The 54,248-nt window shown below is 65.2% G+C and carries 46 protein-coding genes and 2 tRNA genes; 23 read left to right on the top strand and 25 right to left on the bottom strand.

Features of this window, described 5'->3' with window-relative positions; genetic code table 11:
- Positions 1 to 419: 419 nt before the first annotated feature.
- Positions 420 to 1,100 (top strand): HemK2/MTQ2 family protein methyltransferase, encoded by a 681-nt coding sequence (locus tag AB0O58_RS22750; RefSeq protein ID WP_206498235.1) that lies wholly within the window; start codon positions 420 to 422, stop codon positions 1,098 to 1,100.
- A 95-nt stretch (positions 1,101 to 1,195) separates the two neighbouring features.
- On the opposite strand, the gene AB0O58_RS22745 is transcribed toward AB0O58_RS22750, so the two are convergent.
- Both AB0O58_RS22745 and AB0O58_RS22740 read right to left on the bottom strand, forming a co-directional pair.
- Complete coding sequence (locus tag AB0O58_RS22745) at positions 1,196 to 2,446, bottom strand: hypothetical protein (RefSeq protein WP_032368483.1); 1,251 nt, start codon at positions 2,444 to 2,446, stop codon at positions 1,196 to 1,198.
- A gap of 81 nt (positions 2,447 to 2,527) precedes the next feature.
- A complete protein-coding gene (locus AB0O58_RS22740) occupies positions 2,528 to 3,274 on the bottom strand; it encodes an ABC transporter permease (protein ID WP_032368253.1) in 747 nt (248 codons plus the stop codon).
- A gap of 98 nt (positions 3,275 to 3,372) precedes the next feature.
- Between AB0O58_RS22740 and AB0O58_RS22735 the strand changes: the two genes are divergently transcribed.
- The 5 genes from AB0O58_RS22735 (at position 3,373) to AB0O58_RS22715 (ending at position 6,766) form a co-directional block, all read left to right on the top strand.
- On the top strand, positions 3,373 to 3,543 hold the full coding sequence (locus tag AB0O58_RS22735) for a hypothetical protein (protein WP_366238833.1): 171 nt from the start codon (positions 3,373 to 3,375) through the stop codon (positions 3,541 to 3,543).
- A 259-nt stretch (positions 3,544 to 3,802) separates the two neighbouring features.
- A complete protein-coding gene (locus AB0O58_RS22730) occupies positions 3,803 to 4,765 on the top strand; it encodes an FAD:protein FMN transferase (protein WP_094631403.1) in 963 nt (320 codons plus the stop codon).
- Positions 4,765 to 5,322, top strand: a complete 558-nt coding sequence (locus AB0O58_RS22725) for a ferric reductase-like transmembrane domain-containing protein (RefSeq protein WP_032368256.1) — start codon at positions 4,765 to 4,767, stop codon at positions 5,320 to 5,322. Before AB0O58_RS22730 ends, AB0O58_RS22725 begins: the two co-directional genes overlap by 1 nt.
- Entirely contained in the window at positions 5,319 to 6,530 is a 1,212-nt protein-coding gene (locus tag AB0O58_RS22720; RefSeq protein ID WP_206498236.1) for an NADH-ubiquinone oxidoreductase-F iron-sulfur binding region domain-containing protein, read from the top strand. The genes AB0O58_RS22725 and AB0O58_RS22720 overlap by 4 nt, the downstream gene beginning before the upstream one ends.
- The gene (locus tag AB0O58_RS22715; protein WP_206498266.1) at positions 6,527 to 6,766 is read left to right on the top strand and encodes a ferredoxin; all 240 of its coding nucleotides are present in this window, start codon (positions 6,527 to 6,529) and stop codon (positions 6,764 to 6,766) included. The genes AB0O58_RS22720 and AB0O58_RS22715 overlap by 4 nt, the downstream gene beginning before the upstream one ends.
- Before the next feature lie 16 nt (positions 6,767 to 6,782).
- Here the strand turns inward: AB0O58_RS22715 and AB0O58_RS22710 are convergent, their stop codons facing one another.
- Together AB0O58_RS22710 and AB0O58_RS22705 are read right to left on the bottom strand one after the other, a co-directional pair.
- Entirely contained in the window at positions 6,783 to 8,192 is a 1,410-nt protein-coding gene (locus tag AB0O58_RS22710; RefSeq protein WP_206498237.1) for an ATP-binding protein, read from the bottom strand.
- Positions 8,193 to 8,197: 5 nt separating this feature from the next.
- Positions 8,198 to 8,869 (bottom strand): response regulator transcription factor, encoded by a 672-nt coding sequence (locus AB0O58_RS22705; protein ID WP_032379305.1) that lies wholly within the window; start codon positions 8,867 to 8,869, stop codon positions 8,198 to 8,200.
- Between the two features lie 104 nt (positions 8,870 to 8,973).
- On the opposite strand from AB0O58_RS22705, the gene AB0O58_RS22700 reads away from it, so the two are divergent.
- Together AB0O58_RS22700 and AB0O58_RS22695 are read left to right on the top strand one after the other, a co-directional pair.
- A complete protein-coding gene (locus tag AB0O58_RS22700) occupies positions 8,974 to 9,792 on the top strand; it encodes a phosphatase PAP2 family protein (protein WP_366238832.1) in 819 nt (272 codons plus the stop codon).
- On the top strand, positions 9,789 to 10,469 hold the full coding sequence (locus AB0O58_RS22695) for a DedA family protein (RefSeq protein ID WP_283348251.1): 681 nt from the start codon (positions 9,789 to 9,791) through the stop codon (positions 10,467 to 10,469). Before AB0O58_RS22700 ends, AB0O58_RS22695 begins: the two co-directional genes overlap by 4 nt.
- A gap of 442 nt (positions 10,470 to 10,911) precedes the next feature.
- Here AB0O58_RS22695 and AB0O58_RS22690 read toward each other — a convergent pair.
- Positions 10,912 to 10,985: transfer RNA gene (locus AB0O58_RS22690), tRNA-Lys, on the bottom strand.
- Between the two features lie 92 nt (positions 10,986 to 11,077).
- Complete coding sequence (locus AB0O58_RS22685; RefSeq protein WP_027497653.1) at positions 11,078 to 11,299, bottom strand: DUF3618 domain-containing protein; 222 nt, start codon at positions 11,297 to 11,299, stop codon at positions 11,078 to 11,080.
- Between the two features lie 78 nt (positions 11,300 to 11,377).
- Here AB0O58_RS22685 and bcp point away from each other — a divergent pair, with 78 nt between their 5' ends.
- Positions 11,378 to 11,851 carry a thioredoxin-dependent thiol peroxidase gene (gene bcp / locus AB0O58_RS22680; RefSeq protein WP_206498239.1) on the top strand — a complete coding sequence of 158 codons (474 nt, stop codon included), beginning with the start codon at positions 11,378 to 11,380 and terminating at the stop codon, positions 11,849 to 11,851.
- Here the strand turns inward: bcp and AB0O58_RS22675 are convergent.
- Both AB0O58_RS22675 and AB0O58_RS22670 read right to left on the bottom strand, forming a co-directional pair.
- Positions 11,840 to 13,204, bottom strand: a complete 1,365-nt coding sequence (locus tag AB0O58_RS22675; protein ID WP_206498240.1) for a dipeptidase — start codon at positions 13,202 to 13,204, stop codon at positions 11,840 to 11,842. The two genes, bcp and AB0O58_RS22675, sit on opposite strands and share 12 nt — an antisense overlap.
- A 74-nt stretch (positions 13,205 to 13,278) precedes the next feature.
- Complete coding sequence (locus AB0O58_RS22670; RefSeq protein ID WP_206498241.1) at positions 13,279 to 14,559, bottom strand: hypothetical protein; 1,281 nt, start codon at positions 14,557 to 14,559, stop codon at positions 13,279 to 13,281.
- 280 nt (positions 14,560 to 14,839) lie between these two features.
- Between AB0O58_RS22670 and AB0O58_RS22665 the strand changes: the two genes are divergently transcribed.
- Positions 14,840 to 15,556 (top strand): TetR/AcrR family transcriptional regulator, encoded by a 717-nt coding sequence (locus AB0O58_RS22665; RefSeq protein ID WP_032370164.1) that lies wholly within the window; start codon positions 14,840 to 14,842, stop codon positions 15,554 to 15,556.
- A 76-nt stretch (positions 15,557 to 15,632) separates the two neighbouring features.
- Here AB0O58_RS22665 and AB0O58_RS22660 read toward each other — a convergent pair whose 3' ends face one another.
- Positions 15,633 to 16,025, bottom strand: coding sequence for a holo-ACP synthase (locus AB0O58_RS22660; protein WP_008715184.1), 393 nt, complete (start codon positions 16,023 to 16,025; stop codon positions 15,633 to 15,635).
- Positions 16,025 to 25,324 carry a type I polyketide synthase gene (locus AB0O58_RS22655; protein WP_206498242.1) on the bottom strand — a complete coding sequence of 3,100 codons (9,300 nt, stop codon included), beginning with the start codon at positions 25,322 to 25,324 and terminating at the stop codon, positions 16,025 to 16,027. The genes AB0O58_RS22660 and AB0O58_RS22655 overlap by 1 nt, the downstream gene beginning before the upstream one ends.
- A gap of 481 nt (positions 25,325 to 25,805) precedes the next feature.
- Between AB0O58_RS22655 and AB0O58_RS22650 the strand changes: the two genes are divergently transcribed.
- Positions 25,806 to 26,489 carry a hypothetical protein gene (locus AB0O58_RS22650; protein ID WP_206498243.1) on the top strand — a complete coding sequence of 228 codons (684 nt, stop codon included), beginning with the start codon at positions 25,806 to 25,808 and terminating at the stop codon, positions 26,487 to 26,489.
- Here the strand turns inward: AB0O58_RS22650 and AB0O58_RS22645 are convergent.
- Positions 26,456 to 27,244, bottom strand: a complete 789-nt coding sequence (locus tag AB0O58_RS22645; protein ID WP_206498244.1) for a TetR/AcrR family transcriptional regulator — start codon at positions 27,242 to 27,244, stop codon at positions 26,456 to 26,458. The genes AB0O58_RS22650 and AB0O58_RS22645 overlap by 34 nt on opposite strands.
- A gap of 83 nt (positions 27,245 to 27,327) precedes the next feature.
- On the opposite strand from AB0O58_RS22645, the gene AB0O58_RS22640 reads away from it, so the two are divergent.
- The 4 genes from AB0O58_RS22640 (at position 27,328) to AB0O58_RS22625 (ending at position 28,981) form a co-directional block, all read left to right on the top strand.
- Positions 27,328 to 27,409, top strand: a tRNA-Leu gene (locus AB0O58_RS22640).
- 71 nt (positions 27,410 to 27,480) lie between these two features.
- Positions 27,481 to 28,140, top strand: a complete 660-nt coding sequence (locus tag AB0O58_RS22635) for a maleylpyruvate isomerase family mycothiol-dependent enzyme (RefSeq protein WP_206498245.1) — start codon at positions 27,481 to 27,483, stop codon at positions 28,138 to 28,140.
- Between the two features lie 89 nt (positions 28,141 to 28,229).
- Positions 28,230 to 28,631: a transcriptional regulator gene (locus AB0O58_RS22630; protein WP_206498246.1), complete on the top strand. Its 402-nt coding sequence runs from the start codon at positions 28,230 to 28,232 to the stop codon at positions 28,629 to 28,631.
- Complete coding sequence (locus AB0O58_RS22625; protein WP_027497662.1) at positions 28,628 to 28,981, top strand: DUF3817 domain-containing protein; 354 nt, start codon at positions 28,628 to 28,630, stop codon at positions 28,979 to 28,981. Before AB0O58_RS22630 ends, AB0O58_RS22625 begins: the two co-directional genes overlap by 4 nt.
- Before the next feature lie 2 nt (positions 28,982 to 28,983).
- On the opposite strand, the gene AB0O58_RS22620 is transcribed toward AB0O58_RS22625, so the two are convergent.
- The 8 genes from AB0O58_RS22620 to clpS all read right to left on the bottom strand — a co-directional run bounded on the left by AB0O58_RS22620 (position 28,984) and on the right by clpS (position 34,835).
- Positions 28,984 to 29,793, bottom strand: a complete 810-nt coding sequence (locus tag AB0O58_RS22620; protein ID WP_206498247.1) for an alpha/beta fold hydrolase — start codon at positions 29,791 to 29,793, stop codon at positions 28,984 to 28,986.
- 2 nt (positions 29,794 to 29,795) lie between these two features.
- Complete coding sequence (rdgB, locus tag AB0O58_RS22615) at positions 29,796 to 30,410, bottom strand: RdgB/HAM1 family non-canonical purine NTP pyrophosphatase (protein ID WP_206498248.1); 615 nt, start codon at positions 30,408 to 30,410, stop codon at positions 29,796 to 29,798.
- A complete protein-coding gene (rph, locus tag AB0O58_RS22610; RefSeq protein WP_206498249.1) occupies positions 30,403 to 31,188 on the bottom strand; it encodes a ribonuclease PH in 786 nt (261 codons plus the stop codon). Before rph ends, rdgB begins: the two co-directional genes overlap by 8 nt.
- Positions 31,189 to 31,209: 21 nt before the next feature.
- Positions 31,210 to 31,968: a cyclic nucleotide-degrading phosphodiesterase gene (locus tag AB0O58_RS22605; protein ID WP_366238830.1), complete on the bottom strand. Its 759-nt coding sequence runs from the start codon at positions 31,966 to 31,968 to the stop codon at positions 31,210 to 31,212.
- 112 nt (positions 31,969 to 32,080) lie between these two features.
- Positions 32,081 to 32,710 (bottom strand): rhomboid family intramembrane serine protease, encoded by a 630-nt coding sequence (locus AB0O58_RS22600; RefSeq protein WP_032374511.1) that lies wholly within the window; start codon positions 32,708 to 32,710, stop codon positions 32,081 to 32,083.
- Positions 32,711 to 32,762: 52 nt separating this feature from the next.
- Entirely contained in the window at positions 32,763 to 33,848 is a 1,086-nt protein-coding gene (locus tag AB0O58_RS22595; protein WP_206498250.1) for a P1 family peptidase, read from the bottom strand.
- 9 nt (positions 33,849 to 33,857) lie between these two features.
- Positions 33,858 to 34,427 (bottom strand): DUF2017 domain-containing protein, encoded by a 570-nt coding sequence (locus AB0O58_RS22590; protein WP_032399488.1) that lies wholly within the window; start codon positions 34,425 to 34,427, stop codon positions 33,858 to 33,860.
- 48 nt (positions 34,428 to 34,475) lie between these two features.
- Positions 34,476 to 34,835: an ATP-dependent Clp protease adapter ClpS gene (gene clpS, locus AB0O58_RS22585; protein WP_228139244.1), complete on the bottom strand. Its 360-nt coding sequence runs from the start codon at positions 34,833 to 34,835 to the stop codon at positions 34,476 to 34,478.
- A gap of 150 nt (positions 34,836 to 34,985) precedes the next feature.
- Here clpS and AB0O58_RS22580 point away from each other — a divergent pair, with 150 nt between their 5' ends.
- Together AB0O58_RS22580 and AB0O58_RS22575 are read left to right on the top strand one after the other, a co-directional pair.
- Positions 34,986 to 36,242 (top strand): nicotinate phosphoribosyltransferase, encoded by a 1,257-nt coding sequence (locus AB0O58_RS22580; RefSeq protein ID WP_230590992.1) that lies wholly within the window; start codon positions 34,986 to 34,988, stop codon positions 36,240 to 36,242.
- 50 nt (positions 36,243 to 36,292) lie between these two features.
- Entirely contained in the window at positions 36,293 to 38,341 is a 2,049-nt protein-coding gene (locus tag AB0O58_RS22575; RefSeq protein WP_032399486.1) for an ATP-dependent DNA helicase, read from the top strand.
- 7 nt (positions 38,342 to 38,348) lie between these two features.
- On the opposite strand, the gene glgP is transcribed toward AB0O58_RS22575, so the two are convergent.
- Positions 38,349 to 40,886: an alpha-glucan family phosphorylase gene (gene glgP, locus AB0O58_RS22570; RefSeq protein ID WP_206498251.1), complete on the bottom strand. Its 2,538-nt coding sequence runs from the start codon at positions 40,884 to 40,886 to the stop codon at positions 38,349 to 38,351.
- Positions 40,887 to 41,090: 204 nt separating this feature from the next.
- Between glgP and AB0O58_RS22565 the strand changes: the two genes are divergently transcribed.
- The 3 genes from AB0O58_RS22565 to AB0O58_RS22555 are packed head-to-tail and all read left to right on the top strand — an operon-like array spanning position 41,091 to position 46,759.
- Positions 41,091 to 43,097 carry a maltotransferase domain-containing protein gene (locus AB0O58_RS22565; protein ID WP_027497674.1) on the top strand — a complete coding sequence of 669 codons (2,007 nt, stop codon included), beginning with the start codon at positions 41,091 to 41,093 and terminating at the stop codon, positions 43,095 to 43,097.
- Between the two features lie 11 nt (positions 43,098 to 43,108).
- Positions 43,109 to 45,310: a 1,4-alpha-glucan branching protein GlgB gene (glgB, locus tag AB0O58_RS22560; protein WP_027497675.1), complete on the top strand. Its 2,202-nt coding sequence runs from the start codon at positions 43,109 to 43,111 to the stop codon at positions 45,308 to 45,310.
- Entirely contained in the window at positions 45,311 to 46,759 is a 1,449-nt protein-coding gene (locus AB0O58_RS22555; protein ID WP_032399483.1) for a metallopeptidase, read from the top strand.
- Positions 46,760 to 46,764: 5 nt separating this feature from the next.
- Here the strand turns inward: AB0O58_RS22555 and AB0O58_RS22550 are convergent, their stop codons facing one another.
- The 3 genes from AB0O58_RS22550 to AB0O58_RS22540 all read right to left on the bottom strand — a co-directional run bounded on the left by AB0O58_RS22550 (position 46,765) and on the right by AB0O58_RS22540 (position 49,387).
- Positions 46,765 to 47,712 (bottom strand): tetratricopeptide repeat protein, encoded by a 948-nt coding sequence (locus AB0O58_RS22550; RefSeq protein ID WP_366238829.1) that lies wholly within the window; start codon positions 47,710 to 47,712, stop codon positions 46,765 to 46,767.
- A 47-nt stretch (positions 47,713 to 47,759) separates the two neighbouring features.
- Positions 47,760 to 48,131, bottom strand: coding sequence for a DUF3817 domain-containing protein (locus AB0O58_RS22545; protein WP_174557309.1), 372 nt, complete (start codon positions 48,129 to 48,131; stop codon positions 47,760 to 47,762).
- 65 nt (positions 48,132 to 48,196) lie between these two features.
- Positions 48,197 to 49,387 carry an acetyl-CoA C-acetyltransferase gene (locus tag AB0O58_RS22540; protein ID WP_027497679.1) on the bottom strand — a complete coding sequence of 397 codons (1,191 nt, stop codon included), beginning with the start codon at positions 49,385 to 49,387 and terminating at the stop codon, positions 48,197 to 48,199.
- 112 nt (positions 49,388 to 49,499) lie between these two features.
- On the opposite strand from AB0O58_RS22540, the gene mce reads away from it, so the two are divergent.
- Positions 49,500 to 49,976: a methylmalonyl-CoA epimerase gene (mce, locus tag AB0O58_RS22535; protein ID WP_032399481.1), complete on the top strand. Its 477-nt coding sequence runs from the start codon at positions 49,500 to 49,502 to the stop codon at positions 49,974 to 49,976.
- Between the two features lie 59 nt (positions 49,977 to 50,035).
- Positions 50,036 to 50,998 (top strand): hypothetical protein, encoded by a 963-nt coding sequence (locus tag AB0O58_RS22530; protein ID WP_027497681.1) that lies wholly within the window; start codon positions 50,036 to 50,038, stop codon positions 50,996 to 50,998.
- A gap of 28 nt (positions 50,999 to 51,026) precedes the next feature.
- On the opposite strand, the gene AB0O58_RS22525 is transcribed toward AB0O58_RS22530, so the two are convergent.
- Entirely contained in the window at positions 51,027 to 51,344 is a 318-nt protein-coding gene (locus AB0O58_RS22525) for an ATP/GTP-binding protein (protein ID WP_072692233.1), read from the bottom strand.
- 41 nt (positions 51,345 to 51,385) lie between these two features.
- Positions 51,386 to 52,057 (bottom strand): endonuclease NucS, encoded by a 672-nt coding sequence (nucS, locus tag AB0O58_RS22520; RefSeq protein WP_027497682.1) that lies wholly within the window; start codon positions 52,055 to 52,057, stop codon positions 51,386 to 51,388.
- Positions 52,058 to 52,099: 42 nt separating this feature from the next.
- Between nucS and AB0O58_RS22515 the strand changes: the two genes are divergently transcribed.
- Positions 52,100 to 53,689, top strand: a complete 1,590-nt coding sequence (locus AB0O58_RS22515; RefSeq protein WP_366238828.1) for an adenylate/guanylate cyclase domain-containing protein — start codon at positions 52,100 to 52,102, stop codon at positions 53,687 to 53,689.
- Positions 53,690 to 54,248: the final 559 nt, after the last annotated feature.

Below are 54,248 nucleotides of genomic sequence, written 5' to 3'. Positions count from 1 at the left end.
CATCGAAAGGACCGCCCCTGAACAACCGGAAACATCAACACGGGGTGGGGACTTTTACCTGGCCACCAGCGGGGACATCGACATGGCCATTGACATTCGACTCCACCATGTTTCAAAGTGATGAGTTCGGAACCTTCTGAAACTACGTACTTCGGGACTACCTGCTGAACCGCACGGACCGATAACTCGCACATTTGCGACGCGACATAGTGCCGATAGCAAAGAGACCGAGTCAGCTGCATGAGCTGCGGGCGATAGATCACCCTCTCCTGGAGGCGACACCAACTACTACACGCCCGGTAGTATGAAGGTGGCGGTAAACGTCGATGCGCGCATTTGCCGCGGGCAGGGGCCAATCGACGGGAGTAGCTGCATAACCCGACGACACTGTCGCCGTCGGCTCGAAGGGGGGATCCACCATGAAGTCCACAGCGTCAGACCCGCTCCTACTCGGACACGGGACGGTGTACGAACCGCAGCACGACTCGCACATGCTTGCCGAAGCCGTCCTTGCCTGCGGCATTCCGAACGACTCACGGGTACTGGACCTGTGTACGGGGTCTGGAATTCAAGCCCTGACGGCCGCGACGCTCGGGGCTCATCGAGTACTGGCAGTGGACATCTCACCGGCAGCGGTCGAATCGACGAGGGCTGCCGCGCGGCGACTCGGCCTCGATATCGAAGCGCGTCAGGGCGACCTCTCCGTCGCACTGACACACGGCCCCTACGACGTCGTACTGTGCAATCCCCCGTATGTACCGAGTGCGCACCTACCACCCACCGAAGGCCCCTCGGTGGCGTGGGATGCAGGGGTGGACGGGCGAGCGTTCCTGGATCCACTGTGTCGTGCGGCTCCAGACCTACTGTCCGACAACGGGTTCCTCCTACTGGTCCATTCCGAACACGCTGACGTTCCGAAGTCGCTTGCGATGATGGAGGAAGGAGGCTTGACAGCATCGATCGTGGCCAGGCAAACCATCGGATTCGGACCGGTCTTGCTAGCGCGCGCCGCGTGGCTGGAGGCCAACGGCCTCATCGTGCCAGGATGCCGGATCGAAGAGTTGGCAGTGATATTGGCCCAGAAAAACATTGGTACCTAATTCGTCCCCTCGAGCGAACATGACTCACCCTGCGACGTCCGTCGCCGCCGCTGTCGACGGGCAACCGGCCCTGAGCACCAGAGCGAGTGGTCTCGTCACTGCAGGGCGGCGGCGAGGTCCGTCAGTGCAGCGGTCTCCGCGCCAGGGTCGGGGGTGCTCGACCGGATTGCGGTGAGCACTACGTCGATACGCGAGTCGAGCGCTGTCCACCCCGCAGCGTCGAGCGGCTGCAACGCGGGTTGATCGTCGTCCCAGGTGGTTTCGAGCTTCTTCGCAGCAGTTTTCGCCTCGTCCTGCTGACCGGACCGAACTGCCCAGGCAGTGTCGTCGACGATCGCGCGGAGCTCGGTGACCTGCTGCGGCGGGAACTTCGCGATCGCCTCCCCCGGCGCGAGATCGGTGATCGCAGCCCCCGAACCCTCCGCCTCACTTACCGGCGCTGTATGTGGCTGCGCAGACGCCCACGACAGAAGCCCCGCCGTGGCAACCGCGACTGCCGCGAAATAGACCAGCATCGCGCGCTCACGGCGCGCGTCTGTGGCGACCGGTTCGGGCTCGACACGGTGGTTCCCGATCACGTCTCGTTTCGTTCGCGTCAGATACAGCACCGTAGCCAGGATCGCGACCAGGAACACCACACTGGTGACGAATGTGCCCAGCCCGAGACCGTGCTCAGTGGCCGGTTGGGCGAACCAGTCACCGAGATTCGCCCCCAGCGGACGGGTGAGGATATAGGCCAACCAGAACGCCAACACTGCGTTCGCGCCGAGCCGCCAACCGGCGACGACCGCCACGATCAAGCCGGCGGGCAGAAGTACCGACGTGCCCGGGCCCCACCCGGTGATACTCAGCGTCCAATCGCCCGCCGCGGTCCCGAGCGCGAACGTCACCAGAATCGCCAACCAGTAGAACAGCTCTCGGGGCACAGTGACGATGCTGTGAATCGACAGGGTCCGCTCCCGCACGAACCACACCCCGAACACCACCGCCAACAACGCGGCGAACACCGACATACTCACCGCCAACGGAACACCGCGACTGTCGGTGAGGATGTCGGTGTACAGCGTTCCCGTGACACTGAGCACCACCACCGTCAGCCAGTACACGGCAGGCACGTACTTCGACAGCAAGATCTGAACCGCAAGCACCGCAACGAGAATCGCGGTGAACAATCCCGCCGTCGCGGTCAGTCCGACACCGAGGGTCATGTTCACCCAGTCCGCGACACTCTCCCCCACTGTGGTGCACAGGATCTTCACGACCCAGAACCAGACCGTGATTTCGGGGACCTTGCTCAGCGCCCGGTGGTGAACCGTCAGATGCTCGGAATCGGTGACATCGCTCATGAACCGGGACCGTACCCACGTGTTGCTGAAGGTCCGCTGAGGATCACCCACCGTGGATGCCGACCTCGCCGAACCACGCGTCTACGGCCCCCGGCGAACCGATCCCCGCGCGACCAGTTCCACGGTCAGCGCGACGGCGATGGTCTGCGCAAGCAACAACCCGGCGAGCACCAAAATCTGTACAGCCCCCGCCTGCAAGGCCGAACCACTGGCCAGCAACACGCCCACGAACGCACCCGGCAACGTCACCAACCCCACCGTCCGTGTCTGATCCAGGCCCGGCAGCAGCGCGTCGTTCGCGGTGGGCCGCACCACCTCCACGCGCGCATCACGTTCGGTCATTCCGAGGCTCAGTGCCGCCTCCACTTCTCCGTGCCTGTCGGTCAACGCGGCCAGTGCGCGGCGCGCGGACAGTGATGTTGCGGTCATCGTCCCGCCCAGGATGATTCCGCCGACCGGAACAATCGAGATGCCCTGCGCCGGAACGACACCGGTGAGCAAGCACAACGGGACCACGATCCCGACACCCACCGCCAGGGGAACCACGAGCCAGATACCGGACCTCCCCGACTCCGAACGCCGAATCGACGTGAACGCCGCAGCCCCGAACATCACCAGCAGCACCAGCAACGACGACCACAGATGCTCGAGCGCCGCAGCGAGAATCAACGAAATCGCCGCCAATTGAACGAAGCCGCGCAGAGCAGCAGCCGGAGCGGTGATCATTCGACCGATCGACGAGACCCGATAGATGACCCCAGCGAGCGTCACCATCACGCAACAGAGAACCACGAGCGGCAGACCAGGCTGGGCCAAGGAAGAACTCACCGGTCGAGTATGTGGCGTGGCCTGCATCAGTCTCAGACCAGGTCGAGGACAGAACCACTCTCAGCGCTTCTTCAGCGGCCGGTGGGCACCATGAAGCCATGTCCATCCAGCGGTCGACGTACGCCGAACAACACGTGGTCACGCAGGGTGTTCTCTGGACGTTCGCACCCGAGTTGCAGCGAACGAACAGCGTCGTCCCAGGAAGCTCCCACACTCTGGATCTCGAGCCCCTCGACCACGCGGGCAGACCTCGGAAAGGCCTCACATGATTACACCGGAATCCGGCTTCCGCAGAGCACGTATCGCTACTGCGGCAGTGGCAGGAGTCGGGGTCGCCGTCGTGATCGGAACCTCGGCACTGGCATTCCTCGATACTCAGAACACCGATACAGCCAACGCAGCGAGCGTCTCGGAAACGACTTCGACAACGCAGTCGGACAATGGGACCACCTCGTCCCCGAACCCGTTCGGTACCTCGCCGCGCGTCTCATCGGGATCCGGAACACCACACAGCACGACCCACGGCTCATGACTGTCGTCGCCGAGAAGAACTCGATAGCCGAGTCCCGCTGGCAGATGTGGAGCACCGACGTTCATCTTGTCGTGACCGACCCGAGGTCGCTCGAGGCCGCGGAGTCGCTGGTGCGCAGCGAACTCGACGCGGTCGACCACGCATGCAGCAGGTTCCGGCCCGATTCCGAAATCATGAACCTGACGGGATCACATGTCCGACCCGCCCCCGTCAGTGCCGTACTCGCCGACCTCGTGCTCGCGTCGCTGCACGCAGCCGACATCACCGACGGTGCAGTGGACCCGACGCTCGGCTCAGCGATGATCGACCTGGGTTACGACAGGGACTTCTCACTGCTCGAACCACCCACCGGGGGTTACTCCGCAACCGTCTCCGTCGTACGCCGCGCCGACTGGACAATGGTGACCCTGCACGACGGCATGCTCACGGTTCCGGAGGGTGTTGTTCTCGATCTGGGAGCGACCGCGAAAGCGCTGGCAGCCGACCGCTGTGCCGCACTCGTCGCGTCCGAACTGGGCTGCGGAGTTCTCGTGTCTATCGGAGGTGACATCTCGACGAGCGGTCCGCCGCCGAGCACGGGATGGCAGATTCGAGTGGCCGACGGTGACAACCAACCTTCGACGAACGTCACCATCGGGTCCGGCGTCGGAGTTGCCACGTCGAGCACCCAGCGGAGGCGATGGTCGAAAGGCGGAAAGACTGCACATCACATCCTCGATCCGCAGCTCTTGGTCCCCGTCGAACCAATCTGGCGCACAGTCACTGTCGCCGCACAGAGCTGTTTTCTGGCCAACACGGCCAGTACCGCCGCCGTCGTGAAAGGTTCGGCCGCCGTGCGATGGTTGAGAGACATCGGCCTTCCCGCGCGAATGATCGATGCCGACGGTGACACGACAGTGACACCCGGATGGCTCGAGAAGAGTTCCCACAGTGGACATCCGAACACCGAGGAGGACTGATGGATCAAGCACTGTGGGCACTCGGACGGGGAACCGGCATCGCGGCGTTGTTGATACTCACCCTCTCCATGGCATCGGGAACGGTGACGCGATCGGGGCGACCGATTCTTACGTTGCCACGATTCGGCGTCGTGGAACTCCACAAGAACACATCTCTACTGGGGTCGCTGCTCATCGTGATTCATGTGGGTGCACTGCTTTTCGATCCCTACGCACAGCTGAACGTCGTCGACTCAGTGGTCCCGTTTCTCGGGCGCTACCGGCCGTTCTGGCTCGGGCTCGGCACCCTCGCCGTAGATCTGATCATCGTTGTCGTCGCCACTGCTCTGCTGAGGCACCGATTGGGGCACAGAACATTTCGGGTCGTTCACTGGTCGGCGTATGCCTTGTGGCCGATTGCCCTCGCTCACGCCCTGGGGAACGGAACGGACGTCGGACACGCATGGTTCCTTTCCATTGCTGCAGGGTGCGCGGTACTGGTGACGGCAGCGACGACGTTCCGGCTCCGCCACGATTTTCTCGAATTCCACCACTCCAGAGCAGGAGCACAGCAATGACGACCTCCAGCCTCACTCACATTTTGTCCGGTGCCGGGTTCGACCTCGACCGACATGCGCACACGTTCGGGCCGGTGCCTGCCGGCGACGATTCGGTCATCACGGCTATCTCACGTTCCGGCCTGGCCGGGCGCGGTGGCGCAGGTTTTTCTACCGGGGCGAAGATGGCCGCCATCACCGGTCGCCGACCCGTAGTGATTGCGAACGGATCCGAGGGGGAACCGATGAGCAGCAAAGACGCTGTCCTACTATCCGATTCACCACACCTCGTTCTCGACGGCCTGGCGATCGCCGCGGAAGCAGTGGGTGCGACCGACGCATTCCTTGTCGTACCGGCCCCGAATACCGACCGGTTGCGCAGCGCCATCACCGAACGGCGACACAGTGGTTGGGATCGCACCGACGTCCACGTCGTCGTGTCCGCCGGACGCTTCGTCTCCGGGGAGAAGACGGCTCTGATCGCGGCGGTCGAGGGCAAGCCACCGATTCCGCGGTCCTCACTGGCATCGTCTTCGAAATCGGGAATGAAGGGACGTCCGACTCTCGTGCACAATGTCGAAACTCTCGCGCACGTCGCCACCGTTGCGCGATTCGGCGTCGACTGGTTCCGATCGTCAGGAACTACGAGCGAACCTGGAACGATGCTCGTGACGTTGTCCGGCGCAGTGAACAACCCCGGCGTTGTCGAGGTACCGATCGGAAGCCCACTCGAGTGGGTTGTCGGCGATATCGGACGAGCGGACATGGACAACACTCGCGCCGTGCTGGTCGGCGGTTATCACGGAACCTGGATCAACCGAGCGGACCTCGCAGGGCGACGCCTCTCGAGAGAATCTCTCGCCGCGATAGGCGCTAGTCCGGGAGCGGGGGTGGTACACGCGCTGGCAGTCCACACCTGCGGTCTTCGTGCCACGGCCGACATAGTCGACTACCTTGCACGGGAAAGCGCTGGGCAATGCGGGCCCTGCCTGAACGGGCTTCCCCGGCTGGCGTCGGAATTCGCCGACCTCGCCTACCACCGTCCCGGTGAACAGACGATCCACGAGATCCGCCGCTATGCCGGACTCGTCGACGGGCGCGGTGCATGCCACCATCCCGACGGAACCGTACGGCTCGTCCTGTCGGCCTTGACCGCATTCGCCGACGACGTGCGCATGCACAGCACCGGCCACTGCGAGGCAACAGCGCGACTGCGGAGAACCTGGTGAAACTCGACAGAACTTCAGAGTCCAGGCTTCACATCGACTGGACGCGCTGCGACGGCCGGGGCCTGTGCACCGAACTGCTCCCCGAGATCCTGTCCCGCGACGAGTGGGGATATCCGCTGTCTGCAACTCCTGATCCGACCGTCCCCTCGAGATCTCTGGGTAATGCGCTCAAGGCCGTCGACCTGTGTCCGCGGATGGCATTGGCGTTGCACTCACCGGACCGAACGAGACCGTAGAGCCATCTCGGCGATATCAGGTGAGTTCCTTCGATCCGCTGGGCTGATGCGTCGGAATTCTGATCTCGAAGCGTGCTCCTCCGAGCGGGGAACGGGAAACCGTCACCGAGCCTGTGTGGGCGGCGGCGGTGCCGGCGACGATGGCCAATCCGAGACCGGCACCGCCTTCGTCGCGTGTGCGGGATGCATCCAACCGTACGAACCGATCGAAGACTCGTTCACGCTGTTGTTCGGGGATCCCCGGGCCGTCGTCATCGATCACGATGACAGCGGACCCTCCGGACGGTGTGCAGGACAATTCGATTCGAGTGACGGCGTGCCGAACAGCATTGTCGACAACGTTGCGCACCATTCTCGCCAACGCGGGTTGATCTCCGGTTACCCGGACCGGAACGATCGACGTTCCCACAGTCAGATCCGTCATTGCGTCGATCCGTTTGCCTTCCTCGTACAGCACATCGTCGAGGTCGACGTCGACCGCGCCGAGCGGTGATTGCTTCTCGTCCGAACGAGCAAGCAGGAGAAGGTCTTCGATCAGCCGGCGCATCCGACGCGCTTCGGGCAACAACGATTCGTCGATCAGCGAGGCATCGATCAGCTCCGGCCTTGCTGCGGCGAGCTCGAGAGCGGCAGTAATGGTTGACAGCGGGCTACGAAGCTCGTGGGAGGCATCGCTGACGAATCGTTGTTGCGCGCGTTGTCCGGCCTGGAGCCGCTCGAGCATCCGATTCATCGTCACTGCGAGTCGCGCGATCTCGTCGCGGGATTGTGGCACCGGGATACGTTCTCCCAGATCTTTGTTCGAGATCGAGGCGACGCGGGTGCGTATGCGTTCGACGGGGCTCAACGCCGCACCGACGAGACGGTATGTCGCCAGCGCGACCAAAGCGACCACTACCGGACCGACGATGGCGAGCAGAATCGCGACTGTGGACACCACTTTTTCCACTGGCTCACGGTCGGCCCCGACCAGTACCGTCACCGGCCCGGCCGCCGTCTCCGCGCCGCGAGCTGTGACCCAGAAGTCACCGTCTTCGGCCTGTTCGATGCGTCCGAGATCCCTAGTGGTCGAGGGTGCGACCTCGACCGTGGACAATGGACGTCCGCCATCCGCCCGCGAGGAGGCCGTTACCGCCCCGCTCCCGTCGACGACCTGCACTATGCCGATCTGGCCGTCTGTTGCCAATGACGACTCGTCGATTTGCGCGGGACGATCGGTCTCGAGTTGCTCGCTGACCTGTACGGCCCGGGTGTCAGCGGCCGTGCGAGCGGAGGATTCGAGTGAGCTGTAGAGGATACCGATCAATGCGCCACCCGCCGCGATCAGGCACACGGCCAGGACCACGGTCGAGGCGACCGCGGATCGCACCCGCACCGTCCACGATCGTGGCCGCAAAAGGTCCACGGAGGTACCGATAGCTCTCATGGCGCTCAGTCTCCTGCCAGCCGGTATCCGACCCCGCGGATCGTCTCGATGCTCTTGCGCCCGAAAGGCTGATCGACCTTCTTCCGGAGATACCCGATGTAGACCTCGACGATGTTCTCGTCCCCGTCGTAGTTGACGTCCCACACCGACCGGACGATCTCGGACTTGGTGACCACGACGCCGCTGCGCCGCATCAGGAATTCGAGCACGCTGTACTCACGCGGGGTCAGCGCCAGTTCCGTTCCGCCCCTGGTGACACGGTGACGTGCGGGATCCAACTCGAGATCGCCGGCTGCGAGCACGGAAGGGCGTTCGGGAGCGCCCCGTCGGACCAGGGCGCGTAGGCGAGCAACCAAGACCACGAAGGAAAACGGTTTGACCAGATAGTCGTCCGCGCCGAGATCGAACGCGTCGGCCAGATCGTATTCACCGTCCTTGGCCGAGAGCATCAGAATCGGCGTCCACACGCCCTGCGCGCGGAGATCCCGCACGATGTCGTATCCATGTCTGCCCGGCAGCATGATATCGAGAACAAGAACGTCGAACTCCCCGCTCGCGGCACTGTGGAACCCGTTGTCACCGTCGTGCTCGACCTCCACGGTGAACCCATCGGCTACCAAACCGCGGCGGACCATCTCCGCCAGACGCACTTCGTCCTCGACCACCAGAACCCGCATCGACAACTCCGTCCGTATATGTGACGCAAGTACAACAGACCCACTCAGGCACCGACGAGCCGCTCTCAGCGGTTCTTCAGGAGCTGCTCTACACACTGATCGGCGTGCTCCTCTCCTCATCGATGTCCGCCGTTCACGCAACAGCCACCGAAGTGCTCACCGAAGCCGCCACCGCCGACGTCGAGATCGCCGGGTTGGTGATCGCAGTTGGCCTCCTCGGTACCGGGATCATGCTCCGCATCCGCTCCGACCGGGCCGGAGCGACGATCCTCGGCACGCTCGGCTTCGCGTTCGCAGTGGTGGTGCTATCCGTCGCTGTGCACAGCAACGGATGGCTGACCAAGTCCGACGCGCCTGTCGCGGCCTGGTTCGTCGATCACCGAACGCACGCGCTCGATGATCTGGCCCTTGCCGTCACCACAGCGGGTGGACCCGCCGAGACCGCCGCGTTGGGCCTCGTGGTTGCGGTGCTTATCGTGTGGAGAACCACACACTACGGCCCGGCACTGGTGATGCTGGCGACCGTCGCCTCGGCGTCGATGTTGTGCACGATCGTGAAACTGATCGTCGGACGCGAGCGGCCGCCGCAGTCGACCCAATTGATGCTCGAAACCGATTTCTCCTTCCCGTCAGGGCACGTCACCGGGACCGCCGCCCTGTCACTGATGCTCGCCCTCCTCGCAGGCACGCGGCGATCGAGGGCGGTACGGACACTGTTCCTCGGAATCGCCGTCGCGATCGTCGTTGCCGTTGCGTGCACACGGATGTATCTCGGCGTCCACTGGCTCACCGACGTTGTCGCCGGCGCGCTCCTCGCAGCCTGCGCAGTCACCCTCGGCGGTTACGCACTGCATCGTGTCGACTCCGGCGGCACCACCGATGCGGCGCCACCTCGCCTGCTGATGAACAGGATCTCGCTGTGACATCGGGATTGACCGGCGGCGTCCTCGACCCGAGCACGCTCGTCGCGACATTCGGGTTGATCGGGCTGCTCGTCGCCTTGTTCGTCGAGACGGGTCTTCTGATCGGGTTCTTTCTCCCTGGCGACTCTCTGCTCTTCACCGCCGGAGTGCTCGTTGCGCAGGCCGATCCGTTCGTTCCATTGTGGGTGATCCTGGTGTCCGCACCGATCGCCGCCACACTCGGCGATCAATGCGGCTACTTGATCGGCCGCGCCGCCGGCCCTGCTGTCTTCGACCGACCCGGTGCCAAACGGCTCGGCCCTGCGCAGCTTGCCCGCGCGCAGTCGTTCTTCGACACCTACGGTGCCCGCACTGTCGTACTCGCCAGGTTCGTTCCCGTCGTCCGGACACTCGCACCCGTCATGGCGGGGGCGTCGGGCATGAGATACCGAACGTTCCTCGTCTACAACATCATCGGAGGGATCGTCTGGGGTGCCGGCGTACCGATGCTCGGCTACCTACTCGGCGGAATCCCGTTCGTGCGCAACCACATCGAGGTCATCCTCATGGGGGTTGTCGTCCTGTCGATACTCCCGATCGCCGTCAACTACCTGCGCTCCCGTTCCAGAGCACGCAGAACAACACCTCGGCACGGGCACCGCCCCGACCCCGATACCAGTTCCGCCGCCCGGCACTGAACGAAGCTGGCAGCGAACACGCTTCGAGGCGACGCAGGCCGAAAACTCCCCCGCGGTCGCTGGGTCGGTCCTCTCCATCCGCTGACCACACCGGCAAACCGAAGCCCGCAAGTGCGGCCCATGGCCGGGCATCGGTGGCCCAAAGTGATGAGTAAGTGATGACCTTACGCTGTGGCCGCGCCCCGACGACGATCCGAAACCCGGAAATCAGCATGATGCGCACGTAACAGGCATGGAAGCATCGGCACCGACTCACTTGACTCCACGACACACAGTCTTGCGATTCGAGTCATCACCACCGCCGCGACATCGCACGCGACCTGGGAAATCACACCAAGATTCACTCATCACTTTGCCCGCAAAGTGATGAGTTGACCTGATCCGTCGAGGCAAAAAGATGACCCCTTGACCGGCATTTCCGCTGGTCAAGGGGTCATTCTTGTGCGCCATCAGGGATTCGAACCCCGGACCCGCTGATTAAGAGTCAGCTGCTCTAACCAACTGAGCTAATGGCGCCGATCCGCACCGCGTGTTCTCTGCGGTGCGGGAGAAACATTAACAGCAGATGCGGCCAGATGTGAAATCGGCTGGTCAAGGCACCTGTTGCGTCAGTTGAAGATCCTGCGAACCACGAGAACTGCTACCACTGCGCCGACTCCGAGCAGAGTGAACTTCACGGCCGGCTCGTTGAGCTTGGCCACCACCGTCTGCTTGGTGTTGGCGACGATGTTCTTGGGGCTGGCACGGACGCTCAGCTCGTCCAGCGTGCTGGCCAGCTGATTGCGAGCGGCCTCGATCTCGCGCTCGATTCGGTCGGTGTCCTTGGCCACGTGTCCTCCAACTTGTCTGCAAATAGTCTTGGTCGTACTCGAGCCTAGAGCACGGCGGTATTTCGATACTCTCGTGCGGTGACCGAATACAGCAAGCTCGAGCCGGGCGACACCGCTCCGGCGTTCACCCTGCCCGATGCCGACGGCAACGACGTCTCCCTCGCCGACTACGCCGGCAAGAAGGTGATCGTGTACTTCTACCCCGCCGCGAGCACCCCTGGCTGCACCAAGCAGGCCTGCGACTTCCGCGACAGCCTCGCCGAGCTCAACGGCGAAGGCCTCGAGGTCGTCGGCATCTCCCCCGACAAGCCGGCCAAACTCGCCAAGTTCCGCGACAAGGAGGAGCTGACATTCCCCCTGCTCTCCGACGAGGCGAAGACGACGTTGCAGGCCTGGGGTGCGTTCGGTGAGAAGAAGAACTACGGCAAGGTCTACGAGGGCGTCATCCGCTCCACGTTCCTCGTAGATGAGGCCGGCAAGATCGAGGTGGCGCAGTACAACGTGCGCGCCACCGGCCACGTCGCCAAACTGCGCCGCGACCTATCTGTCTGAACCGGCCAGCCGCTGCAGGAACAATGCTTCGGCGACGGCCATCTTCTCGATTTCCGTCGGGTCCACGCTCTCGTTCGGGGCGTGGATCCGGCATCGGGGCTCTTCGACGCCCATCAGCATGATCTCGGCGTCCGGCAACGCCTCCGCCAACGCGTTGCACAACGGAATGGACCCGCCCTGCCCCGCCGTCCCCATGGGACGTCCGAATGCCTCTTCCAAGGCACCTGACAACGCCGCGTACCCCGGGCCGTCTGTTCTGGCCAGGAACGGCGAACCGATCGCCTCACGCTCGACGGTGACACGCGCATTCCACGGCGTACGTGCCTCCAGATGCGCCACCAACGCGTCCTGCGCCTGCTGCGGATCCATCCCTGGCGGAACTCGCAAATTCAGCCGTGCCGAGGCTCGAGGGGAGATGGCAGCGGCCGAGCCCACGACGGGTGGGCAGTCGATTCCGAGAACGGTCAGAGCTGGGCGCGCCCATACCGCGTCGGCCACGGTGCCCGAACCCGCCAGAGCGACTCCGTCGAGCACCCCGGCGTCGGATTTGAACTGCTCGGCGTCGTACGGCACCCCATCCCAGGTCTGCGCGCCATCGAGACCGTCGACCGTGGTGTCACCGTGCTCGTTGCGCAGAGTCGCCAGCACCTGGATCAGCGCGCCGAGCGCATCGGGTGCCGGTCCCCCGTACATTCCGGAATGCACCTCTCCGGCAAGCGTTTCCACGTGTACGACGACGTTGGCTATCCCACGAAGAGTGGTGGTGACCGTCGGCAGACCCACCGTAGTGTTGCCGGTGTCCCCGATCACCACGACATCGGCAGCGAACAACTCTGGCCGCTCGTCGACGAGTGCTTCGAGCCCGCCCGTGCCCATCTCTTCAGAACCCTCGCAGACGATCCGCACGCCGACGTCGAGCGACTCCCCCACCGCGCGCAGCGCCAGCAGATGCATCAAGATGTTGCCCTTGCAGTCGGCCGCGCCTCGGCCGTACCACCGACCGTCACGCTCGGTCAGCTCGAAAGGCTCACTGTCCCAGTAGCTTCTGTCGCCGGGAGGCTGGACGTCGTAGTGCGAATACAACAGAACGGTCGGTGCTCCCGCCGGTGCCGGCCGCGAACCGACGACAGCCAGTGAGCCGTCGCTGGTCTCGATCAACTGCACGTCGGGAATCCCGGCGTCGACGAACGCCCGCTGCACCCACTGCGCTGCACCGACGCATTCTTCTACCGGGAACTGCCGAGGATCGTGCACAGATCGGAACCGGACCAGTTCTGCCAGCTCCGATTTCGCGCGAGGCATCGACTTCGCGATCGCGGATCGAATGTCGGCGGGGCGTACATCGGTCGGCATGGTTCCTCCAAACGAGAAATGACAGACGGGCTCTCGCCAGTCTGTCATTTGCTCGCACCTACCGAAGCGACACGTCAGCCTCCAGCCAATTCCTGCGCGATCCACTCACCTGTGTGCTGCCAGTGCCGATCCCAGGCTTCATGCTCGAGTTGCTCCTGGGACTTGCCCGGCTCGGGAACGACGGTGGGCACAGTCAATTGCGGCGGATCCACAGTCGCCGCAGCGGGCTGCGGGGTACCTGCAGGCGCAGCGCCCGGCGGTACCCAGGACGGCGAAGTCCACTGCTGAGGAGTCTCTTGCTGTGGAGTCCACTGCTGCGTCGTCCCAGTCGGCGTAGTCGTCGGCTCGACGGCCGAATCCGCCGTGGGCGGGAGCGTCTTGGGCAGGGCGTCGACCGGCAGTGCAGGCGCAATAGTCGTCGGATCGACGTATCGCGTTGCGCCGGCCAAATCGGTTCCGCCGTCGCGTCGGTCGGCGCTCTGTTCGGCGGTGCCATCCCCGTCACTCGGCAGCGTGGCCGCAACGGCGACACCTGCCGAGGCCACCCCGGCGAGCAGCACCGCAGCGAAGATCAGTTTGCGGCCGCCGGTCACTGAACTCGACCTGCCCGTTGCTGTCACCGGAGCCGTGAGCATCACCGAAGGGATCGTCTCCGGCCCTGCGGCCTCTTCGGACTCGTCGACTGCCTCCGTAACCACGAGGGCCTGATCCTCGACCGAAACCGATGCGAGCCAGGCCGCTCCGCAGGCGGCGACTCGATCTGCGGCACCCACTCGCACGACGGGCACACCGAGACCGAGGGAGAGAATGTCGATCAAGTCCCGGTTGCTCGATCTGTCTCCGAACAGCGCCACGGCCTGCGGTTTCTTGCCGGATTCGTCGACCACTTCCCATGCCAGGGGAATCGTGCTGCCGATTCGTTCGGGGGACATCGAGTCCAGGGCAGCATTCTTGGCGGGCGTGAGTGTGGCATCGGCTGCGTCGGCGAGAGAGATGGATACGCCGCGTTCGCCCATGTAATAGAGCAGCACCGTGCTCGCGTCGGCGAGGTCCTTCGTACGGGCCAACCAGGACAGGAACGACTGGGATGCCGAGACGAACACCGTCGACTCGTCGGTCACTGCCGTGGCGAGTTCGGCGCGCTCGGACTCGGACCGATGCACGACGGCGACGGCGTCGACCGACACGTTCAGCGTTGCTGCCTCGGCACGCATATCCGAGATCGCGCGCGGTAGAACGGCGGTCACGTCGGGGTCGAGCGAGGTGGTGGAGTGCGCGAGCACCTCCCCCGAGGTCGGCTCGAGCAGGACCGTCTGCATCGAGCCGGATTCGATCGCTGTACCGATTGTTGCCACTGCAGTCTCCCTGTGCTCGGGGTGAGGCTCCCGACCATGAACGTCGTCCCACGGACACGAACGACGGCCACCCTGCACGGAAATTGATTCAATGCCTATAACCATACCGGTTGCCCGTTTGGCTGGCTGATATTGAACTTGGGGATTGTCACAGCGAGACGGCCCGACAGCTGTCGACACACACAGCGGTCCCCCACAAGAACGACCGAATCCGGAGTGGGCGATGCGACCCGCACGACAGAAGTGGATACCGTGCACCCGCGACGGATAGCCTGACCGGGTGGAATCCTCTGCTCGTGCCCAGTCCTCGCGCCGTCTCGACGCCGCGCTCGAGTCGACGGCGCAGACTCAGGAGCTGATGCCGAGGCGCCGTCCCACGCAGGAACGCAGCCAACGCAAATTCGACGCGTTGCTTCAGGCGTCGCGTGAACTGCTCAGCGACGTGGGCTTCGAGTCGTTCACATGTGAAGAAGTCGCGTCGCGGGCGGAGCTACCGATCGGCACGCTGTACCAGTTCTTCGCCAACAAGTACGTCATCGTCTGCGAACTCAATCGTCAGGACCTCGTGGGAGTCCAACAGGAATTGGCAGAGTTCGACGGCGAGGTCCCGTCCCTGGACTGGGTGCGGTTCCTGAACAATTTCGTCGACCACATGGCCGGCATGTGGATGACGGACCCGTCGCGCCGCGAGGTATGGCTCGCGATGCAGTCGACACCGTCCACCCGCGCCACCGGGGTCATTCACGAGCGCGAGTTCGCCGATCAGGTCTCACGCATGCTCGGACCGTTGACGCCGCGCACACCGCGGCATCGTCGCAATCTGATGGCCCAGGTGTTGGTACACATCGTCTACTCGATGCTGAACTTCTCGGTGCAGGACGGCCAGAGCCACGAAGATGCCGTGGCCGAACTCAAGCGAATCATGATGGCGTATCTGCTCGTCGCGGAGAAGGAGAGCAGGCGCTCCGGTGGGTCGGTCAACACCGACGACGCCTGACCCGCTCGCTTCAGCCACACGAAAGGCCCGCCCGATCTCGTGGATCGGACGGGCCTTGTCGTCGTTCAGCGCGGAGTCACTCCTCCAGGATCGCCACCGCGGCGGCGATATCGCCGTCGTGCGTCAGCGACAGGTGAATCTTGACCGTCGGCAAAAACTCCTGCGCCATGCCGTGCAGCTTGATGGACGGTCGGCCCCACGCATCGTTGACGACCTCGATCAACGGGTACGGATTGTCGCCGATCTGCGGCGGCCGTGCGAAACGTGATGTCGCCCAAGCTTTCAGAACTGCTTCCTTGGCTGCCCACCGTGCTGCGTAGTGCCGCGTCGGGTCGGAGCTCTTGGTCGCCGCGTGCCGACGTTCACCCGCGGTGAAGCTGTCGCGAATCATCGTCGTGCCGACCTTTTCCATCTGCTCGGCGAAGTCGGACACCGTCACCAGGTCGAAACCCACTCCCAGGATTGCCATCAGATGGCACCCGGCAGACCGGAGGAGTAGACGTCGTCCTCGCCGAGGCGAGCGGACTCGTTGAGCAACACGTTGGCCTCCAGTTCGCGTGACGCCTTGGCCGGCGTCCCGTCATGTCCCAGTCGTCGATCGTCCGGCCGCTCGTAGAGGGAGTCGCCACCCACCATCGCGGAGATCAGCCTGCGCTGACCGGCGATACGACGTTCGTTCGCCTTCGCGATGTACTCCGCACGCCGCTCGGCCGGAACGGCCTCGAGGAACGCCTGAGGGTGCACCAGCGCGATGAGTCCGGACACGTGCCCGAAGCCGAGCGAGGTGAGCAGACCCGCCTTCAGCGGAACCGAGTCACCGAAGCGCAGCGGCTCACGAGCCCACACCAAGTGCTCGAAACCGGTCATCTTGTCGTCGACGCAGTCGAGGCTGCGGTTCGGCGGGATGACACCGTTGGCCAGCACCTGGCACAGGCCGATGAGCTGCCAGGCAGCCGCTCCGCCCTTCGAGTGCCCGGTGAGGGACTTCTGCGAGACGACGAACAGCGGAGCGCCGTCCGAACGACCGATGGCCTTGGCCAGGCGGGTGTGCAACTCGGCCTCGTTGGGGTCGTTGGCTGCAGTCGAGGTGTCGTGCTTGGAGATCACGGCCACGTCGTCTGCGCTGACGCCGAGTGCGTTGAGCGAGAGCGCAAGTGCCGAATCCCTGCCGCCGCGACCGGCGCTGAGTGCGCCGAGTCCCGGAGCCGGGATCGACGTGTGCACTCCGTCGCCGTACGACTGTGCGTAGGCCACCACTCCGAGGACGGGCAGGCCCATCTCGAGTGCCAGATCGCCGCGAGCGAGCAGAATCGTTCCGCCGCCGTGCGATTCGACGAACCCTCCGCGCCTACGGTCGTTGGCCCGGGAGAACCGTCGATCGCTGATTCCCTTGGCGGACATCGCTGCCGAGTCCGCCGTGGCCGACATGTCGCCGAAACCGATGATGCCTTCGGTGCTCAGGTCGTCGAATCCGCCGGCGACCACGAGCTGCGCCTTGCCCAGCTTGATCTTGTCGACGCCCTCCTCGACCGAGACGGCCGCGGTGGCGCAGGCGGCAACGGGGTGAACCATCGCGCCGTAGCTACCGATGTACGACTGAACCACGTGTGCAGCAACGACGTTCGGCAAAGCCTCCTGCAGGATGTCGTTCGCACGAGCATCGCCGAGCAGGGTGTCGATGTACAGCGAGCGCATGGACTCCATGCCGCCCATGCCGGTGCCCTGAGTGTTGGCGACCAACGTCGGGTGCACCCAGCGCATCAGTTCCGACGGGTTGAAGCCTGAGGAGATGAAGGCGTCGACCGTGGTGACGATGTTCCACAGGGCAACACGATCCACCGAACTCGCCATGTCGGGCGAGATGCCCCACTTGGTGGGATCGAATCCGGTCGGAATCTGACCACCCACGGTACGGGTGAGCTTCATCTTGCGCGGAACGCGAATCTCGGTGCCCGCCTTGCGAGTGACCTGCCAGTCGCTCGAATCGGGGACCGGTGTGATCAGCGTGTGCTCGGGATCGGCAGCCGCAAACGACCGTGCGTCGATCTCGGTTCCGACGACGAACGTGAGGTCGTTGTCGAGGAAGATCGAGGTCATTAGCGGAGCGGTGTTACCGACCATTGCGCCGTCGTCGCCGTACGTGCGGATACCGCACTTCTCGACCACGATGTCGTGGTACTTGTCGGCGATGTCCTCCTCGGGAACGAGGTCACCGGACTCGATGTCGTACCAGCCCGGCTTGGGATCGTTCTCCCAGGCGATCAGGCCGGTGTTCCACGCGAGTTCGAGAACGCCTGCGGCAGAGAGCTGCTCGTCGACCTCCATCTCGAAGCGAGTACGCGCCGAACCGTAAGGTCCGAGCTCACCTGCACCGACGATGACGATCAGGTCCTTCGGATCGACATCGAGGGTCGGCCACGCTGGAGCGGTGGTCGGGGCGAGCCGCGGAGGTGCGGGCAACGCGGCGATGACCGAACTGTCTACGGCCTCTTCGGTTTTCTCGGCCGCAGCAGCGGCCGCGTCGCGAGCAAGCTCGACGAGGTTGAGCTTGGTGTTGGCCAAGCCACCCGTCAGATCGGCGACGATGGGCTCCTGCGCAGCCTGACGACGTGCGTCGAAGGTGCACAGCCGCAGCAGCTCGGTCGCCATCTCCTCGGTCGACCAGGTACGGACACCTTCGGCTTCGACCGCCTCGACGATGGGATCGTTGCCGCCCATCAAGCCGGTTCCGCGAACCCACCCGATGTGAGCGTGCGCGATGGACACCCGCTCGGCCCAGTTCTTCTCCGAGCCCCACTTCGCGACGACTGCATCGAGTGCGGCCTTCGACTCACCGTAGGCACCGTCGCCACCGAACATTCCGCGGTTCGGCGATCCGGGGAGCACCACGTGCAGATGAGTGTCGATGTCGTTGTCGTAGCCGACCTTCGACAGTCCGGTGATCAGACGCTCGACCGACCAGAGCAGCACGCGCATTTCCATTTCGGCGCGAGCTCCGGCGTCGGACATCTCGCCCATGACCCGAGGTGCGGCAAACGGGAACAGCATCGTCGGAGTGGCAGCTGCCTTGACCAATGTCTTTGCGCCACCGGCAGTGTCGATGTAGTCACTGCCGATCCACTCGATGAGGGCATCGACGTCGGTGTACGACGCGATGTTGGCCGGAACCACCCACAGCGACGCTCCGTTGCGAGCGTTGTCGCGGTAGAGCGAGCGGTAGAAGCCCAGGCGCTCGTCATCGAGCCGCGAGGTGGTGACGAAGACCGTCGCTCCCCCGGCCAACAACTGAGCGGTCACTGCCGCGGCGATGGATCCCTTGCTGCCGCCGGTGACGACTGCGACGTCGTCGGCCCACTGACCCTTGTCCTCGGATGCGACCGCGATGTCTGCGATGCGTCCGAAGGTATCGGCGAGTACGGCCTTGTTCTCGTAGTCGGCCTTGGCCTTCCACCACTGTGCCTGTGCTGCAACGGCATTGCCTGCACCGGCGAAGGACTCAACAGCGACATCACCTGCGGTACCGAGCCACAACCGAGCCAGATCCTCACGGGCGGTGGCCCACCGGTCGTCGATCAGCACGGCGCGCTTGGCGTCGAACGCGGGAGCGACCAGGCGAGGCCAGTCGGAGCCGAGCTCGGCCGAAACCAGCTCCACCAGAGCAGCATCGGGGTTCTCGGCCAGCAGCGCGTTGGGTGCGTCCGCCAGGCCGAGCTGCTCGAGCACCAACCGGGCTGCGGAGGCGAGAACGCCGTCGCGACCGGTGATGTGCTCGGTGAACTCGCCCAGAGCAGCAGCGTCGACGGTTCCGCCGGCCCCGCCACCTGCCTGCGGCATGGACACTGCGATTCCGCGACGAGCGGCAACCGAAGCAACCGCGGCGTCGATAACGTTGTCGACGGCAGTGCCGTCGGCGAGAGCGCCGTCGGCCAGGCCACCGAGTGCACCGCCGCGGACCGAGGCACCGTCACGGGTACCCAGAGCGACCTCGGCGGTGACGTGGTGCGCCCAGCCGTCGCCCAGTTCCCAGGTCTTCTTGACGCGATCGGCGATGGAGGCCGGGCGTCGTCCCGAGGGGCCGAAGACCTTGCGGAGATGGTCGTTGATCGAGTCGCTGAGCACCGGGCCGAACGGCTTGTAGGTACGAGCCAGCTTGTTGACCGTGCCCGAGAGCGCACCCATGTCGGCGTCGGCTGCGCCGTCGATGGCACCGAGCGAGAGCTCGGAGCCGAGGTCGACGAGCAGCTGGTTACGACGCGAGGACACGCCGTCGCACAGTGCCTCGATGGTGTCGGCGGGCCCGATCTGATCGAGCTGCAGTTTGGTCCACAGTCCGATGAGGATCTTGGTCGCGTCGGCGGCGACGAACGCGATGTCGTCGGGACGAGGTCCACCCGACGGTGCCGCGGCCGGAGCGGGTGCTGCAGCCGGAGCGGCCGCTGCTGCCGGAGCAGCGGTTTCGGGAGCGGGTGTTGCCTCGTCCTCGTCGGCCGGAGCCGGGTCGGTATCGGTGCCGTAGACGATCGCGGCTTCGCGCTCGAGGTTCAGTACCTCGACCGGGTGCCCGAAGCGGCCGGGCAGCTTGAGAGTCTGCGACGCGAGGTTGGCCACGGTCGGTGTTGCACCGAGCCCGATCTCGACGAAACGCTCGACGCCCATACCGCCGTCGGACTCGTCTGCGAAGAGCAGATCCTGAGTCTCGATCCACCGGACCGGGCTGGCGAACTGCCATGCGAGCAATTCGGTCAGGATCACGCGGCACAGATCGCTCGGCCGTGCGGCCCACGAATCGAACTCCGCGAGAACGGTGTTCAGCGGCTCGGACGGTACGAGGTCGGCGATCTCCTGAACGAAGGCCCGGTCGAGCGAGAACGGCTTGGGCACCAGGTTCGGAATGTAGCGACCGACCAGGATCGCGGGATCGAGCTGCTCGGGCAGCAGGGTCTCGAGGCGGCTACGGAAATCGTCGACTCCACCGCGCAGAACCGTCGAGTGGAACGGCACGTCGATGCCCGGAACCATGATGTAGGCGGCCTTGCCGCCGAACTCTGCCCGGCGGATGGCGATCTTCTTTTCGAGCTCACCGAGGCCGGCAACGGTGCCTGCGATGGCGTACTGCGAGCCACGCAAGTTGAGGTTGACGATCTCGAGGAACTCACCGGACTCTGCTGCGACACCGGCGACAAAGCCCTGCACGTCCTCGTCGGCCAGGCCGATCTGGGACGGGCGGATGGCAGCCATGCGGTAGTCACTGCGGCCGTTCTCGTCACGGGGAACGAGTGCGTGCATGGCCGAGCCACGCTGGAAGACGACCTCGAGAACGGCCTCGAGCGGGAGCACACCGGCAACGGCGGCCAGAGCGTTGTACTCACCCACCGAGTGGCCGGCGAGAATCGAATTCTCCACGAACGCTCCGGATTCGCGCAGTTCGGCAACCTGTGCGACACCGAGAACGGCCATCGCAACCTGGGTGAACTGCGTCAGGTGCAGCACACCGTCGGGATGCTTGTGCGTGACCCCGCGGGCCTTGAGCGACGTCGGATTGTCGCGCACGACAGCGAGAATGGAGAAGCCGAGCGCGTTGCGGGTGTGCTTGTCGGCTCGCTCCCAGATCTCACGCGCGGCCTTGGAGCGAGCGCGTGCGTCCAGTCCCATACCCGGGCGCTGGATGCCCTGGCCGGGGAACGCGTAGACGGTCTTCGGCGCGGCGGTGCGTGCGGTGGCGACCATGACCAGTTCGCCGCCGACTCGGCAGGACACCTCGACCAGTTCGGCACCCTGATCGAATCCGGTGCGGTCGACGCGAACGTCGATCTCCGCTCCGGGACGGACCATTCCGAGGAAACGAGCAGTCCAGGCAGTGAGACGACGCGGAGGAGTCTTGGTGTCCTCATGGTCGACTGCGGTGACGGTCTGCTGCGCCGCAGCCGAGAGCCACATGCCGTGCACGATCGGGCTACCGAGGCCGGCGAGCAACGCCGCGGCATCCGAGGTGTGAATCGGGTTGTGATCGCCCGAGACCTGGGCGAACGCGGCCATGTTGCGCGGGGCCACGATGGTGGCCTGGCGACGGCGACGACGCGGAGTGTCCTTGGCGTCGGCGCTCAGCGAACCGCCGGCGCGAGCCGGATCCACCAACTCGCCCTTGCCGGTGCGTCCACGAATGGCGAAGCGCTCCACCAGAGTTGCGACGGCCGGGGCGTCGAGCCCCTCACCGAGCATGGCACCGATTTCGACGGTGACCTCGACGACGCGACCGAGATCGGTGTCGAGCACCTCTCCTGCAGCGGCCTTGACCACGAGAATCGAAGTGTCGGTCGGCAATTCACCGACGAGGTTGACGCTGTGATCGAGGTGCACCAGGTCGAGCATGCCTTCGATGACGTCGATGCCTTCGGCGTTGCGCGTCGCTCCGAGCACGGCGAAGACGGCGGGCCAGCAGGCGCCGACGAGGACGTCGGGAACGGCTTTGCCGCTGACGGTCAGTGTGTCGGGCAGTCCGGATCCGGTGACGCCGGCGTGGTCGGCGATCAGATCGGGGATCCAGGCGATGTTCAGCCGCGCGACACCGTTCTTGACCGTCGGAAGGTCCTGTCCTGCCGCAACTCCGAGCAGTGCCGACATGGCCTGCTGTGCATCCTCTGCGGTGACGACCGGAGCGCCGCCGTCGATCGTGGAGGCAGGCACCGTCAGACGGATGCGTACTTCCTTGCCCGGGGCGAGCGGGACCAGCAGTTCGACGTGCTCGGCATCGAGCACGGTGAGCGAGGAGCCGGTCTGCGGATGCGAGGCGACCGTATCGGAGTCGACGGTCCAGTCGGCCGGATCGCCCAGGCGTGCAACGGGGTTCTGCGTCATACGCGAGGCCCACGTGACGTCGGGTGCTGCCAGCACGATGCCCAGCAGTCCCGGTGCGATCTCGGCGTGGCGTCGGCTGGCGATGGCCGCCGGCTCTACGCCCTCGGCGAGAAGCTGGTCTGCGGTGGCCTTCTCGAAGCGGTTCAGCAGTTCGCCCACCGGCTCGTCGACGCGAGTGATACCGGCGACGGCAACGGTTCCGGGGATGATGCACACCTGATCGGCCGAGTAGCGAGCGTCGTGTGCCTGCCACAGCGAGTCACTGCGCCACCAGCGGCGTACGTCACCGTCGACGACGGGAACGAAGTTGACCGGCTTGCCGGGCATGCGGCACAGCGAGGTGAAGAAGGTGATGTCGGCCGGGTGCAGCACCACGTCACCGGCGTCGGGGAACTGAGCGAGCAGTGACTTCAGTGCTGCGCGCGGACGCTCGAGTACCTCGGCGTCGGCGAACAGGGTGGGGATGGGGCCACGATCGACCGGGTGCAAGCGTGCCTCGGCGCGCTGCAGCATTTCGAGGAAGCGCGTGCGCCAGGTGACGTCGAGCCACACCGATTCACGGGCCTCGGTCACGGCATCGGTGAACTCACCGCCGCAATCGAATTCGCTGCGCGAGTCCGTTCCGATGGCCAGATCCAGGTAGCGGCTCAGCCACTGCTGGTAGGTCATCTCGGCGACGTCGCCGAAGAACGGCTTGGCGGTGCCGTCGAGTGCGGCGATGATCTCGTCGCGGCGCTCGGCAACGGCGTCGGCGTTGCCGGCGACCTCGTCGAGCAGCCGACCGCAACGCGATGCCGCGTTGTCGATCTCGTGGATGTCGGCACCGAGCTGGCTACGGCCCGACGCCATTCCGCCGTTGGCGGTTCCGGCACCGACCCAGTCGGGGGTTCCCGGAGTGTCGACGAGAAGCTGCTTGACCTCGGGAGCGGTCGTGGCTTCCAGAGTGGCCATCGCAGCGGTACCGACGAGGATGCCGTCGAGAGGCATCTTCGGGTATCCGTGCACGGCAGACCAGGTTCCGGTGAGGTAGTCCGCGGCCCGCTCGGGTGTTCCGATACCGCCGCCGACGCAGATCACCAGGTTGGGGCGCGAGCGGAGCTCGGCGTAGGTGGTCAGCAGCAGGTCGTCGAGGTCTTCCCACGAGTGGTGCCCGCCTGCGCGGCCACCCTCGATATGGACGTTGACCTGGTAGGACGGAACCTCGTTCGCGATGCGGATCACTGCGCGAATCTGCGCGACGGTTCCCGGCTTGAACGAGACGTAGCTGATTCCGGCCTCGGAGAGCTCTTCGATAAGAGCCACTGCCTCGTCCAGTTCGGGGATGCCTGCCGTGACGACGACGCCGTCGATGGCCGCACCCGCTGCACGGGCCCGCTGCACGATGCGGCGACCGCCGAGCTGCAGCTTCCACAGGTACGGGTCGAGGAAGAGCGAGTTGAACTGGATGGCACGGCCGGGCTCGAGCAACGTGGAGAGCTCGGCGACGCGGTCGGTGAAGATGTCCTCGGTGACCTGTCCGCCACCGGCGAGCTCGGCCCAGTGGCCTGCGTTGGCTGCGGCCGCGACGATCTTCGCGTCGACCGTCGTCGGCGTCATGCCGGCGAGCAGGATCGGCGAACGTCCGGTCATCTTGGTGAAGGAGGTCTCGACGACGACGCGGCCGTCCGGGAGCGTCACGGGCTTGGGTGCGAATGCCGACCATGCCGGCTGCACCTCGGGTGCGGCTCCTGGAGTGAGCAGATTTCGGTGGCCGCCGCGTGAGGATGCCGCGATGATGCCGACGCCCTGTCCACGCAGCGCCGGGTTGGTCATGCGGGTGAGGAGGTCACCGGGTCCGAGGTCGAGGATCCAGTCCGCGCCGGCCTCGACGACACCGTCGATGGCGTCGACCCAGTCCACGGAATCGACGAGGATCTTCTGCGCCAGTTCGCGGGCCAGGGCGGCGTCGAGACCGCAACGCTGCGCCCAGGCGTCGACGAGCTCCACGGCGTCGTTCAATGCGGGGTGATGGAAGCCGATCTCGACCGGGAGCTGCTCGAAGACGGGTGCGAACACCGCGCCGCCGCGCTTCTTGGCATCGCGCTCACGTTCTTCCCGAGCCGCGATCTGCTCGCACTTCTCCTGCACGCGAGCCAACTGAGCCGGCGGCCCGGACAGCACGACGCGGCGACGACCGTTGCGGATGGCCAGAGCAGCGGAGCGTTCGGGTGCTCCCGGTATCTCGAGCTCGTCGACGATCGCCTGCAGACGTTCGGGCTCGACGTTGCCGACCGAGACCATCGGCGCACGGTCACCGGCACCGATGATGCCGCGGCGACGTCCGACGAGTCCGGCAGCAGCACCGACCAACTGCGCGATGGCCAGGAAGTTGGCGTCCTGTGCGCCGTCCGCGGCGACGGACTCGGCGGCGATGAGGCCCTGCGAGTGTCCGACCACCTTGACCGGCGGGGTCTGGGCGGGGTCGAGGCCCTGCAGCTTCAGCGCGCGCAACGCGGCGACCTGAGTGAGGAAGACGCCCGGCAGAGACACCGCAGCCGAAGTCAGTGCCGCTTCGGAAGGCCCGTAGGAGCCGGCGGTGTCGTCGTCGGCGAGGTCCTGCTCGAGCATCCAACCGATCGGGTCGAAGCCGACCGAGCGGACGACCAGCAGCTCGTCGGACACGGGCGCGAGTACTGCTGCGGCCTCGTTGACGAGATCGGTCAGTTCGGGCTCGAGCGCGGAATCGCGCGCGAGCTCTTCGAGCGAACTCAGCCAGGGCGCACCCTGACCACCGAACGCCAGAGCGTACGGCTCGCCCGCGGCGAATCGATCTGCCAGAGTCCGAGAGCCGCCACTGCTTCTAGGGGCTTTGCCTGCGTTGCCTGTGCTTCGCGAGCCGCGTCCGTGTGATGGTGTGCTCTCGTTGATCGTCAAGGCTGAAGATTCCTCTCGTGGACGTCTCGGGGGGTCGAGGCGTTCGCTGTGATGACTGCCGTGGTGCGTCGTGGGCAACAGGGCAAAGCGTGAGCCTGTCTTCGTCGACAGGTCTCCTTCGCGCTGCTCCAGGTTGACACAAAATCATGAGGAAATCCTCAGGTTTGCTCGGACGTCCGAGTGCTACCAGCGAGTACGTCCGTGCAAGCGCCTTTACTTTGTGTTTACCCAACTCGCGAGTAACCCGCATCGACCCTGGCGGGAGACTCGGCGGCGACAGCGAAACATGAGGGAACCCTCGCATTTTTCGTTATCTTTTTGTGATGTGATCTCGAGCACTCCGTGAGCGTCCGGTGACCTGTCGGTGGGGTCGTCTAGCTTTCTCCTACGAACCGCATCCGACAGGGCGGTCGACGAACTCCGGGGGGAATTCATGTATTCATCGGTTACGGACACTTGCACGACGGGCGAGCTCGAAGCAATGCTGTCGCACATCGAATTGATTGCCTCGCAATCGAATTCGCCGCACTGGACACCGGGGTGGCGCGGCGAATCCGAGGCGGCGCTACTCGATGCGATCTTCTCCGCGCGCGCTCCTTACGGAGGACCGACCAGTGGGGTGCGAGCGGTGATCGGACGGTGGCGGTCACACCGCGGCGATAACCGACTCGACGACTTGACAACCCTTGCAGAACTGACTTCGGATCCGGATCAGCTCGTGCAGATCCTGTCCAACCGTCAGCTCGTTCCAGGAAACAGCCGAACCAAGGCGGCGGCAGCCGCTGTGGCAGCGCAGACGCTGATCGCGTCGGGGTTGAGCCGTTCGACCGATTTCGAGCAGCACACGAAGGAACATTTCGATGCGTTCCGCGCGATCCCTGGCCTCGGCGAGACCACCTGGGAGTGCATGCTCATGCATCTGGGCGTGCGCACCGACAAGGCCACCGCACATCTGACCGCGTTCGTTGCCGACGCTCTCGAACCACTCCATCGAGAGCTGGCCGCCGACATCGCCGAGGAACGCTCCCCCGTGATTCTCGACGCCGCAGCGGACGCACTCCACGTCGATCTCGCCTCGCTCGAGCACGCGCTCTGGCGTTACCAGCACAAGCTGCGCAGACCGCCGCAGCGTCACTCCGAGGCTGCGCTCCGATCGGCGGGCTGACTCTGCGAGATCAGCACCTCGACGCCATCGAGGATGCACTCCACACCGAAACGATAGGCATGCACGGGGTCGCTCGCGGCGTCGTACGACGTCGCCGCGGCCGTCCCGATGCGGGACGACACCGGAAAACGCTCGCGCGTCATCACCCGCTCGATGACGGGTGCAGTAGCTGCCCACCACTGAGCGTCGGACATTCCCGACTGCTTCTTCACCCGATCGACCGCGGCCGAGGCCCTCGCGGTCCCCGAGACGTGAGTGAGAACCAGTGTCAACACCGAATCGATCTCGACGTCACCGAGCCCGGTACCGACGAGGGTGCGCAGCTCTGCCTCGTACTTGTCGTTGGTGTGCGGACCGAGCACCGGACGCGCACCGACGGCGTCGATCAGCCACGAATGTCGTTGATAGAGTTGCCAATTGCGCTCGGCAACAAAACGCAACGCGGACCGCCACCCACCGGGAACCGATGCCGGCTCGTCGACGTGTGTGTACAGATCTGCCAGAGACCGATCGATCATCAGGTCCGTCAACTCTTGACGCCCCGGCACGTGGGTGTACAGCGACATCGCGCCGACCCCCAGATGCTCGGCCACATTGCGCATCGACACCGACTCCAACCCGTTCGCATCGGCCATCTCGATTGCCGCGTCGACGATCGCGTCGACGCTCAGGCCGGTTCGGCTCGGTTTCGCGTCGACCCGCCACAGCAGTTCGAGGATGCGCGCCGGATCGAACGAGTTCTCCTTCTTCACCACCCGGCGAGCCTAATCGGACGTCGACGTGGCTCGAAGAACCGCGTCGCACGCACAGCAGCATCGGTTGTAGACTTCACCGGCACGCGCGAGTGGCGGAATTGGCAGACGCGCTGGATTTAGGTTCCAGTGTCTCAGGACGTGGGGGTTCAAGTCCCCCCTCGCGCACAACGGTCGTTCGACCCGGCTTTTCTCGAGACTCCCAGGTCTACAGGTTCCAACGTGTGAAGGTGGCTCGTATGTCCAGCGATCCCGACGACGACGCGATCTTCGCCGAAGCTTCCGACGAACGACGCTCTCTCGCACGCACTTTCGACACCCTGACACCCGAACAGTGGGACACCCCATCGCTGTGCGACGCCTGGACGGTCCGCGACGTCGCCGCCCATCTCGTGGTGCCCCTGATCGTCCCGCTCTGGCAGTTCGGACTCGCCATGGTGTGCACTCGTGGGAACTTCGACCGGGCCAATCAGATGATGACCCAGCGAATGAAGCGCAAGCACGGCGACGAATTCCCTGCGCTCCTGACAGCTCGCGCGGACAAGAAGTTCACCCCGCCGGGCCACGGTCCGCTGGCCCCGTTGTCCGACGTCATCGTGCACGGACTCGATGTATGCAGGCCGCTGGGAATCGAGCACCACGTTCCCGAGCACCGCATGGTTACGATGCTCGACTTCCTGGTGCCGGAAAGCGGTGCGGCACCGTTCAAAGGCCCCGAGCTCCGACTGCAGTGGCGCGCAACCGATCTGGACTGGAGTCGCGGCGAGGGGCCCGTCGTCGAGGGATCGGCGGGCACCCTGGCGTTGGTGCTGACGGGGCGCAGCAGCGCTCTCGCCGACATCACCGGTCCCGGTGCCGAGAAACTTGCCGAAGCACGGGCGAACCGTCGTCGGTCGTGAGTCGCACCTGGCTCGTCCATGGTGAGAATCACCGGCCGACCACCCGATGTGACTACCTTCGGTAGTAGTCGCTCCGGTACCGTCGAGTGGTGACCTCATCCCGCCCGAATCGTCGACCCTCGCTCATTGCGCTGGTGATCGTGTCCGCGGCGGTGTGTCTCGGTCTCGGCTGGTGGCAGTGGGAACGCTTCGAGGCGGTCGGCGGTAACGGGCAGAACCTCGGATACGCGTTCCAGTGGCCCTTGTTCGCGGCGTTCGTCGTCTACGCCTACCGCAAGTTCGTCCGCCTCGAAGACGAGGACCAGGACGAGCCCGACTCCGGGCAGCCCGACGGACCGACCGAGGTCCCTCTCGACCTGCTCCCCCAGCGCCGCGCGGCAGACCCCGACGTCGGCGATCTGGACGACCCCGAGGCCAGGCAACTTCTCGAGTACAACAGCTACCTCGCGGAGCTGAACGAATCCCGCGGGACCGACAGGAGCACCACGTGAGTTCGGCACCGGACAAGACCAAGGCGTCCACCAACAAGACTCGGAAGATCGCGTCGGCGCTGCTGCGCTATCGCGTGCTCGCCTACGTCACCGGTATCTGGTTGCTCGTCCTCGTGACCGAAATGGTCGCGAAGTACATTTTCAAGGTCGAGAATGTGCCCAACTGGATTGCGGTAGTGCACGGTTGGGTCTACCTCGTATACCTGATCCTGACGATCGACCTTGCTATCAAGGTGCGGTGGCCGGCCGGTCGGACCATCGGCACCCTGCTCGCCGGAACTGTTCCGTTCCTGTCGTTCTACGTCGAACACAAGCGCACCAAGCAGGTCAAGGCCGACTTCGGCGTCTGACGTCAACAGGTGATCGGCTGCGCGTTCACCGGATCCAGCGCGTTCTCCACCAGCCCCTGCGCCAGCGGATCGTACGAGATTCCAGTGTGCTCGACGACATTGCCGGGGCACACGTCCTGCAGCACCACGTTCGTATTTCCCGCTCCGGTGAGGAGCGACGCCGTGTACGGAACGACAACCTGGTCGTATCGGGTCACGATCGTCGTGTAATCGATTCCCGCGACTGTGTCACTGCCCTCGTTCAACCGCTCGAGCACGTCGTCCTGCACCGGCGGACCGGCGGTGGGATAGTTCGGCGGAGAGAGCGCCACTATGCGCGAGACGGTGTGATCACCGCCGAGGAAGCGGGCGTAGTAGCGCGGCACCGTCCCGCCCTTCGAGTGACCCACGATCGACACCCTCGATGAGCCAGTCGACTCGAGGACGGAATCGACGAACGTGGACAGCTCCGCGGCACTCTCGGGAATCGTTCCCAGCGCTCCCAACGCGGGCACCGGCCCGGTGTTGCCATAGTCGAGTGCGAACACGCAGTATCCGGCGTCGACCAGGGCCGGTGACAGCGACGACCAGTTCGCGTAGGAGTTCTCCAGGAACCCGTGTACCAAGATCACCGGTTCGGGATGCCGAGCGCTGGGAACGCATGAATAATCGTTCGCGCCCGCCGGCGTCGCACCGGGATGAGCCACCGAGTAGACCAAGGCCTCGGCGAAAGATCCCGCGACCGGCGCTGCCGAAGCAGGGGTGCCGAGCAGGCACAGGACAGCGGCAGCGAATACGGCCGTGGTTCTCGTCAACACTGCCCGCGCCGCCACGTTTATCGCCCCGTCAACGCTTCGAGAGCAGGAACCAGCTTGCGCAGCGCGCGGCCACGATGAGAGGCCGCGTCCTTCTCGTCCGGAGCCAACTGCGCGGCACTGCGGCCGTCCCCCTCCGGCACGAAGATCGGATCGTACCCGAATCCGTTCTCCCCCCACGGCTCTCGCGCTACAACGCCGCGCCACTCGCCGCGAACGACGGTCTCGGCTCCGCCCGGGACCACCAACGCACATGCCGACACGAAAGCAGCCCCGCGCCGTTCGTTGGGGGTATCGCTCAGCTGCGCCAGCACGAGCGCCGTGTTGGCCTCGTCCTGCCCGTGAGTTCCGGACCAGCGCGCAGAGAGCACCCCGGGCATTCCGTTCAACGCGTCGATTTCGATCCCGGAATCATCGGCGACGCAGGGCAATCCGGTTGCCGCCGCACCGTCGCGCGCTTTGGCCGCCGCGTTGTCCTCGAACGTCGCTCCGGTTTCGGGTGCCTCGGGAAACGGCGGCACCTCGTCGAGACCGACCAACTCGATACCCACGAGGCCGGCGGCGTCGAGTACCCGTCGCAGTTCTCGCAGCTTCTTCGCGTTACGACTGGCTACCAGCAGCTTGGTGTCAGGCACCGAACTTCTTCTTCGTTTCTGCGGTGGCAGGCTCGGGCAGATCCCCCGGGTACGGCAACGCCAGCGCCTCCCTCTGCACCTCGAACAGCTTGTCGATACCGACGAACGCCGAGTCGAGGAGCTTGTCGAGGGTCGTGCGCGGGAAGGTCGCGCCCTCGCCGGTTCCCTGGATCTCCACCAGAGTTCCGGTGTCGGTCGCAACGACGTTCATGTCGACCTCGGCTCGCGAATCCTCTTCGTACGGAAGGTCGAGACGCACCCGGCCGTCGACGACGCCGACACTGACCGCGGCGATCATGCACGAGATCGGCTGCGGGTCGGCCAGGCGTCCAGCTACTCGTAGGTAGGTGACGGCGTCGCTGAGAGCCACGAACGCCCCGGTCACGGCAGCAGTACGGGTGCCGCCGTCGGCCTGCAACACGTCACAGTCGAGGGCGATCGTGTTCTCGCCGATCGCTGCCAGATCGATGCACGCGCGCAGTGAGCGTCCGACCAGTCGGGAGATCTCCTGAGTGCGTCCGCCGACCTTGCCCTTGACGGACTCGCGTCCGTTGCGCGTGTGGGTGGCAGCGGGAAGCATTGCGTACTCGGCGGTGAGCCAGCCGAGGCCGGATCCCTTCCGCCAGCGCGGTACGCCCTCCTCGACGCTGGCCGTGCACATCACCCTGGTGTTGCCGAATTCGACCAGCACCGACCCTGCCGGGTGAGTGGTGAATCCGCGGGTGATCTTGATGGTGCGGAGCTCGTCGTCCGCTCTGCCGTCTTCTCGTCTGGACACGACTCGAAGCCTAGCGCGTCGTCATACGGTGAAGGCGTCCCCTGGCTCGACGGCATGCACCGGTCCGCTGAACTCTGCCTTCGCCTCGGCTATGACATCCTCGCGAGACGTCCAGGGCGGAATATGGGTGAGCAGCAGCTCCCCCACTCCGGCTTCCCGAGCGATGCGACCGGCCTCGATACCGGACAGGTGGACGCCCTCGGGCCGATCCGGGCTGTCGGTCCACGACGCCTCGCAGAGAAAGACATCGGCACCCTGAGCCAGATCCTGCACCGCCTGGCACATACCGGTGTCGCCGCTGTACGCGAATGTCTTTCCGCCACCGGTGGTGACCCGCATGCCGTACGACTCCGGCGGATGGAACACCTGCCGGGTCAGAATCGACAGCTGTCCGAATTCGATGGTCCGGCCGCCCACCCAGCGGCGTAGATCGATGGTGTCGGACATGTCGTCGATCTGACCGCCGCACTCGGCCGACGCCACTCCGAGCCGAAACGCAGTGTCCTTCGGTCCGTAGACGATCGCGCGCCCTTCCGGCGGGTTCGGATGGTAGCGACGCCACACGAGCAGACCTGGAACGTCGAGGCAGTGATCGGCGTGCAGATGCGAAAGCAGAACGCTCACGTCACCCGGATCGACATAACGCTGCAACGCCCCGAGGACGCCGGGCCCGAAATCGAGAACGACCGGCGCGGTCTCCTCTTCTTCCAGGAGGTAACCCGACGCGGGTGAATCGGGTCCGGACACACTGCCCGAACATCCCAGGACGGTAATTCGCATGTAAGCCATGCTGCCACGCCGAGCGCGTCACTCGAAACGTTCGGGCAGTATTGACCGCGCGAGTCGGCGAATTTCACGCCCGAACACAGCTGTGCTCGCGGTTACCTACCGCCTACGGAGTGGGACGATCGAGTGCTCTGGCGCGCGCTCTGTCGGCCCGGGCGTCGGCGGACAGCAGCCGAGCTGCGACGACCCCACCCACTGCGCCGAACAGATGGCCCTGCCAGGAGATGTTCGGATCGCTCGGCAGCACGCCCCACAGCGCGCTGCCGTACAGCACGAACACCACGACCCCGATCGCGAGCTGGCCGAGTTGTCGAGTGAAGAATCCACGAACGAGCAGGTACGTGATGAAGCCGAAGATCAGAATCGACGCGCCGATCGTGTTGCTGTAGGTGCCGGCCGTGAGCCAGGTACCGACGCCGCCGATCACCCAGACGATCCCGGTAGCAGCCAGACCACGCGCGATGCCCGAGAGCAACACCAGGAATCCGAGCACGATCAGGGGAACCGTGTTGGCGATCAGGTGCTGCCAGTCGTCGTGCAGCACGGGCGCGAACAGGATGCCCCACAAGCCGTCGGCGGAACGAGGCTCGATACCGTTCTGCTCGAGCCGTGAACCGCTCGCGACGTCGATGATCTCGATGATCCACAGCAGCGCCACGAATCCTCCGACGAAGACGGCTGCCTGCATCCACGCGGGCCGCACTCGCTCACCGGGAAGCTTGCCGGTCTCACTCATGATCGCCTCCAACCTCGGTCTCTCCACGGTACCGGTAGCGGCTACCTGCCGGTCAGAGACGCGACGCCGTGAATGCGGAGGGGAAGATCTGGCGATAGGTGGGGATGCCGGCCACCGACGTGGCGTCGAGCAAGGCCCGGACGATGGCTCGCTCGACGACGATCGCCGCGGCTTCGGTGACCGCGGCCAGTACCGGTAGTTCCGGGGAGAATGCTGCGGGCACTGAGGACTCGGCGGTGACGGCCCTGGTACCCGTGGACACGGCGAAGACGGTGTCGCCGTCGAGTGGCGAGTGCGCAGGCCGGATGGCCCGCGCGAGTCCGTCGTGACCCGCGACGGCTATTCGCTTGCACGACGCCGCCGACAGCGGCGCATCCGTCGCAACCACGCCGATCGTGGTGTTCAGAGCAGTGGCCTTGGGTTCGAGCGCCGCCGCGGTCCGCACCTCGTCGACGTCGGGATTGCGCATGCCGAAGTCCGCGGGCCCCAGTGTGCCGGTGCCCCACAACAACCCGGTGCACGGATCGAACACCGCGCCCACAGGGTTGACGACCATCAGAGCTGCGACCGTCACTCCGTCGGCCGGACCGCCCTCGATCACCGTGCTCGCGGTGCCCACCCCACCTTTGAGCACGCCGGCGCGAGCACCGACTCCCGCCCCGACCGATCCCGTCGCGAACTCGGTCGCCGCCGTGGCCGCAGCACGGTAGCCGAACTCCGCGGTGGGGCGCGCGGCCCAGTCGCCGACCGGAAGGTCGAAGATCACCGCAGCCGGCACGATCGGCACGACGTGAGCCGGACTGCCCATCGGGATGCCTTGTTCGTGTTCTTCGAGCCACCGCATGACGCCGTCGGCGGCCGCAAGCCCGTACGCACTGCCCGCGGTCAACAGGATGGCGTCGACCTGCTGAACGGAATGGCTCGGATCGAGCAGATCGGTCTCGCGCGTTCCCGGTCCGCCGCCTCGCACGTCGACGGCCGCCGTCGCCCCACCGAGAACGCGCACCACAGTGCAGCCGGTGGCCGAACCGGACCCCATCGCGGCGTCGTCGTCGAGTTCGTGATGATGGCCGACCAACAGACCTGCCACATCGGTCAAGCAGTCCCGGGGGCCGGGTTTCGAGAAGGCTGCGGTCACGTCGGCACCCTAGGGAACGAGGACCTGGACGAGGGAATCCTGCATCCAGGTCAACCAGTGGTACACGTCCAGATGGGGAGCACGAGGATCGCCCTCGTCGAGTACGTCAGGAGTGTCCGCACTGATGCCCAGTGTGGTCCCGAGCGCCAGTCTCACGTCGTTGAGACCCGTCAACCACGCGTCGGCCTGTTCCTGGGTGAGCACGATCTTTCCGCCGGAATCGGGCAGGGTCGCGAGGATCACTGCCCCGGCAGCCAACTTCTCGTCGATGATCTCGGGCTCGTGCAACCCGCGGAGGGCACCGTTCAGATCGGCCGGATCCTGATCGTCGTGTTCGGGATCGGCGCGGTGGAAGTCCGGCAGCAACCGGGCCAGCGCTGCATCGTCCGGCGGGCTGTTGTGGCCGGTACGCAGCCCGGTCAGCGCGGCGAGCTCGTCGGTGGGTGCCGCGGCGGAACGATCGCGTAGCAGGCTGAGAACGGATGCGACCAGGGACTTGAGCACCGCCGCCTCACGAGCGTCGATCTCGGACTTGATCTTGACCCCGGACAACGAATTCCGTCTCGTCCACGTGCGCACTGTCGGTGATGTCCTTCTCTGACGTAGAGGTGGCGAACTGACTGCTGACTACTTGTCCTGCTGCATGGTGGCCCACAGGCCCGCCGCGTGCAGCCTTTTGACGTCGTTCTCCATCGCATCGCGCTCGCCGCTCGAAACGACCGCCTTGCCCTCGGAGTGCACCTGCATCATCAACTCGGTGGCCTTGGCCTTGCTGTAGCCGAAGAGCTTCTGGAACACGTAGGTGACGTAGTGCATCAAGTTGACCGGGTCGTCCCACACGATGGTGACCCACGGAGTGTCGTGCGCTTCGTCGGCAGCAACGGCCTCGGTTTCGGCCGGCACCGCCTGCGGCGACGCCGCCGCGACTTCGAGTGCCGAGAAGCCGTCCACGGGCAGAAGCGATCCATCCACCGTCAACCAAGGCATGGCAACAGGGTACGGCGTGTCGGGCCGACCCCACACGTTCGCCCCTGCGCTCGTAGTGTGATCGAGGTGAGCAATGACGCGACCACCGATCACACGCTTTCCAGCCACGGAGCCAGCACTGCACTGCTGACCGACCAGTACGAGTACACGATGCTATCCGCGGCCCTGGCCAGCGGCTATGCAGACAGACCGTGCAGTTTCGAGGTCTTCGCCCGCAGGCTACCCGGCGGCCGCCGATACGGCGTCGTGGCCGGCACCGAGCGCATTCTCGACGCCGTCGATCGCTTCCGATTCGGCCCGGACGAGCTGCGTGTCGTGTCGAAGTTTCTCGACGCCGACACCGTCGAGTGGCTGCGCAACTACCGCTTCACCGGCGACATCGACGGCTACCGCGAGGGCGAGCTGTACTTTCCCGGCTCCCCCGTCCTGACGGTCCGCGGCACGTTCGCCGAGTGCGTGGTCCTGGAAACCGTGGTGCTGTCGATTCTCAATCACGACAGCGCAATCGCCTCTGCGGCAGCGCGCATGGTCGCCTCCGCCGAGGCCAGGCCGATCATCGAAATGGGGTCGCGGCGCACCCACGAGGAGGCGGCGGTCGCGGCATCGCGAGCGGCCTACTTGGCCGGCTTCACCGCGACGTCCAACCTCGAAGCAGTCCGACGCCACGGCGTCCCCGGAGCAGGCACGTCGGCCCACTCGTTCACGCTGCTGCACACCACCGCCGACGGCCCCGACGAGAAGGCCGCTTTTGCCGCTCAGGTCCGAGCGCTCGGGGTGGGAACGACACTGCTGGTCGATACCTACGACATCAAGCAGGGCGTGGCCAACGCGATCGAGGTGGCCGGTCCGGAGCTCGGTGGTGTCCGCATCGACTCCGGCGACCTCGGTGTCCTCGCCCGTCAGGTCCGCGCCCAATTGAACGCTCTCGGTGCGCCGAACACGCGGATCGTCGTCTCCGGAGACCTCGACGAGTACGCGATCGCCGCGCTGCGTGCAGAACCCGTCGATTCGTACGGCGTCGGCACGTCGCTGGTCACCGGTTCGGGCGCGCCGACGGCAGGAATGGTCTACAAGCTGGTCACCGTCGACGGCATTCCCGTCGCCAAGCGCAGCAGTCACAAGGAATCGCGCGGGGGTACCAAGGCAGCGCTGCGGACCGCGCGTGGGACCGGTACGGCAGTCGAGGAAATAGTGCACCCGTTCGACGCTGCCCCGACGGTCGAGGACGGTCTGACGGTGGAGACGTTGACCACGCCGCTGATGCGTGGCGGCCGGCGCGTCTCCGACCTACCGACCCTTGCCGAGGGCCGGGACCTCCTCGCGCGACGCCTGGTCAGCCTGCCGTGGGAGGGGCTCGCCCTGTCCCAGGGCGAACCGGCGATACCGACCCGGTTCGCCCTGGGCTAGGGGCGGTGTCGGTGCCGAACCCGGTGGGCGATCGGCAGTAGTCTGCATCGGTGCCGTCGAAGACCGAGTTGCCCACCGTTCCCGCTCTCCTGCAGGTTGCGGTGCACTCGCTCGGTGGCAAGGAACGCAGCAATCAGCTGACGATGGCCTCTGCCGTGGCGCATTCGATCGACACCGGCGAGCATCTCGCGGTGCAGGCGGGCACGGGCACCGGCAAGTCCCTCGCGTATCTCGTGCCCAGCATCAGGCATGCGGTCGAATCGGGGAAGACCGTCATCGTCTCGACGGCCACGATCGCGCTGCAGCGACAGTTGGTCGACCGCGACCTTCCACGTCTGTCCGACGCACTGACCGAAGCTGTGGGTCGGCGTCCGAAGTTCGCGATCCTCAAGGGCCGCAACAATTATCTGTGCATGAACAAGATTCACACCGGTGCCGCACAGGAGGCACCGGACGCGGAGTTGTTCGACCCGTTCGCCGTCTCGCGGATGGGCCGCGAAGTGGTCCGGCTGACCAAGTGGTCCTCGGAGACCGAAACGGGAGATCGCGACGACGTGGTGCCCGGCGTGAGCGACCAGGCGTGGCGTCAGGTCAGCGTCACCGCTCGCGAGTGCCTCGGGAAATCGCGGTGCCCCGTCGGCGAGGACTGCTTTGCCGAGCGCGCCCGCACCGAGGCCGCACAGGTCGACGTGGTCGTGACCAACCACGCGCTGCTCGCCATCGACGCGATCACCGGAATTCAGATCCTGCCCGAGCACGACGTCGTGGTCGTCGACGAGGCCCACGAATTGGTCGACCGAGTGACCGGCGTTGCTACTGAAGAGCTTTCGGCCGCCACCGTCACCGCGGCCGCACGCCGTAGCGCCAAGCTCATCGAGGAAGAGACCGTCGATCAGCTCGAAGGAGCTGCCGAGAACTGGGCCGCGATTCTGGACGAACTACCGCCCGGTCGATGGCAGTCCCTTCCCGACGGCGTCGGACCGGCCCTGGCGTCCGTCCGCGACGCCGCCTGGGCCGTGCGCACCGCGATCGGCCCGAACAAACAGGGCATGGCGGGCAGTGATCCCGAGGCCGCCGCGGCCCGCAGCGCAGCACTCGTGGCAGTCGACGAGGTGCACGACAGCGCCGTACGAGTGCTCACTGCCTTCGACGAGCCCGACCCGGCCAAGCGCAAGGACGTCGTCTGGCACGCCGTCGACGATTTCCGAGGAAACGTCAAACGCACCGTTCGCATTGCTCCGCTCTCGGTGGGCGGGCTGCTGCGCGCACGGTTGTTCGCCGAATCCACCGTGGTGCTGACCTCGGCGACGCTCACCGTCGGCGGATCCTTCGACGGCCTGGCCGTCAATTGGGGCCTGCCCGCAGAGAAGCCCTCCCGCAGTGACACAGCCATGGCGTCGGGAGTGGAACCACCCTCGGACAACGGATCCATTCGCTGGAATTCGTTGGACGTGGGCTCGCCGTTCGATCACGCTCGCGCCGGCATCATGTACATCGCCAAACATCTGTCTCCGCCCGGACGCGACGGCCTGTCCAAGTCCTCGCTCGACGAGATCGAATCGCTCGTCGAGGCAGCCGGTGGTCGGACGCTCGGGCTGTTCTCGTCGATGCGCGCCGCCAAGGCCGCGGCAGAGGAGATGCGCGAACGACTCGACACCCCGATCCTCTGCCAGGGTGACGATTCCACCGGCGCACTGGTGCAGAAGTTCGCCGACGACGAGGCCACCTCACTGTTCGGGACGCTGTCGCTGTGGCAGGGCGTCGATGTGCCCGGTCCGTCGCTGAGCCTGGTGATCCTGGATCGAATTCCGTTCCCCCGGCCCGACGATCCGCTACTGGTGGCTCGGCAGCAGGCCGTCGAATCACGTGGCGGCAACGGCTTTCTCGCGGTGGCCGCCAACCACGCTGCCCTGTTACTGGCGCAGGGCGTCGGTCGACTGCTCCGTAGCGTCGACGACAAAGGTGTTGTCGCCGTGCTCGATTCGCGCCTGGCGACCGCCCGGTACGGCGGCTATCTGCGCGCGTCCTTGCCGCCGTTCTGGGAGACCTCCGACCCGGAGGTGGTCCGCAAGGCCCTCACCCGCCTGGCCGGAAATTAGCTGCCCCCTACGGCGTCGACACCAGACCGAGCTCGGAATCGGAGGCAAGCCCGTGGTGCCGCGGCAACACCCGCACCGTGTAGCCCACCGCTCCACTGTGCGGTAGCCGCGTCTCGCCCGCGTACACGTGCTCGTCGCCCTCACTGCCCACGTGCGACATCTCGGTGGTGCGAATGTCGCTGAGGTCCTCGCCCTCGTCGACGCGTCCCACCACGGTCTGCACCACGACGGCACCGGGTTCCATACCGCCGAGGTCGACGATGGCGCGCAGCGACAGTTCGGCACCGATGACGGGGGTGTCCGGCAACCCCTCGCTGTCGACTCGGGTGACTTTCACGTTGCGCCACGCCTGCTCGACGCGGCCGCGGTACGACGCAACATCCTTCGCGCCGTGGTAGCCGTCGGACGACACCGCCCGGGCGGAGTGCGCAGCGGGCGCGTAGTAGCCGAGTGTGTAGTCCTGAACCATGCGCGATGCCAACACTTTCGGTCCCAGCTGTTCCAGTGTGTGTCGGACCATCTCGATCCAGCGAGCCGGCACACCGTCCTCCCCGCGATCGTAGAATTTCGGCAGCACCGCCTGCTCGAGCAATTCGTAGAGGGCAGCGGCTTCCAGATCGTCGCGGCGATTGTCGTCGGTGATGCCGTCGGCCGTCGGGATCGCCCACCCGTTTTCGCCGTCGTACATCTCGTCCCACCATCCGTCGCGAATCGACAGGTTGAGGCCGCCGTTGAGCGCCGACTTCATTCCGGACGTACCGCAGGCCTCGAGGGGTCGCAACGGATTGTTCAGCCACACATCGCATCCCCAGTACAGAAAGCGCGCCATGGACATGTCGTAGTCGGGTAGGAACACGATGCGGTGTCGCACATCGGCCTCGTCGGCGAACTTGACGATCTGCTGAATGAGCGCCTTTCCACCGTCGTCGGCCGGGTGCGATTTTCCGGCTACCACCAGCTGAACCGGGCGGACGGGATCGAGCAACATCGCCCGCAATCGCTCGGGTTCGCGCAGCATGAGCGTCAGACGCTTGTACGTCGGTACGCGTCGAGCAAAGCCGACGGTCAACACGTCGGGATCGAATACATTTGCAGTCCAACTTATCTCGGCCTCGGTCGACCCTCGCTCCAGTGCCGAACGCCGCACCCTTCGGCGCACCTCGTCCACCAACTGCGCGCGCAACGCGTTTCGAGTGGACCACACCTGCTCCGAGGACAACGGCCCACCTGCCTCGGCCTCCCCCTCGTCCCATTCCCGCGCCGCCCACGTCGGCGCATGGACACCGTTGGTCACCGATCCGATCGGCACCTCCGACGCGTCGAATCCTTGCCACAGGCCGTTGAACATCTCGCGGCTGACGATTCCGTGCAGCTTCGACACTCCGTTGGCGCGCTGCCCCAAGCGAAGGCCCATGTGCGCCATGTTGAACACCGACGGATCACTCTCGCCGCCCAGCGCCAGAATTCGGCTCATCGGCAATCCCGGCAACAGGGCCGAGTCCGGTGCACCGTCGCTACCGCCGAAGTAGTGCCGCACCAGATCGGCGGGGAACCTGTCGATGCCGGCAGGCACCGGGGTGTGGGTGGTGAACACCGTGCCCGCCCGGACGGCGGCCAACGCCGAATCGAAGTCCAACCCGCTACCGGTGACGAGTTCACGGATGCGTTCGACCCCGAGGAAGCCGGCGTGGCCCTCGTTCATGTGGAACACCTCGGGATCGGGCAGACCGTGCGCGCGCGTGTAGGCCCTGATCGCGCGTACTCCGCCGATACCGGCGAGGATCTCCTGCTTGATGCGGTGGTCCTGATCGCCTCCGTACAGGCGGTCGGTGACTCCTCTGAGCTCGGGATCGTTGTCGGCGATGTCGGAATCGAGCAGCAGCAGCGGAACGCGTCCCACCTGAGCGATCCACACGCGGGCCCGCAGCACGCGCGACCCCGGCATCGACACGTGTATCAACACCGGTGAGTCGTTGTCGTCGGTGAGCAGTCGTAGCGGCAGACCGTGCGGGTCCAGGGACGGGTAACGCTCGGCCTGCCAGCCGTCGGCCGTCAGCGATTGCCGGAAGTACCCCGAGCGGTAGAGCAGTCCGACGCCGATCAGCGGTAGACCGAGATCCGACGCCGCCTTGAGGTGGTCGCCGGCCAGAATGCCGAGCCCACCCGAGTAGTTCGGCAGCACCTCGGTGACTCCGAACTCCATCGAGAAATAACCGATGCCCGACGGCAGAGCTCGCCCCTCGGCGAGCTCGTTCTGGTACCAGAGGGGTCGGGCGAGGTAGTCGTGTAGATCCGCCTCGGCGGCGTCCAGTTCGGCCAGGAACGATGCGTCTTCGGCGAGTTCTTCGAGCCGTCCGGGTGCCACGGCACCGAGCACAGCCACCGGATCGCGTTCGAGTTCGGTCCACAGCAGCGGATCGATGTGCTCGAAAAGATCCTGCGTGGCCGAATGCCACGACCACCTGAGGTTTGTCGACAGCTCGGCGAGGGCATTCAGACGGGCGGGAAGGTGGGCTCGGACGGTGAATCGACGCAAGGCTTTCACAGAGCCGAACCCTACCCACGGATACCTGTGTCGATGGGGCGCTCGGCGAAAATTTCCTCGTGCGCCCGTCGCGGGCAGTATGCGTCGGCGCACGCGCCATCTGCGCTGCTGCACTACGGTTGACGAGTAGAAGCACACCAAATATCGGTTCGATCAGAGGTTGCGCCCGCGCAGCCATACCTCTAACGAAGAATGGAGTGTGAAGTGACAGGTCGACTTGGTATCGACAATGTCCTTCCAGATACGACGACCGGGAAATACCCCGCGAAAGCGGTGGTGGGCGAGACGTTTCCAGTTTCCGCCGACGTCTGGCGCGAGGGTCACGACGCAGTGGCCGCGACGCTGTCGGTGCGTGGACCGGGAGGCAAGCTCGAACGCATCCCGATGACGCCCGGCCACGAGCCGGACACGTTCGACGCGGTGTTCGTCCCATCCCGGCCCGGCTACTGGATCTGCCGTATCGAGGCGTGGAGCGACCCGATCAGCACCTGGCGTCACGCCGTCGAAGCGAAGCTCGGAGTGGGCCAGAGCGCCCACGAACTCGCCAACGACCTCGAGATCGGGGCGCGCCTGTTCCTCCGCGCTGCCACCGGCGTTCCTGCGGAGAGCAGGCAGCTGCTCGCCGACGTCGCCGCCGGCCTGCGCGACACCGACCGCCCGCTGCCGGCGCGCGTGTCCTCGGCGTTCGCATCGTCGGTCACCGAGCTGCTGTTCCAGCACCCGCTGCGCGAGCTGGTGACCAGATCACGGGCCGTGAACGTGTGGGTCGACCGAAACCTGGCCCTCAACGGTGCCTGGTACGAGTTCTTCCCGCGCTCCACGGGCGGGTGGAACGAGGACGGATCACCGCGGCACGGCACGTTCGCGACATCCATCGAGCAGTTGCCGCGCATAGCGCGCATGGGCTTCGACATCGTCTACCTGCCTCCGATCCACCCGATCGGCACGATCAACCGCAAGGGCCCGAACAACACGTTGACTCCGGGCCCCGAGGATGTCGGTTCGCCGTGGGCTATCGGATCCAAGGACGGCGGGCACGACGCGATCCATCCCGAGCTGGGAACCGAGGACGACTTCCGTGCGTTCGTCGACGCCTCGCGAGAGCACGGCCTCGAAGTGGCGCTCGATCTTGCCCTGCAGGCCGCTCCGGATCATCCATGGGCCGCAACACATTCGGAGTGGTTCACGGTGTTGCCGGACGGCACCATCGCGTACGCCGAGAATCCGCCGAAAAAGTACCAGGACATCTACCCGATCAATTTCGACAACGACCGCCGTGGCATCTACGAGGAAGTGCTACGCGTGGTCCGATACTGGATCTCGTTGGGCGTCAAGATTTTCCGAGTCGACAATCCACACACCAAGCCACCGGACTTCTGGGAATGGCTCATCGCCGAGGTCAAGAAGACCGATCCGGACGTGCTGTTCCTGGCCGAGGCGTTCACCCGGCCGGTTCGCATGTACGGTCTCGCGCAACGTGGGTTCACGCAGTCGTACACGTACTTCACGTGGCGTACCGCGAAGTGGGAGCTGACCGAGTTCGCCGAGGAGCATGCCCGACGCGCCGACGACGCGCGGCCCAACCTGTTCGTCAACACCCCGGACATCCTGCACGAGAGCCTGCAACACGGAGGACCCGGAATGTTCGCTCTGCGAGCAGCTCTGGCCGCCACCCTGGCTCCGACGTGGGGCGTGTACTCCGGGTACGAACTGTACGAACATCAGGCCGTGCGCGAGGGCAGCGAAGAGTATCTGGACTCCGAGAAGTACCAGTTGCGACCGCGCGACTTCGAGGGTGCGCTCGCCCGCGGTGAATCGTTGGAGCCGTGGATCACCACCCTCAATTCCATCCGCCGTGCGCATCCGGCCCTGCAACAACTGCGCAACATCCATTTCCACACGATCGACAACGAAGCGCTGATCGGATACTCCAAGTTCGATCCGCAGACCGGCGACTCGGTGTTGGTGGTCATCAACCTCAACCCGTTCGGAGCCGAGGAGGGCACCGTCCATCTGGACATGCCCGCGCTCGGTCACGACTGGCAGGACACCCTGACGATCAAGGACGAGGTGAGCGGCATCCATTACGACTGGGGCCACACCAACTTCGTCCGACTCGAGCCCTGGACCTCGGTGGCGCACATATTCACGCTCCCCCACATTCCCTATCCGGCACGAATCGAACTGGCCTACCGCGGCAACCGAAAGTGAGTGGATTCAACGTGACCAAGAATCCGACGACGCCCGAAGACACCGTCGCAGCCCCGTCCGACAACGACCTCGATCTCCTCGCCGCTGGTCGGCACTACAACCCGCATTCCGTGCTCGGCGCGCACCCCGTGCCGGGCGGAACAGCGATTCGTGCGCTGAAGCCCGACGCGGAGAAAGTGATCGCGCGCGTCGGAGGCGTCGACCACGAGTTGACCCACGTCGCCCACGGCCTCTTCTCTGCGCTGGTGCCGGTCGAGGACCTGATCGATTACCGGCTCGTGGTCACCTGGCCAGGTGGGCACGTGTCCGAATCCGCCGACGGGTACCGGTTCCTACCGACCCTCGGTGAACTCGACCTGCACCTGTTCGGCGAAGGTCGCCACGAGCGTCTGTGGGACATCCTCGGAGCGCACCAGCAGTCGTACGCCACTCCCGATGGTCCCGTCACCGGCACCTCGTTCGCGGTGTGGGCCCCTGCCGCCCAGGGCGTCACGCTGGTGGGCGACTTCGACGGGTGGACCGGCCGTAGTTGGCCGATGCGCGTCCTCGGCTCCACCGGAGTCTGGGAGCTGTTCGTCCCGAACATCGAACCCGGTGCCCTGTACAAGTTCCGCGTCCACGGCTCCGACGGTTCGGTGAAGGACAAGGCCGACCCGATGGCCTTCGCCACCGAGGTTCCGCCGTCCACCGCGTCGGTCGTGACCGCGTCGACGTACACCTGGAACGACGAGAAGTGGCTCGACACCCGAGCCGGCATCGAACCCACCCAGGCTCCGATGAGCGTCTACGAGATCCATCTGGCGTCGTGGCGACCGGGCCTGGGTTACCGGGAGCTGGCCGAGCAACTGGCCGAGTACATCATCGAGACCGGCTTCACTCACGTGGAGTTGCTACCGGTCGCCGAGCACCCGTTCGGCGGATCCTGGGGTTACCAGGTGACGTCCTACTACGCACCGACGTCCAGGTTCGGCACTCCGGACGACTTCCGCTTCTTCGTCGACCACCTGCACAGCGCCGGCATCGGCGTCATCGTCGACTGGGTACCCGCCCACTTCCCCAAGGACGAATGGGCCCTCGCCCGGTTCGACGGTGGGCCGCTGTACGAGCACGGAGACCCGCAGCGAGGCGAGCAACTCGACTGGGGCACACTGGTTTTCGACTTCGGCCGACGCGAGGTTCGCAACTTCCTGGTCGCGAACGCGCTCTACTGGATCGACGAATTCCACATCGACGGACTGCGCGTCGACGCCGTCGCCTCGATGCTGTACCTGGACTACTCGCGTCCCGAGGGTGGCTGGTCGCCCAACATCTACGGTGGCCGAGAAAACCTCGAAGCGGTGTCCTTCCTGCAGGAGATGAACGCCACGGTGCACAAGAAGCACCGCGGAGTCGTCACCGTCGCCGAGGAGTCGACCGCCTGGCCGGGCGTCACTCGCCCGACGAACGTCGGCGGGCTCGGGTTCAACATGAAGTGGAACATGGGGTGGATGCACGACACCCTCGGCTTCGTCGGGCGCGATCCCATCCACCGCAGCTACCACCACCACGAGATCACGTTCTCGCTCGTCTACGCGTGGAGCGAGAACTACCTGCTGCCCATCAGCCACGACGAGGTGGTGCACGGCAAGGGCACGCTGTGGACCCGCATGCCCGGGGACGACTACGCCAAGGCCGCAGGGCTGCGCGGAATGCTCGCCTACATGTGGGCACATCCGGGCAAGCAGTTGCTGTTCATGGGCCAGGAGTTCGGTCAGACTCGCGAATGGTCCGAGGAGCGAGGCCTGGACTGGTACCAGATCGACGAGGAGCCGTTGCACCGAGGTGTGAAATCGCTTGTCGCAGATCTGAACTCGACGTACCGATCGCATCCGGCACTGTGGACGCTGGACACCTCGCCCAGTGGCTACTCGTGGATCGACGCCAACGACACCGAGAACAACGTGCTCAGCTTTCTGAGGTACGGCTCCGACGGTTCGGTTGTCGCGTGTATTTTCAACTTCTCCGGTTCCGAGCACGGCAGCTATCGTGTGGGACTACCGGAACCAGGCCGTTGGATCGAGATCCTCAACACCGATGCAACGGAGTACGGCGGCTCCGGAATGGGCAACCTGGGTGAAGTGACGGCAACATCGCACTCGTGGCACGGTCGACCGGCATCAGGCCAGGTTGCACTTCCCGCCAACGGGGCGATCTGGATCAAATTGGAGCAGTAGATGACCGGCGGCCGCAGACCACGACTTCTGGCTGCGGCCGCCACTGCAGGGTTACTACTGTTGACATCGTGCGCCGCCACCGTCGGCGGTAATGCAGTGTCGATCTACGAGAATCCGTTCACGGTCGCCGGCCTTCCGGTCACCAGCGGACCGAGCGGACCGCGTCCGGGAGTACCGGATTCGACCATCGTCGTCGAGAACGCCGAAGGCACCGACTCGGACATCTTGGCAACCAACGCGATCGACGACATCCAGCAGTTCTGGGCCGAGCAGTATCCGGCCCTGTTCAAGGGCTCGTTCACGCCGGTCTCGACATTGACCTCGTGGGATGCGTCGGAGGACGAGGGATCCGGCATCCGGTTCTGTGGAGACAGAACCGGTGGAGTCCCCAATGCCGCGTACTGCACCCGCGACGACTCGATCGGGTGGGACCGCACCATTCTGCTTCCGGCGTTGGTCGACGCGTTCGGGCCGATGTCGGTGGTCATGGTGATCGCGCACGAATACGGCCACGCGATCCAGCATCAGTCGGGACTCGTCGGCGACGACACCCCGACCATCGTGGCCGAGCAGCAAGCCGACTGTTTCGCCGGCGCATTCATCCGCCATGTCGCAGAAGGCGATTCGCCGCACTTCACCATCAACACCTCGGATGGGCTCAACGGTGTTCTTGCTGCGACCGTCGCGGTGCGCGACGTGGACCCCAACGATCCCGAATCGGTGCACGGGTCTGCATTCGAGCGAGTGACTGCCGTTCAGATCGGGTTCACCGACGGTGCAGCTGCCTGCACACGCATCGACGAGGCCGAAATCGATTCACGCCGAGCGTCGTTGCCGCAGAAGTTCGACAGCGCCGACGATTCCGGTGAGCTACCGGTCACCGAGGACTCCCTGGGCGCATTCACGCGATCGTTCGAGACGGCGCTTCCCGTCGCCGATCCGCCGACCGTCGACTACTCGGGATCGGACACCGGGTGCACGGACGCCGAGGCCACCACTCCGGTGTCGTACTGCCCGTCGACCAACACCATCGGTGTCGATGTGGAGGACCTGGCCGAAATAGGGCAACCCGAGACACCTCAGCGCGGAGACATCCTGCCACTCAACGTATCCGGTGACTACAGCGCGTACGTACTGTTCGCGTCTCGCTACACCCTCGCAGTACAGAAGGAAGCGGGCCAGACGCTCGACGACCCTCAGACCGCACTCCGATCCGCATGCCTGTCCGGGGTCATCACCGCAGCGTTGAGCGCCGAATCCAACGAGGCCGCTCTCGAAATTCGGCTCTCTCCCGGCGATCTCGACGAAGCCGTCTCCGGTTTACTCAGCGACGGATTGGCCGCCAGCGACGTCAACGGAACGACGCTGCCGTCCGGCTTCTCCCGAGTCGACGCTTTCCGCTCGGGAGTTCTCGGCGGCAAGCCTCTGTGCGATTCGCGTTACAGCTGAGGGATTCAGTACAGAGCCGAGGCGAGTTTGCGACGCGCCGAGACCACCAGAGGATCGGCGGCGTCGAACAACTCGAACAGCTCGAGCAGTCGGGTACGCAGGGCCGTGCGGTCGTCCCCTGCACTGATCTTGATTCCGTCGATGAGCCGTGCGAAAGCCTGTTCGGGCTGCTGCCCGGCCATTTCTGCATCCGCCGCGTCGATCCGGGCCTGCACATTATTGGGATCGGCGTCGGCCACCTCGACGGCGTCGGGTGCAACGTTCTGCACCCGAGCCAGGAACTTGACCTGACGCAGCGCGGCGACCGCGTCGGTGTTCTTCGGCTCGGCGTCGATGATGGCCTGATACGCCGCCGCTGCCTTGTCGAAGTCACCCTCGTCGATCGCCTCTTCCGCAGCGACGATGCGCGGATCCTCGACCTCGGGTTCCGGCTCGGCGACGGGAGCCGACCCGGGTGGACCGGACAGCTTTCCGGCGGTTGCCTGCTCGACGGCCTGCAGCCACTGACGCAACTGCTCGTCGGATTGCGTGCCCTGGAAATCGGCGAGCGGTTGCCCACCCGCGACGGCAACCACCGTGGGAATGGCCTGCACGCCGAATGCCTGAGCGATCTGCGGATTGGAGTCGACATCGACGCGGGCATGTATCCACGTGCCGCCGGCCTCCACGGCAAGTTGCCCGAGCTGACGCGTCAACGCCTGGGACTGCGGCGACCGAGCCGATCCCAGGTCGACGATGACCGGTACCTGCATCGATCGCTGCAGAACCTCGGCTTCGAAATTGGCCGTGGTCACGTCGACGATCGGAGCCAACCCTCCCGCATCGCCACTGGCTTCGGCAGCGGGAGCAGGTGCCGGACGGTCCTTGAGAACGGACAGGTCGACGGCACCGGCAATGGATGCGGGGACGGCGGCCGACGGGCAGACAGGAGGACGGGAACCGGGTCGAGTCACGCCCTACAGTTTGTCACTAACGCGATGCGTCATCCACTGGCGGGCGGTCAGGACGGAACCTTCGCGTCGGCTGTGGGTCGGCCGGTGCTCAGCTCGGCAAGGCGTCCGGTGCGCACGGCCCAGATCTCGAAGACCACGGTTCCGAAGGGCGGGAATGCCGCGACCAGCGCCAGCAGCGTGGCTTTGATGTCCCACTTCAGCTTCACCGCCGTCAGGACGGCAACGGCAAGGTACACGATGAACACCGCACCGTGGATGGGCCCGAAGATCTTCACGCCGATTTCGTTGCCGTCGGCCGGCAGGTACTTGAACGCCATGCCGACCAGTAGTCCGAGCCAGGTGAACGCTTCGAGCACGGCAATGAAACGGAAGCGTTTGGCCGTGCTGCTCAGGTCGAAGAAATTCGTCATGCCCGCTATTGTGCCCGGTTTGCTACGACAGAACGTAGTGGCTCTGGTCTCATCGGACCAGAGCCACTACCGACTCAGCTTTTCGGGACTCGAACGATGAGCGCGTCGCCCTGTCCGCCGCCGCCGCACAATGCTGCGGCACCCACTCCGCCACCTCGCCGCTGCAGCTCGAGAGCCAGGTGCAGTGCGATGCGAGCGCCCGACATTCCGAGGGGATGACCGATCGAAATCGCCCCGCCGTTGACGTTGACGATCTCCGGATCGATGCCGAGCTCACGCGTCGACGCGATTCCGACCGCTGCGAACGCCTCGTTGATCTCGACGACGTCGAGGTCCTTCGGGTCGATGCCTTCCTTCGCGCAGGCCTTGGCGATGGCGCGAGCGGGCTGCGACTGCAGGGTGGAGTCGGGGCCGGCCACCACACCGTGCGCGCCGATCTCGGCGAGCCAGGTCAAACCGAGCGACTCGGCCTTGTCCTTGCTCATCACGACGACGGCGGCGGCACCGTCGGAAATCTGCGACGCGGATCCGGCAGTGACCGTGCCCGCCTTGTCGAACGCGGGGCGAAGCTTGCCGAGGGAATCGACCGTGGTGTCGGCCCGGATTCCTTCGTCGGCAGTGAACTGGATGGGTTCACCCTTGCGCTGCGGGATCGACACGGGCACTACCTCGTCGTCGAAGACCCCGTTCTTCCACGCCGCGGCAGCCTTCTGATGCGATCCGGCCGCGAAGGTGTCCTGCTCCTCACGGCTGATCGCCTCCGAGCTCTGATTGCGCTGCTCGGTGAGCGCACCCATGGCCTGATCAGTGAAGATGTCGTACAAGCCGTCGTATGCGAGGTGGTCGCGCATGGTGACATCGCCGTACTTGAATCCCGCCCGCGACTTCTCCAGCATGTGCGGTGCCTGGGTCATCGATTCCTGGCCGCCGGCGACGACGATCTCGAACTCCCCCGCGCGAATGAGCTGGTCGGCCAGCGCGATGGCGTCGACGCCGGAGAGACACACCTTGTTGATGGTCAAGGCCGGAACGGTCATCGGGATACCTGCAGCGACGGCGGCCTGTCGGGCCGGGATCTGCCCGGCACCCGCAGTGAGGACCTGGCCCATGATGACGTAGTCGACCTGATCCGGAGCGACGCCGGCCTTCTCGAGTGCGCCCTTGATGGCAATTCCGCCGAGGTCGGAACCCGAGAAGTCCTTGAGCGCACCCGAGAAGCGCCCGACGGGCGTACGAGCACCGGCGACGATGACTGTTGTGGTCACGATTTCCTCCGAAAGTGTGAAGACGGCCTTGTGGAGATCAACGCTCGCCAGGCTCCCTACCGATACCAGCCTGGCGGAACACCGTGACGCAGCTGACGCTAACGTCTTGTCCATGACCTCCAGCACGCAGTCTTACACGGGCACCCCACTCCGCTCCGACCTGGTGACGGCTATCGACCACGTCGGTGTCGCGGTACCCGATCTCGATGCCGCAATCGCCTGGTACACCGACCACCTGGGCATGGTTGCGGTGCACGAGGAAGTCAACGAGGAACAGGGCGTGCGCGAGGCGATGCTCTCGTTCCCCGGGGCAGGCGAAAAGTCGGCAGCACTGCAGTTGCTCGCGCCCATCGACGAATCCTCGACCATCGCGAAGTTCATCGACCGAAACGGCCCCGGACTCCAACAGTTGGCGTATCGGGTCACCGACATCGAGGAGATCTCCTCCGAGTTGCGCGCCCGCGGCGTTCGGTTGCTCTACGACGCTCCCCGCCGCGGTACGGCCGATTCGCGTATCAACTTCGTACACCCCAAGGACGCAGGCGGAGTACTGATCGAACTGGTCGAACCGAACCACAACGCGCACTGACCGAACTCGGTGATTACGCCGTATGGCTCTCCACTTGACTCACCGGTAAATTGACGGCCATGGCCATCGATCATGAACGCACTTCCACGGTGCAACTCCCCTTTTCCATCGTTCGGAAGGGGTTCGATCGCGACGAAGTCACCAACTACTTCGAGCGATTCGACGCCGAATTACGGCTGACGACGGCCGACCGTGATGCCGCCGCGGCACAGGCGCGTGATCTGGCCAAGCAACTCGACGACGCTCGCGACGAGATCGACGAACTGCGCAAGGACATCGACCGTCTCTCGGTGCCGCCGACCACCGCGGAAGGCATGAGCGATCGCATCTCCCGCATGTTGCGACTGGCGTCCGACGAGGCCTCCGAGGTTCGCGCGAAGGCACATGCGGAGTCCGAGGAAATGATCTCGGTTGCGCAGCAGGAGAGCACTCGCCTGCGAAGCCGTCACGAGTCGTTGGTCGCAGAACTCGAGGAGCGCCGCACGGCACTCGAAACCGAGCACGAGCAGACCATGGCTCAGGCACGCACCGAGGCTGCGCGCGTCGTCGAGGCCGCACAGGCAGAGCGCGACAAGCTGGCTGCCGAGTCCGAGGCCAAGCGCGCCGAGGTTCAGGAAGACTTCGAGATCACGATGGCCGAGCGCCGCACCAAGGTGCTCACCGCGCTCGAAGAACTGGAAGCGTCGAGCAAGGCCGATGCTGCTCGCCGTATCGAAGAGGCGACGACCGAGGCCGCACGCCGGCTGCAGTCCGCCAGCGAGCAAGCCGAGCGGCGCATCGCGCACTCGAAGGAATTGGCCGAGGAGCTGCGCGTGCTGCGAAGTCGCGTCCTCGCTCAGCTACTGGGTATCCGGGGCCAGCTCGATTCCGTACCGGCCATGCTGGCCTCGGTCAACCGCGAAAGCGAGTTGCTGGACAACCCCGACCCGACGGCCATCCTCAAGAAAGAAGAAGAGAAGGCTGCGGCGAAGGCCGAGAAGGACAACGACGAAGAGAAGGAATCCGCCGACTCGGCGTCCTGACTTCGCAGCACACGCTCGGCCTCCCCCGCTAGGACCATCTACGGGTGAGGCCTCGCGTGTTTCTGCCGCTCCAACACCCGGTGTGCCAATGTCTGCGGTTGTCGGCTCCCCCGAAGTCGTCCGACGGCCACGCCACGATGTGGGCGACCCCTGGCCGTACCTCGTGATCGCAGCCTGGGCAACGGTAGGTCTTGACGGCCTTGGCACCGGGAATCATCCGCGTCGTGTACGTGTCCCCGTCAGGACCCACCTCGACGCGATTGCCGCCCAGGACGGAATCGGTAGCCGGGCCGAGACTGCTCGGACCACTCCGACTCGCTTTGCGGGGCTGATTGCGACGAGGCACGCATCCAGTGTAGAGAATCGCGCCGCTTCGGCAGTCAGACGTCAGAAGAGCCGGAACTCGGTGCTGTCGGTGCCGCGGAGAACGTCGTAGTCGAGTGTCAGACAACGAATACCGCGATCGGTGGCCAGAGTCTTCGCCTGCGGCTTGATGACCTGGGCGGCGAACACACCGCTGACCGGTGCCAGCAACGGGTCACGATTGAGCAGTTCGAGGTACCGAGTCAACTGCTCCACACCATCGATTTCACCGCGACGCTTGATCTCGACGGCGACAGTGCCACCATCTGCGTTGCGGCACAACAGATCCACCGGTCCGATTGCCGTCATGTATTCACGTCGCACCAAGGTGTACCCCTCACCGAGGGTGTTGACGTGTTCTGCGAGCAACTCCTGCAGATGAGCCTCGACACCGTCCTTGACCAACCCTGGATCGATACCCAGTTCATGACTGGAATCGAGTTCGACGTCGTCGATCGTGATGCGGAGTTCTTCGCCCGCTTTGTTGGTGACCACCCATTTGATGGTCTCGTCCTCGGTGGTCTCGACCATCCAACAGGGCGGAGACATCCAGTTGAGGGGCTTGTACGCCCTGTCGTCCGCGTGCACACTGACCGATCCGTCGGACTTGACGAGCAGCAGGCGTCGAGCGGAAGGGAGATGTGCGGTGAGGCGGCCGATGTAGTCCACTTGGCAACGAGCAATAACTAAACGCACTCGACCACCATAAGGCAGCACGGCCGTTACTCTGTGACCACCATGCCCCAATTCAGACGATCTGCCGCTCCGCTGGGTTCCCGGCTCCTCGGAGACACCACCGAATCGCCACGCCGACGCCGGATCCGAATCCAGCTGTTGCTGACGGTGTTCCTGGTCCTGTCCAATCTGATCGGTGCGGTGATCGTCGGTGTCCTCATCAGTGTCGTCGTTCCAGGCCCGGACGTTCTGAAGATGGACCGCTACTGGTGGGTGAACTTCATCGTCGTCCCGGTGTACGTCTTTCTCGCATTCCTGGTCGGTGTCGTCTGGGGCACCACACGTGCGCTGAGCAGTCTGCGGTGGGGCATCGAGGATCGCGAACCCACCCGATCCGAGCAGGTTGCGACGCTGGCAATGCCCTGGCGCCTGACGCGCATGCAGATTGCGCTGTGGACCGGTGGGCTGATTCTGCTCACGACGATCGACGGCATCATCGACCCCCAGGCAATACCGAAGGTGGCGTTCACCATCGCCGCGGGCGGTACGGTCGTGTGCGCCTTCAGCTACCTGCTCAGTGAGTTCGCTCTGCGACCCATCGCGGCTCGCGCCCTGCAAGCGGGCGACCCACGGCGCATCCGAATCGCCGGTGTCATGGGGCGTTCCATCCTGTCGTGGTTGCTGGGAACCGGCGTTCCGGTCTCCGGCCTGATGATGATCGCGGTGTTCCGCTTCCTTCGACCCGAGACCAGTGCAAACCAGCTCGCTGTGTCCATCCTCGCGCTCGGCGGCATCACCATCGTATTCGGATTCGCACTGACCGTCCTGGGCGGTTTCGCGACCACCTCCCCCATCAACAACGTGCGGGCGGGCATGGCCGAAGTCGAGAAGGGCAACATGGATGTCCGACTCGCGGTGTACGACGGCACCGAGCTCGGCGAACTGCAGAGCGGTTTCAACCGGATGGCCGACGGTGTGCGCGATCGAGAGAAGATCCGCGACCTGTTCGGTCGGCACGTCGGACACGAGGTAGCCGAGAAGGCCCTGCAGTCCGAGAGTGAACTCGGGGGCCAGGAGCGCGATATCGCAGTGTTCTTCATCGACCTGGTCGGCTCCACCGAATTGGCCGCGTCACGACCGCCCACCGAGGTGGTGGATCTACTCAACCGCTTCTTCGCGGTAGTCGTCGACGAGGTGGACGAACACGGCGGCTTCATCAACAAATTCGAGGGCGACGCGGCGCTCGCCATCTTCGGAGCACCGAACGACATTCCGGATCACTGCGGATCGGCACTCTCTGCCGCACGTGCCATTGCCCGCCGATTGCTGGTCGAAGTTCCCGAGTGCAGCGCAGCCGTCGGCGTTGCAGCCGGCCGAGCCGTTGCCGGCAATGTGGGAGCAAAGTCGAGATTCGAGTACACCGTCATCGGCGATCCGGTAAACGAGGCTGCGCGACTATCGGAACTGGCCAAGAGCGCTCCCGGTGCGATACTCGCTTCCAAGACAGCGGTAGACGGTGCTGCCGAAAACGAAGCGGACCGCTGGGAATTCGGTGCTCGAGTAACCCTTCGCGGACGATCCGCAGAGACAGTTCTGGCGAACCCCAAGGACGTGAAGGTTTCCGCAGACGAGGCGGAATCCGTTCACGCCTGATCCACCCGATCCGTGGGCTCAGTACGTGTAGTGCTCTGCGCCTGCCCTTTTCATCACTGACGACTCCGCCGTCCTGTGCCCGGTCCCCCCTCGTGAATGCGCGCGCGTTTGTCGAACGCTCACGACATCGCTGACGATTCTGCGCGCGCCTCGCGAATGCGAGCGCGTCTGCAGAATCGAAGTTTGCCCACGATCGATCGCCAAGCTTCGATGGGCAGTAATTGGCTTGTTGGGGTTGGGTTCTGCTCGACGGCCCGCGAATGCGCGCGCGTTTGTCGGGTGCGTGCAGTCTGGTGTCACTGTTCTGCTCGCGTCCGGCGAGTGCGCGCGCGTTCGCGGCCCTGAGGCGAGGGGGCCGGAGGGTCCGTATGGCGATAATGGGACTGGGGGTGCAGGTGTGGATGCCTGCGCGTTCAGTTCAACGAAAGGGGTGAATACTGTTGTGTTGGTGTTGGTTTCGAATGCAGAATGCCCCTGACCACGGGTGGTCAGGGGCATTTTGGGATGTTGTGTTCGGCGGTGTCCTACTCTCCCACACCCTGTCGAGTGCAGTACCATC

It is taken from the genome of Rhodococcus sp. NPDC080181 (genome assembly GCF_040702225.1).
Classification (GTDB): domain Bacteria; phylum Actinomycetota; class Actinomycetes; order Mycobacteriales; family Mycobacteriaceae; genus Rhodococcoides; species Rhodococcoides fascians.
Note: the sequence above shows the minus strand (reverse complement) of the source record. Positions and strands in the feature narration are given on the sequence as shown.

Coding starts and splice junctions, on each gene's coding strand:
- AB0O58_RS22555 (WP_032399483.1), top strand. CDS start 45,311: ATGACCGGCGGCCGCAGACCACGACTTCTGGCTGCGGCCGCCACTGCA.
- AB0O58_RS22530 (WP_027497681.1), top strand. CDS start 50,036: ATGGCCATCGATCATGAACGCACTTCCACGGTGCAACTCCCCTTTTCC.
- AB0O58_RS22730 (WP_094631403.1), top strand. CDS start 3,803: ATGACTGTCGTCGCCGAGAAGAACTCGATAGCCGAGTCCCGCTGGCAG.
- AB0O58_RS22675 (WP_206498240.1), bottom strand. CDS start 13,204: ATGCCGACCGATGTACGCCCCGCCGACATTCGATCCGCGATCGCGAAG.
- mce (WP_032399481.1), top strand. CDS start 49,500: ATGACCTCCAGCACGCAGTCTTACACGGGCACCCCACTCCGCTCCGAC.
- AB0O58_RS22650 (WP_206498243.1), top strand. CDS start 25,806: ATGCTGTCGCACATCGAATTGATTGCCTCGCAATCGAATTCGCCGCAC.
- AB0O58_RS22705 (WP_032379305.1), bottom strand. CDS start 8,869: ATGCGGGTTCTGGTGGTCGAGGACGAAGTGCGTCTGGCGGAGATGGTC.
- AB0O58_RS22720 (WP_206498236.1), top strand. CDS start 5,319: ATGACGACCTCCAGCCTCACTCACATTTTGTCCGGTGCCGGGTTCGAC.
- AB0O58_RS22735 (WP_366238833.1), top strand. CDS start 3,373: ATGTCCATCCAGCGGTCGACGTACGCCGAACAACACGTGGTCACGCAG.
- AB0O58_RS22515 (WP_366238828.1), top strand. CDS start 52,100: ATGCCCCAATTCAGACGATCTGCCGCTCCGCTGGGTTCCCGGCTCCTC.
- AB0O58_RS22660 (WP_008715184.1), bottom strand. CDS start 16,025: ATGGCAATCCTGGGAGTGGGTTTCGACCTGGTGACGGTGTCCGACTTC.
- AB0O58_RS22725 (WP_032368256.1), top strand. CDS start 4,765: ATGGATCAAGCACTGTGGGCACTCGGACGGGGAACCGGCATCGCGGCG.
- AB0O58_RS22750 (WP_206498235.1), top strand. CDS start 420: ATGAAGTCCACAGCGTCAGACCCGCTCCTACTCGGACACGGGACGGTG.
- AB0O58_RS22580 (WP_230590992.1), top strand. CDS start 34,986: ATGCTATCCGCGGCCCTGGCCAGCGGCTATGCAGACAGACCGTGCAGT.
- AB0O58_RS22745 (WP_032368483.1), bottom strand. CDS start 2,446: ATGAGCGATGTCACCGATTCCGAGCATCTGACGGTTCACCACCGGGCG.
- AB0O58_RS22635 (WP_206498245.1), top strand. CDS start 27,481: ATGTCCAGCGATCCCGACGACGACGCGATCTTCGCCGAAGCTTCCGAC.
- AB0O58_RS22600 (WP_032374511.1), bottom strand. CDS start 32,710: ATGAGTGAGACCGGCAAGCTTCCCGGTGAGCGAGTGCGGCCCGCGTGG.
- AB0O58_RS22605 (WP_366238830.1), bottom strand. CDS start 31,968: ATGCGAATTACCGTCCTGGGATGTTCGGGCAGTGTGTCCGGACCCGAT.
- AB0O58_RS22710 (WP_206498237.1), bottom strand. CDS start 8,192: ATGAGAGCTATCGGTACCTCCGTGGACCTTTTGCGGCCACGATCGTGG.
- clpS (WP_228139244.1), bottom strand. CDS start 34,835: ATGCCTTGGTTGACGGTGGATGGATCGCTTCTGCCCGTGGACGGCTTC.